47 protein-coding genes and 1 pseudogene (1 of these 48 cut by a window edge) are annotated in these 47,670 nt (G+C 70.2%); 23 read left to right on the top strand and 25 right to left on the bottom strand.

Annotation, left to right across the window (positions count from 1 at the left end):
- The 4 genes and pseudogenes from ACFPL3_RS30575 to ACFPL3_RS30565 form a co-directional block, all read left to right on the top strand.
- Positions 1–353, top strand: a pseudogene (locus ACFPL3_RS30575) (cytochrome bc1 complex cytochrome b subunit); the annotation flags it as partial.
- A complete protein-coding gene (locus ACFPL3_RS42115) occupies positions 350–769 on the top strand; it encodes a four-helix bundle copper-binding protein (RefSeq protein ID WP_465269437.1) in 420 nt (139 codons plus the stop codon). The pseudogene ACFPL3_RS30575 and the gene ACFPL3_RS42115, both read left to right, overlap by 4 nt.
- 263 nt (positions 770–1,032) lie before the next feature.
- On the top strand, positions 1,033–1,335 hold the full coding sequence (locus tag ACFPL3_RS30570; protein WP_343946651.1) for a DNA-3-methyladenine glycosylase family protein: 303 nt from the start codon (positions 1,033–1,035) through the stop codon (positions 1,333–1,335).
- 111 nt (positions 1,336–1,446) lie between these two features.
- Positions 1,447–1,974, top strand: coding sequence for a hypothetical protein (locus ACFPL3_RS30565; protein ID WP_343946652.1), 528 nt, complete (start codon positions 1,447–1,449; stop codon positions 1,972–1,974).
- Positions 1,975–2,067: 93 nt separating this feature from the next.
- On the opposite strand, the gene ACFPL3_RS30560 is transcribed toward ACFPL3_RS30565, so the two are convergent.
- Positions 2,068–3,279 (bottom strand): MFS transporter, encoded by a 1,212-nt coding sequence (locus ACFPL3_RS30560; RefSeq protein ID WP_379589790.1) that lies wholly within the window; start codon positions 3,277–3,279, stop codon positions 2,068–2,070.
- A gap of 81 nt (positions 3,280–3,360) precedes the next feature.
- Positions 3,361–3,615, bottom strand: a complete 255-nt coding sequence (locus ACFPL3_RS30555) for a nuclear transport factor 2 family protein (RefSeq protein ID WP_379589792.1) — start codon at positions 3,613–3,615, stop codon at positions 3,361–3,363.
- Between ACFPL3_RS30555 and ACFPL3_RS30550 the strand changes: the two genes are divergently transcribed.
- Positions 3,535–3,768, top strand: a complete 234-nt coding sequence (locus ACFPL3_RS30550) for a hypothetical protein (protein WP_343946654.1) — start codon at positions 3,535–3,537, stop codon at positions 3,766–3,768. The genes ACFPL3_RS30555 and ACFPL3_RS30550 overlap by 81 nt on opposite strands.
- A gap of 11 nt (positions 3,769–3,779) precedes the next feature.
- Here ACFPL3_RS30550 and ACFPL3_RS30545 read toward each other — a convergent pair whose 3' ends face one another.
- The 7 genes from ACFPL3_RS30545 to ACFPL3_RS30515 form a co-directional block, all read right to left on the bottom strand.
- Positions 3,780–4,253: a GNAT family N-acetyltransferase gene (locus ACFPL3_RS30545; protein WP_343946655.1), complete on the bottom strand. Its 474-nt coding sequence runs from the start codon at positions 4,251–4,253 to the stop codon at positions 3,780–3,782.
- 34 nt (positions 4,254–4,287) lie between these two features.
- Positions 4,288–4,746 (bottom strand): GNAT family N-acetyltransferase, encoded by a 459-nt coding sequence (locus ACFPL3_RS30540; RefSeq protein ID WP_343946656.1) that lies wholly within the window; start codon positions 4,744–4,746, stop codon positions 4,288–4,290.
- A 74-nt stretch (positions 4,747–4,820) separates the two neighbouring features.
- Positions 4,821–5,765 (bottom strand): NADP-dependent oxidoreductase, encoded by a 945-nt coding sequence (locus ACFPL3_RS30535; RefSeq protein ID WP_343946657.1) that lies wholly within the window; start codon positions 5,763–5,765, stop codon positions 4,821–4,823.
- Between the two features lie 51 nt (positions 5,766–5,816).
- On the bottom strand, positions 5,817–6,734 hold the full coding sequence (locus ACFPL3_RS30530) for an NADP-dependent oxidoreductase (RefSeq protein WP_343946658.1): 918 nt from the start codon (positions 6,732–6,734) through the stop codon (positions 5,817–5,819).
- A gap of 285 nt (positions 6,735–7,019) precedes the next feature.
- Positions 7,020–7,526 (bottom strand): hypothetical protein, encoded by a 507-nt coding sequence (locus tag ACFPL3_RS30525; protein ID WP_343946659.1) that lies wholly within the window; start codon positions 7,524–7,526, stop codon positions 7,020–7,022.
- A gap of 136 nt (positions 7,527–7,662) precedes the next feature.
- Positions 7,663–8,121 (bottom strand): OsmC family protein, encoded by a 459-nt coding sequence (locus tag ACFPL3_RS30520; protein WP_343946660.1) that lies wholly within the window; start codon positions 8,119–8,121, stop codon positions 7,663–7,665.
- Between the two features lie 601 nt (positions 8,122–8,722).
- The gene (locus ACFPL3_RS30515) at positions 8,723–9,028 is read right to left on the bottom strand and encodes a hypothetical protein (RefSeq protein ID WP_343946661.1); all 306 of its coding nucleotides are present in this window, start codon (positions 9,026–9,028) and stop codon (positions 8,723–8,725) included.
- Between the two features lie 154 nt (positions 9,029–9,182).
- Here ACFPL3_RS30515 and ACFPL3_RS30510 point away from each other — a divergent pair, with 154 nt between their 5' ends.
- The 5 genes from ACFPL3_RS30510 (at position 9,183) to ACFPL3_RS30490 (ending at position 13,333) form a co-directional block, all read left to right on the top strand.
- On the top strand, positions 9,183–10,523 hold the full coding sequence (locus tag ACFPL3_RS30510) for an NAD(P)/FAD-dependent oxidoreductase (RefSeq protein WP_343946662.1): 1,341 nt from the start codon (positions 9,183–9,185) through the stop codon (positions 10,521–10,523).
- A gap of 69 nt (positions 10,524–10,592) precedes the next feature.
- Positions 10,593–11,210, top strand: coding sequence for an NAD(P)H:quinone oxidoreductase (wrbA, locus tag ACFPL3_RS30505; protein ID WP_343946663.1), 618 nt, complete (start codon positions 10,593–10,595; stop codon positions 11,208–11,210).
- Between the two features lie 230 nt (positions 11,211–11,440).
- Positions 11,441–11,605: a LuxR C-terminal-related transcriptional regulator gene (locus ACFPL3_RS30500; protein ID WP_343946664.1), complete on the top strand. Its 165-nt coding sequence runs from the start codon at positions 11,441–11,443 to the stop codon at positions 11,603–11,605.
- 512 nt (positions 11,606–12,117) lie between these two features.
- A complete protein-coding gene (locus tag ACFPL3_RS30495; RefSeq protein WP_343946665.1) occupies positions 12,118–12,555 on the top strand; it encodes a DUF6197 family protein in 438 nt (145 codons plus the stop codon).
- Between the two features lie 412 nt (positions 12,556–12,967).
- Entirely contained in the window at positions 12,968–13,333 is a 366-nt protein-coding gene (locus ACFPL3_RS30490) for a hypothetical protein (protein ID WP_343946666.1), read from the top strand.
- Positions 13,334–13,678: 345 nt separating this feature from the next.
- Here ACFPL3_RS30490 and ACFPL3_RS30485 read toward each other — a convergent pair whose 3' ends face one another.
- Complete coding sequence (locus ACFPL3_RS30485) at positions 13,679–13,864, bottom strand: hypothetical protein (protein WP_343946667.1); 186 nt, start codon at positions 13,862–13,864, stop codon at positions 13,679–13,681.
- 614 nt (positions 13,865–14,478) lie between these two features.
- Entirely contained in the window at positions 14,479–14,766 is a 288-nt protein-coding gene (locus ACFPL3_RS30480; RefSeq protein WP_343946668.1) for a ScoMcrA-related endonuclease, read from the bottom strand.
- Between the two features lie 198 nt (positions 14,767–14,964).
- On the opposite strand from ACFPL3_RS30480, the gene ACFPL3_RS30475 reads away from it, so the two are divergent.
- A complete protein-coding gene (locus ACFPL3_RS30475) occupies positions 14,965–16,365 on the top strand; it encodes an FAD-dependent oxidoreductase (protein WP_343946669.1) in 1,401 nt (466 codons plus the stop codon).
- A gap of 60 nt (positions 16,366–16,425) precedes the next feature.
- Here the strand turns inward: ACFPL3_RS30475 and ACFPL3_RS30470 are convergent, their stop codons facing one another.
- Positions 16,426–19,098: a helix-turn-helix transcriptional regulator gene (locus ACFPL3_RS30470; protein ID WP_343946670.1), complete on the bottom strand. Its 2,673-nt coding sequence runs from the start codon at positions 19,096–19,098 to the stop codon at positions 16,426–16,428.
- On the bottom strand, positions 19,095–19,961 hold the full coding sequence (locus ACFPL3_RS30465; RefSeq protein ID WP_343946671.1) for an alpha/beta fold hydrolase: 867 nt from the start codon (positions 19,959–19,961) through the stop codon (positions 19,095–19,097). The genes ACFPL3_RS30470 and ACFPL3_RS30465 overlap by 4 nt, the downstream gene beginning before the upstream one ends.
- A gap of 145 nt (positions 19,962–20,106) precedes the next feature.
- Here ACFPL3_RS30465 and ACFPL3_RS30460 point away from each other — a divergent pair, with 145 nt between their 5' ends.
- Positions 20,107–22,887: a helix-turn-helix transcriptional regulator gene (locus ACFPL3_RS30460; RefSeq protein ID WP_343946672.1), complete on the top strand. Its 2,781-nt coding sequence runs from the start codon at positions 20,107–20,109 to the stop codon at positions 22,885–22,887.
- Between the two features lie 105 nt (positions 22,888–22,992).
- Entirely contained in the window at positions 22,993–23,439 is a 447-nt protein-coding gene (locus ACFPL3_RS30455; RefSeq protein ID WP_343946673.1) for a DUF5709 domain-containing protein, read from the top strand.
- Here ACFPL3_RS30455 and ACFPL3_RS30450 read toward each other — a convergent pair.
- The 5 genes from ACFPL3_RS30450 to ACFPL3_RS30430 all read right to left on the bottom strand — a co-directional run bounded on the left by ACFPL3_RS30450 (position 23,436) and on the right by ACFPL3_RS30430 (position 28,265).
- Positions 23,436–23,867 carry a VOC family protein gene (locus tag ACFPL3_RS30450; RefSeq protein ID WP_343946675.1) on the bottom strand — a complete coding sequence of 144 codons (432 nt, stop codon included), beginning with the start codon at positions 23,865–23,867 and terminating at the stop codon, positions 23,436–23,438. The two genes, ACFPL3_RS30455 and ACFPL3_RS30450, sit on opposite strands and share 4 nt — an antisense overlap.
- A 51-nt stretch (positions 23,868–23,918) precedes the next feature.
- On the bottom strand, positions 23,919–25,607 hold the full coding sequence (locus ACFPL3_RS30445; RefSeq protein WP_343946676.1) for an MOSC and FAD-binding oxidoreductase domain-containing protein: 1,689 nt from the start codon (positions 25,605–25,607) through the stop codon (positions 23,919–23,921).
- 51 nt (positions 25,608–25,658) lie between these two features.
- Positions 25,659–26,519: a DUF427 domain-containing protein gene (locus tag ACFPL3_RS30440; protein ID WP_343946677.1), complete on the bottom strand. Its 861-nt coding sequence runs from the start codon at positions 26,517–26,519 to the stop codon at positions 25,659–25,661.
- A gap of 232 nt (positions 26,520–26,751) precedes the next feature.
- Positions 26,752–27,975, bottom strand: coding sequence for a bifunctional alpha/beta hydrolase/OsmC family protein (locus tag ACFPL3_RS30435; protein ID WP_379589789.1), 1,224 nt, complete (start codon positions 27,973–27,975; stop codon positions 26,752–26,754).
- Entirely contained in the window at positions 27,972–28,265 is a 294-nt protein-coding gene (locus tag ACFPL3_RS30430) for a hypothetical protein (protein WP_343946703.1), read from the bottom strand. Before ACFPL3_RS30430 ends, ACFPL3_RS30435 begins: the two co-directional genes overlap by 4 nt.
- Before the next feature lie 194 nt (positions 28,266–28,459).
- On the opposite strand from ACFPL3_RS30430, the gene ACFPL3_RS30425 reads away from it, so the two are divergent.
- Positions 28,460–31,204 (top strand): ATP-binding protein, encoded by a 2,745-nt coding sequence (locus tag ACFPL3_RS30425; protein WP_343946678.1) that lies wholly within the window; start codon positions 28,460–28,462, stop codon positions 31,202–31,204.
- A 23-nt stretch (positions 31,205–31,227) separates the two neighbouring features.
- The gene (locus ACFPL3_RS30420; protein WP_343946679.1) at positions 31,228–33,954 is read left to right on the top strand and encodes a helix-turn-helix transcriptional regulator; all 2,727 of its coding nucleotides are present in this window, start codon (positions 31,228–31,230) and stop codon (positions 33,952–33,954) included.
- 21 nt (positions 33,955–33,975) lie between these two features.
- Here the strand turns inward: ACFPL3_RS30420 and ACFPL3_RS30415 are convergent, their stop codons facing one another.
- The 6 genes from ACFPL3_RS30415 to ACFPL3_RS30390 form a co-directional block, all read right to left on the bottom strand.
- Positions 33,976–34,863, bottom strand: a complete 888-nt coding sequence (locus ACFPL3_RS30415) for an alpha/beta fold hydrolase (protein WP_343946680.1) — start codon at positions 34,861–34,863, stop codon at positions 33,976–33,978.
- Between the two features lie 67 nt (positions 34,864–34,930).
- Complete coding sequence (locus ACFPL3_RS30410; protein WP_343946681.1) at positions 34,931–37,777, bottom strand: helix-turn-helix transcriptional regulator; 2,847 nt, start codon at positions 37,775–37,777, stop codon at positions 34,931–34,933.
- 117 nt (positions 37,778–37,894) lie between these two features.
- Positions 37,895–38,146 (bottom strand): DUF6510 family protein, encoded by a 252-nt coding sequence (locus ACFPL3_RS30405; RefSeq protein ID WP_343946682.1) that lies wholly within the window; start codon positions 38,144–38,146, stop codon positions 37,895–37,897.
- A complete protein-coding gene (locus tag ACFPL3_RS30400) occupies positions 38,143–38,898 on the bottom strand; it encodes a ferredoxin reductase (protein ID WP_343946683.1) in 756 nt (251 codons plus the stop codon). Before ACFPL3_RS30400 ends, ACFPL3_RS30405 begins: the two co-directional genes overlap by 4 nt.
- Positions 38,868–39,473 carry a sulfite oxidase-like oxidoreductase gene (locus ACFPL3_RS30395; RefSeq protein WP_343946700.1) on the bottom strand — a complete coding sequence of 202 codons (606 nt, stop codon included), beginning with the start codon at positions 39,471–39,473 and terminating at the stop codon, positions 38,868–38,870. The genes ACFPL3_RS30400 and ACFPL3_RS30395 overlap by 31 nt, the downstream gene beginning before the upstream one ends.
- The gene (locus ACFPL3_RS30390) at positions 39,470–39,967 is read right to left on the bottom strand and encodes a Dps family protein (RefSeq protein ID WP_343946684.1); all 498 of its coding nucleotides are present in this window, start codon (positions 39,965–39,967) and stop codon (positions 39,470–39,472) included. Before ACFPL3_RS30390 ends, ACFPL3_RS30395 begins: the two co-directional genes overlap by 4 nt.
- Before the next feature lie 214 nt (positions 39,968–40,181).
- Here ACFPL3_RS30390 and ACFPL3_RS30385 point away from each other — a divergent pair, with 214 nt between their 5' ends.
- Entirely contained in the window at positions 40,182–41,639 is a 1,458-nt protein-coding gene (locus tag ACFPL3_RS30385; protein ID WP_379589788.1) for an amidase, read from the top strand.
- 36 nt (positions 41,640–41,675) lie between these two features.
- Here the strand turns inward: ACFPL3_RS30385 and gcvH are convergent, their stop codons facing one another.
- The gene (gene gcvH / locus ACFPL3_RS30380) at positions 41,676–42,059 is read right to left on the bottom strand and encodes a glycine cleavage system protein GcvH (protein WP_343946685.1); all 384 of its coding nucleotides are present in this window, start codon (positions 42,057–42,059) and stop codon (positions 41,676–41,678) included.
- A 446-nt stretch (positions 42,060–42,505) separates the two neighbouring features.
- Between gcvH and ACFPL3_RS30375 the strand changes: the two genes are divergently transcribed.
- The 7 genes in view from ACFPL3_RS30375 to ACFPL3_RS30345 are tightly spaced (at most 17 nt apart) and all read left to right on the top strand, a layout consistent with a single transcriptional unit that may run on beyond the window.
- Complete coding sequence (locus tag ACFPL3_RS30375; protein ID WP_343946686.1) at positions 42,506–43,744, top strand: lactonase family protein; 1,239 nt, start codon at positions 42,506–42,508, stop codon at positions 43,742–43,744.
- A 1-nt stretch (position 43,745) separates the two neighbouring features.
- The gene (locus ACFPL3_RS30370) at positions 43,746–44,102 is read left to right on the top strand and encodes an urease subunit gamma (RefSeq protein WP_379589787.1); all 357 of its coding nucleotides are present in this window, start codon (positions 43,746–43,748) and stop codon (positions 44,100–44,102) included.
- A 9-nt stretch (positions 44,103–44,111) separates the two neighbouring features.
- Positions 44,112–44,492 (top strand): urease subunit beta, encoded by a 381-nt coding sequence (gene ureB / locus ACFPL3_RS30365; RefSeq protein ID WP_425564243.1) that lies wholly within the window; start codon positions 44,112–44,114, stop codon positions 44,490–44,492.
- The gene (gene ureC / locus ACFPL3_RS30360) at positions 44,489–46,207 is read left to right on the top strand and encodes an urease subunit alpha (protein WP_343946687.1); all 1,719 of its coding nucleotides are present in this window, start codon (positions 44,489–44,491) and stop codon (positions 46,205–46,207) included. The genes ureB and ureC overlap by 4 nt, the downstream gene beginning before the upstream one ends.
- Positions 46,207–46,947 carry an urease accessory protein UreF gene (locus ACFPL3_RS30355; RefSeq protein ID WP_343946688.1) on the top strand — a complete coding sequence of 247 codons (741 nt, stop codon included), beginning with the start codon at positions 46,207–46,209 and terminating at the stop codon, positions 46,945–46,947. The genes ureC and ACFPL3_RS30355 overlap by 1 nt, the downstream gene beginning before the upstream one ends.
- A 17-nt stretch (positions 46,948–46,964) precedes the next feature.
- Positions 46,965–47,660 (top strand): urease accessory protein UreG, encoded by a 696-nt coding sequence (gene ureG, locus ACFPL3_RS30350; RefSeq protein ID WP_343946689.1) that lies wholly within the window; start codon positions 46,965–46,967, stop codon positions 47,658–47,660.
- A protein-coding gene (locus ACFPL3_RS30345) for an urease accessory protein UreD (protein ID WP_343946690.1) crosses the window boundary here: on the top strand, positions 47,657–47,670 show its beginning. The gene runs 925 nt beyond the window's last position; the window shows 14 of its 939 coding nt (coding positions 1–14); it begins with the start codon at positions 47,657–47,659; its stop codon lies beyond the right edge, outside the window. The genes ureG and ACFPL3_RS30345 overlap by 4 nt, the downstream gene beginning before the upstream one ends.

Genomic DNA, 47,670 nt, shown 5'->3' with positions numbered 1-47,670 from the left:
GGGCGGTGCTGGAGCACGGCATCGAGACCGGCGTCATCAAGCGCCTGCCCCACGGTGAGTTCATCGAGGTGCACCAGCCGCTGGGCGGTGTCGACGACCACGGCCACGCGATCCCGCTGGAGTACCAGGGCGCCCCGGTGCCCAAGCGGATGAACCAGCTCGGCCTGGGCGGCTCGCCGGTCCCCGGCTCGCTGCTCACCCCGGACTCCCCCGAGGAGACCGCCGCGCTGGAGCGGGCCAGGCACGAGGAGGCCGCGGCCGAGGCCGCCGCCCGCAATGGGCACCAGCCCCCGTGCCCCGACGACCTTCTCGGCTCCCGAATCCCAGCTCCCGACGACCGAAGGGTCCCATGATGCCGGTGGTTGCCAGACAGATGGCCGACTCCGCCCCGGGTTCCCGGCCGGCCTTCGATGACGCATTGATCGAGTGCATCGAAGAATGCGTTGCCTGCTTCCAAGCCTGCGCTGCGTGCGCCGACGCTTGCATGGCGGAGCCGGACATCGTTTCCTTGATCAAGTGCATTCGGATGGACCTCGACTGCCCGGATGTGTGTGCCACCACGACGAGCATCCTGTCGCGTCGCACCGCTGTTGATCTGACAGTCCTGCGGGCGGCCGTCGAAGCCTGCATCGCCTCGTGCGCTGCCTGCGCCGAGGAGTGCGAGCTCCATGCAGCGCACCATGAACATTGCCGCATCTGCGCCGAGGTGTGCCGGCGGTGTGAAAAGGCCTGCCGGCAGCTTTTGACGGCGCTTCCACCTCCGGGATAGCGCGCCGCGCGGCGCTCCCCACCAGACCCAACCTGCATATGGACTATCTAGGCCACTTTTGCGAAGCTTGTGAGTGACCACGACTCGCACGGGGAAGAACGCGACCGAGGAACAACGCGCCGCATCGACGTACTTGGGCTCGCTCGACGACTCACTTGCACCGTGGGTGCGGTCGACGGGGCCGATTGACGCCTACGAGATGCACTTCCCTGTGAAGGGCCAGGGCGATCCGCGGACTTGCCGAACTCGCCGACGACGGCCTGTTGGAACCCGACAAGCTCGCGGCGATGTCGGATGCCGAGATTCACACCGAACTCGTGGCCGTTCCAGGAGTAGGGCCCTCATCAGCGCAGATGTTCATGATTCGGTATCTGCACCGCCCGGACATCTTCCCGGCCGGCGACCCCGGCGTGCGTGCGGCATTGACCGAACTCGACGGACTGGACAAGAGGATCACCCCGAAGGCCGCGGAGCAACGCAGTGACCTGTGGCGACCATACCGTTCGTATGCGACGTCGTACCTGTGGGGCTACATATGGGAGCGTCATCATCCTGCCGCCGGGTGAACGGCAAGAACTGCACGCACGGGGACGGGACGCGGATCCGCTGCAGCGTCTGCGTCCGGGCCGACGAGTTGGTCGATCTCGTGAAACCAACGTCAACGAGGGGCGCCTCCCATGAGCAAGCGACGCGGCTCCGGCATCGGCTCTCGCGCCGTCCGCGGCATGATCGCCGGCGTGGCCGGCACCGCCGCGATGGATCTCGTGTGGTTCAACCGCTACCGGCGCGGCGGCGGCAAGGATCCATTTCTGCGTCGGGAGTTCGGCGGCGACGTGCTGGCCTGGGCCGACGCATCGGCCCCCGGACAGTTCGGGCAGAAGGTCGAGCGCATCGTCACTGGGCGGCAACCCCCTGAGCGTTGGGCCCGCACCACGACGAACGTCGTGCACTGGGCCACCGGCATCGGCTGGGCCGTCCAGTACGGCGTGCTGGCCGGCCGGCCGACCCGGCACCCCGTCATCCGAGCGGTCGCGCTCGGACCCGTGGTCTGGCTGTCGGGCTACGTCATCCTGCCGCTGATCGGCGTCTACGAGCCGATCTGGAAGTACAGCGTGCGGACCCTCGTCAACGACCTGTCCGCCCACCTCGTGTTCGGTCTCACGACCAGCGCCACGTACGCCGCCCTCACGCGGGAGCGTGCCTGACCGACCACCCCGACCGACGCGATCTGCAACGCCGGCGGCGGCGAGCACAGCCCTCTCCACGCGGGGCCTGGCTGACGGCGAGGATTGTCGTGATCATCCACCGAGCGCAGTGCTCCCGGTCGGATCCGTACGCGGATTGTGCGCGGCGATGACGGTGAACACGGTTGCGATGAGAGCGAGTGCGCCGTATCCGAGGGTGATCTGCGGTAGCGAGAAGGTGCTGGAGAATTGGCCGGTGATGAGGGCGGGGATCGTCGCGCCGCTGTAGCTGAGGAGGTAGATGACGCTGAAGATCGGTGCCCGGTCGGCGAGGGTGCTGCCGTGCAGCAGGCCGCGGGTGGCGGCGCTGATGGCGATGCCCTGACTGGCTCCGGTGACGATGGTCGCGGCGACGAACAACGGCAGGCTGCCGGTGCGGATCGCGGTGACGATGCCGATCATTCCGGCGAGGAAGGCGGTCATGCCGAGGCGTTGCGCCGTGGCTGGTGCGAACCAGCCGCCGAGGGGAGCGCCGAGAACGCTGGGGGCCATGTAGGCGGCGAACACCAGGCCGACGACGAGCGGGCTTCGGGTGTGGAGCTGCTCCTCGACCAGCGCGGGCACGAACGCCTGGTAGAACGCCCCCGTCGCCCAGGTCGCCAAGAACACCGCCGCCGCGACCGGTAGCAGGCTCCTGACCCTGACCGGCAGGTGGACCCGGGGCCGCAGTGATCGCCACGCGCCGGGCGTCGGAGTCGCGGTCTCAGGGCTGACGACGATCAGCGCTACCGATGCCAGGAGGAGGGCGATGACGACCAGGAAGACGAGCTGGCGCGGCCAAGGACCGAACTGGACCAGCGTGCCGGAAGCGATGGCGCCGACCGCCAGGCCGAGCATGACGGTCTGGCTGGACGCGACGGACGCCAGCCAGGCCGGCCTGGCCGGCGCCGCGTCGACGATGTACGAGGTGATGCTGCTGCTGGCCAGCCCGGCGCCCAGGCCCATCAGGAGCCGACCGGCGATGAGGACGCCGATGTCGTGCACGTTCAGCAGCAGCACGCAGCCGAGCAGGAGCAGGAGCAGGCTGGCGATCGAAGTGGGCCGTCGGCCCACGTGGCTGGAGAGCCTCCCCAGCACCAACAGCGTCGTGAGGGTGGCAGCGGAGTAGGCGACGACGGTCACCGAGATGCCGGCGTTGGTGAACCCGTCCTCGGCTCGGTAGATGTTGAACAGCGGGATCGTCGAGCCCACTGCGGCAAAAGCCGCCACCAGTGAGAGTACCGCGGACGCGAAAGCCAGCCGGGAAGTCCTGTCCCGGCCGGCCACGCCTGTCACTGACGCCACGTCGTGCATCGATCAATGCCCTTCTCCGGCGCCGGATCGGCCGGAATCCGCAGGTTTGCGTGGTCAGGCGATCGCGATGGGGTCGGGCGCGCACGCTGCAACGCACATCCACGTTCCGTCACGCTTCTGGTACGCATCTGTGTACAGGGCTTCTTTTGCCACTCCATCCGCGAGTGTGGTGAGCGTGACGCGAGCGTGGATCAGAGCAACATCACTGAGGATGCGGATGTTGACGTCGTGCACGGCGAGATCCTTGAAGGGTCGCGGCTTGGCGATGTACTCGAGGTATTCATCACGATTGAAGGTGGCGCCTTCGATCTGGATGATGAAGTCCTCGGCGAGGAACTCCTTGAAGCGCTCGACGTCGTTCGACTGGTCGGAGTGGATGTAGTCGAGGTTGAGCTGCTCGAGGATCGCCAGGTCTTCAGCCGACTGGGCGGAGTCGTGAATCTTCTTACTCCTTCTGTATGAACTCTGGAAGGCTAGGTCAGGTCGCGCTCGAGCGCGGCGAGGTCCTCGTCGTCATTGCCGCCCGCGGGTTCGTGCCGGCGGTAGGCGCCGGAGCCGGGATGAACCTTGTCGATCAGGTCGAGGTATTCCGGGTGGCGGGCGATGAACTCGCCCACGACCGGGCAGATGATGGTGATCTTCTTTCCGCTTTCCCGGATCTCGTCCAGGACGCGCGCGATGAGCTCCGTGGCCACCCGGTTGTGGCGGGCGGCGGGTTCGACCCAGGTTGTCAGCAGCACCACGCGGCCGCCCACGAACCGGTACGACAGCTCCGCGATCGCATCCGCGCCGAGGGTCGCGATCCAGCGGCCGCGCTCCGCGTCGTTGATGACATCGAGCACCCAGCTCGACTCCACGTCACGGAGGTTCTTCCGGTCCAGAGCAGCGACGAGCGCCGCGTTGTTCTCTTCTCGGGTGGCCGCCTCGGCCTCGATATTGGTCGTCACGGTCGTACTTTCTGCGCCGGAAGCCGATGGGTGGTCAGGACCGGCGTGGCCGCTTCGTCACTCCTGGGTGCTTGGAATCGACGAGGCCGGCGTACTCGGGGTTGTTCTCGATGAAGGTGCGTACGATCGGGCACATGATCGTGACCGTCTTGCCCTGCGCGCGTACATCGTCGAGGACGCGCCGGATCAGCTCGGTGGCGATACCCTTATTGCGGAACTCGGGGAAGACCGAGATGGCCAGCAACACGAGTCGGTCGTCGCCGGCGTCGTTGTACGACAGGCCGGCGATCTCGCGGCCGCCGACGGTGGCTCCGTAGATGCCGGCCTGCTGGTCGTTGACGAACTCGAAGTCGGACGTGGACGCGTGGGGTCTGTCGAGGAGTTCGTCGATGAGAACCGTCTGATCCGGGCTGAGGGTGCTCTTCCCGCCCGGGACTCCGCCCTCGTCGGGGTACTCGAAGTCGTAGCGGCTCGGTGCGGTCGGGCCGGTCATGGGGTTCCCTTCGTTGATCGCTCGTTCGCCGGCCGGGTTCGCGCGGTCGTGTTCTCCTGGATGCGCTCGACCTTTCAGGGGCGCACGTGGATGATCGTCTTGCCCGTGACGCGCTCGGTCGGGTTGAGGGCGGCGACTGCATCGTCGAGGGTCGCGACGGTGCCGATGTTCGTCCGCAGTCGCCCGTCGCGGACCCGCTGGGCGATCTCACCCAGTTGGGCGGGAACGGACACGACGACGAAGTCGACCGCCAACCCCTCGGCGGGCCGCGCCTCCGGCGGCCCGGTGACGGTCACGAGCGTTCCTCCGGCTCGGACCAGGCCGGCGGACCGCTTCTGGATGTCCCCGCCGATGATGTCGAACACCAGATCGACCCCGCCGAAGTCTTCCAGGGCATCGTTGTCGAGGTCGACGAAGCTGTGCGCGCCGAAGTCGAGTGCCGTCTGGCGGTGGGCAGCGCGTCCGGTGCCGATGACGTAGGCGCCGGCCTCCCGGGCGAGTTGCGCCGCCATCGAGCCGACCGCGCCGGCCGCACCGTGTACGAGGACGCTCTGCCCCGCTCGGAGACGGCCGTGGTCGAACAGCCCCTGCCACGCGGTCAGGCCCGTCATCGCGACGCCGGCGCCCACCGTGAAGTCGACGTCGCCCGGCAGCGGCGCGAGGTTGCGCGCCTCGACGACCACGTACTCCGCGAGCGTGCCGTCACGGGTCCAGTCCGTGAGGCCGAACACCCGCTGTCCCACCGACAGGCCCGTCGTGCCATAGCCGAGGGCGGTGACCACACCGGCGAGCTCGTGCCCGGGGATCGACGGTGTTCGGTCGTGGCCGAGGCGGTCGATCCAGGTCGACGGCCACTCCAGCTCATTCCCCGTGAATCCCGACGCATGAACTTCGACGATGACGTCGCCGTAGCTCGCGCCCGAGAGGCTGGCGAGCCGCGCCGCATCCGGATCGGGCCGCTCCGCGAGCTTCATCCCAACCGTTCCGGCAGCCGGGTCCGTCACCACGATTGCTCTCATGTGAATTCCTCGATGTTGCTCGGGGCGCCCCGCGATCGCGTCCCGAAGTCGTTACGGACGGACGTGGATGATCGTCTTGCCCTTGGCCCGCTCCGTCGAGTTGAAGGCGGCGACGGCGTCGTCGAGGGTCGCGATGTTGCCGATGTTCGTCCGCAGTCGACCGTCGCGCACCCGCCGGACGATCTCACCCAGCTGGGCACGGTCGGACTCGACGACGAAGTCGATGGCCAGGCCGTCGGCGGGTCGTGCCTCGGGCGGGCCGGCGATGGTCACCAGGGTTCCCCCGGCCCTCACCAGCTCTGCGGACCGCTTCTGGATGTCCCCACCGATGATGTCGAACACCAGATCGACGCCGCCCACGTCATCCAGGGCGTCGTTGGCGAGGTCGAGGAACTCCTGCGCGCCGAAGTCGAGCGCGATCTGCCGGTCGGCGGCGCGTCCGGTGCCGATGACGTAGGCGCCGGCTTCGCGCGCGAGTTGGGTCACCATCGAGCCGACCCCGCCGGCCGCGCCGTGTACGAGGATGCTCTGCCCCGCCTGAAGCCGGCCGTGGTCGAACAGTCCCTGCCATGCGGTCAGGCCCGAGATCGGCAGGCTGGCGCCCACCGTGAAGTCGACGTCGCCCGGCAGCGGCGCGAGGTTGCGGGCCTCGACGGCCGCGTACTCCGCCAGGGTGCCGTCACGGGTCCAGTCGGTGAGGCCGAACACCCGCTGCCCCACCGACAGACCCCTCGTGCCGTAGCCGAGAGCACTGACCACGCCGGCCAGCTCGTGCCCGGGAATCGACGGCGTCCGGTCACGACCGAGGCGATCGGCCCAGTTCGAGGGCCAGGTGAGCTCACCCGGGGTGAATCCCGACGCGTGAACCTCGACGAGGACGTCGTTCCCCGCCGGCTCGGGCTCCGGCCTCTCCACGAGCGTCATCCCGGCCGTTCCCGCGGCTTGATCCGTCACCACGATCGCCTTCATCCGGCACCTCTCAGTACTCAGTACCCGCCCGTCACACGGCGCGGGCGATTCTATGGACGATGTGGTCCACTACAGTTCCGGGGCAGAGGCACCCGACCGAACCGGAGACGTACGGTACCGGAGGTAGGGTCGCTGCACCAGGGTGCTCCGCCAACCGCTCTCAGGTGCGCTGATGCCTCGAAATCCCTGATGGCCGGCGGAGGTTTGCCGATCGACGTCACGCTACTCCACCTAGGACGCGCTAGTCCAGTTTGTGGGGGTTGCCTGTTGGTGCCGCGGGTCCGGTCATGGGGTGCGAGGAGGGTCTGTCGGCGTCAAGGAGTGACTGAACGGCAGGGTCAGGTGCCACCTCGAGTCGACGAGTCGTGAGCGCGGGACCTCGAACTCCGTGCTCCAGAACCACCCGGTGTCGCTTCCGGTCGAGAAGATCAACGTCAGGGTGTACGACCTCGCGGCCGCTTCGCCGTGATGGGCAGCGCGGCTCCGGCCGGAGAGGTGGATGAGGCGCGGAAGTGAGCTCAACAAGATGGAGTTGATGTGCAGCTCGAGCCGTTCTGTTCCCGGGACGTTCTCCGATGGATCGTCGGCGCCTCCTCCCGACGTGCCGGTCGTGGCGAGCAGGATGTCGAAACCGCCCAGCACGCGTGCACTGATCGAGAGTTCCAGCTGGACGAGGTGATCCGGCTCGAGGTCTCGGTACCGACTGCCGTCAGCTGTGACGGTGGCTGAGGACAGCTTCAAGGGGAGGCCGGTGGCCGACGCGCTCAGCGTGGGCTCTGGCTGCTGACCCACCGTGGTTCGCCCTTCTCGTGCTCTTGGTTCTGTGGCCGTAGCCGCTCGACGAGCAGTGGAAGCGACTCACCGCACCTGCCGACGGCCACTCGCCGCCCCGGTGTCCGTGCGGCGGCCGGCGACGGCACCCGTGCCACTACGCCTTCGTGGCCGAGGCGGTCAGCTCACCCTGCCCGTTGGCGATGTCGGTCCGGACGCTCCACGCGAACTGGAGCAGCAGGGTGACCGGGGATCTCTCCACGATGTTGATCATCGTCTGGAAGTCCTCCTCGGGGATCTCCTCAGACAGCCGGACAGTGCGCTGCAGGTAGCGGGATCCCCCGACCGTTCTCGGCTCGTGGTAGGCGACGTCCACGGTGATGTCCCCGGCGTAGTCGTACTTGCGATCCGCATAGCCGCGCAGGGTGATGGCCGTGCACGAGGCGAGCGCCATCATCAGGTACTCGGTCGGGGTCGGCCCCGCACCTCGCGTGCCGGCGCGCGGGTCGTCGGCCTGGCCCACGAACTCCCCGGCCCGGACCTCGGTCTCGAGTCGACTCGTGGCCAACAGCGTCGCTCGCGCGGTCGCGACGACTCGGTCACTTTCCGGGCTCATGCCCGCTCCTCTCGATCGGCGACCGGTTCGGGGGCCCGGCCGCTCGTGCAGACGTCCGGTGATGACGATCCCGGCAACCCGGCCCTCGCCGGATGCGTCGCCCCCGCCGCCGAGGCTCGATCGTGCTCCCGGCAGGACATCTCTATATTCGTACCAGGCAGTCCAGTCCTGTGGGCTGAGGGTCTGCCTGTGCCTAGCAGGCAACCGCGGCGACCAGGAGCGGACTCGGGTGGTCCTGGTGTGCTCGGATGGGTAACCCTCGGGTGCACGGGCAGCTCCTTCTGCCTGCTCCAGGAGTCATGGCCGACTGTGGGTGCACTGAGCAAGGCCGGGTTGACCGGGTTCGTTGCCTTGACCGAGCGCCGCCCGGCCCTCAATACTCAGACCGTCTAGTCCAATCGCCGCCGCTTCGTCTGATCACACCGGAGAGGCGCGCACCACCCGTCGTGCGATGAGAGGAGTGGTCGCGATGATGCGTACCGACCTGTTCCGAGAGTTCTACCGACCGGCTCGGCCGGTGACGAGCGGGTGCGAGGCGCCCGGTCCCCGCCGACCGCGATGCCGGTGGACGTACTCCTGCCGGCGCCGACGTGCGTGATCATCATCCGATCCGGAGGGCCGACGTCACCTCCGGCAGGACCACGACGTCGGTCGTGTCAGCGATCATGATGGCCGCACGGCGGTTGAGTCGACAGAGTCGGAACAACCATGCCGGCCGCGACAGCAGGGTCGTGGCGGCAGCGATGGGGCATCTGATGGATACGTTGGCCGCGGCACTCGCCCGCGACGCGATGTCGGTGCCACGGTCGGTCACCGAAGCCGCGCTCCGTCTGTCACATCGGATCAACCGCACCTCACGGTCGCACGGCTCGATCGCCGCATCTCCGGACGAGATGATCGACGCCACCGATCTCCGGACTCGACGTCTCCGCTCTGTCGAGTCGATGGGGCCGGGACGCACGGGATGACCGCCGATGAGTGCTGAACACCGCCCTCGACGATGCTGCCGTTGTCGGCATGCCTGTATCCCCGGCTGGTGCAACCAAGGAACAGAAGGCGCCATGCGCAAGATTTTGATCGTCGGCGGTGGTTACGCCGGCTTCTACGCCGCCTGGAGACTCGAGAAGAAGCTGCGGCGGGGCGAGGCCGAGGTGACGGTGGTTGATCCGCGCCCGTACATGACCTACCAGCCGTTCTTGCCCGAGGTGATGGCCGGGTCGATCGAGGCCCGGCACGCCGCCGTGTCGCTGCGTCGTCACCTGCACCGCACACGGGTCGTCGCCGGGATGGTCAGCGCGATCGATCACGAGCACCGCGTGGTCACGGTCCGGCCGGACGACGGCGACCAGTTCGAACTCGGCTATGACCTCATCGTGGTCACCGCAGGTGCGGTCACGCGCAAGTTCCCGGTTCCCGGTATCGCCGAGCGGGCGATCGGGCTCAAGCACGTGGAGGAGGCGGTCGCGATCCGCGACCGGTTGCTGACGTCGTTCGACCGGGCGGCGACGCTACCGCCGGGCCCGCGTCGGGAGACGCTGCTCACCGTTACCTTCGTCGGCGGCGGCTTCTCCGGCGTGGAGGGCTTCGCCGAGCTGCTGTCGCTGGCGACCGCGCTGCTCCGGCGCTATCCCGAGCTCCATCACGACGAGCTGCGGTTCCACCTCGTCGAGGCGTCAGGCCGGATCTTGCCCGAGGTCACGGAGCCGAACGGCCGCTGGGTCGTGCGCTTCCTGCAACAGCGCGGTGCGCGGGTGCACCTGGACGCACAGGTCAAGTCGGCGACCGGCGGTCACGTTGTGCTCTCCACCGGCGAGGAGTTCGACTCGGAGCTCATCGTCTGGACGGCGGGCAACGCGGCGAACCCGGTCGTGGGCATGCACACCGACCTACCGGTGGACGAGCGGGGGTTCCTCCTCACCCGGCCCGACCTGCGGGTCGGCACCGACACCGAGCCGGTGCCGGACGCGTGGGCCGCCGGGGACGACGCCGGGATCGAGGACCTCACCTCCCCGACTCCGGGCACCCGCACAGTGCCGAACGCCCAACACGCCGTCCGTCAGGGCAAGCTGCTCGCCCGCAACATCGCCGCGACGTTGCACGGCGGAAAGCCGAAGAGCTACCGCCATCACGGCCTCGGCGCTGTTGCGACGCTCGGCATCGGTCACGGCATCTTCCAGTACCAGCGGCTCGTGATCACAGGGCCGCTCGCCTGGCTGATGCACCGCGGCTACCACCTGCTGGCCGTGCCCAGCTGGGAACGCAAGGTCCGGGTGCTCCTGATCTGGCTGACCGCCGGGTTGTTCGGTCGGGACATCCTCTCGCTGGCATCGGTGCAACACCCGCGCGACGCATTCGTCAACGGCGGCGAACCCGCCGTGATGAGCGAGCAGGACCCGCCATGAACCACGCATACATGTGAGCGCGATGTCCCTGTCGTCAGTGTCCCGTCAACTTCTGAAAGGGTCGAGAGAATGCCCGAACTCACCAAGGTTGCAATCGTCTACTACTCGTCGACCGGCACCGTCTACGAACTGGCCAACTCCGTTCTCTCGGGAGCGAAGGACGCCGGTGCCGACGTCAGACTCCTCAAGGTTCAGGAACTCGCCCCCGAGGAGGCGATCGCCTCGAACCAGGGCTGGGCTGATCACTGTTCCGCCACCCAGGACGTCCCCGTCGCCACGCACGACGACATCCTGTGGGCCGACGCAGTCGTCTTCGGCACGCCGACCCGTTTCGGCAACGTCTCGAGCCAGCTGAAGCAGTTCCTCGACACCCTCGGCGGCCTGTGGGCGCAGGGCCTGCTCGCCGACAAGGTCTACAGCGGCTTCACCGCAACCGCAACGGCTCACGGCGGGCAGGAATCCACGCTGCTTGCGATGTACAACAGCTTCCACCATTTTGGGGGGATCGTCGTCGCTCCCGGCTACACCGACCCCATCAAGTTCGTCGACGGGAATCCGTACGGAACCAGTCACGTCAATGGCCAAGGTGCCATTCCGGTCGATGACACGGCCCGTGCGGCCGCGGCGTACCAAGGCAAGCGAGTCGCCACGATCGCCACCGCCGTCAAGTCGGGTCTCGCCGCCTGATCCGACTCTTCCGCTCCGCCGGCGACGTCGCCTTGACACAGCCGCTCGAGCGGCAACGTCCATCGAGTCAACTCGACAACCCATGCGGAGCCGTCATCATGTCGGCAGGTGCAGCTCTGATCACCGGGGGCACCAGTGACATCGGGAAACCGACCGTTGAGGTCCTGCATGGCCGCGGCGCAGCCTGACCGGTAACAGCCTCACGGCCGGGTGCAATCCGCCTTGAGCGAATGGCCGAGGGGCTGTCCAACGCAGGTATCGCCCACCGGCTGTGGCTGGCCGAGGGGACGATCGAGAAGCACGTCCGCAGCATCCTCGCGAAGCTGGGCATCCCGGAGGCTGCTGAAAGCCACCGCCGCGTGCTGGCCGTCCTCACGTTCCTCGGCAACGGCTGACCTGCGGCGTGCTGGGCGCCGAAGTGCGGGCACGCCCTGACCACGGTCCAGGGGCAGCACTGCGGAACATGTACGTGCCCGCCAGCAGGGTAGTTGATATCCCTGCTTCCAGGTAGAGCGAATTGGCGCTCACCGGGCGGACGTGGTGCGCTCCGGTGACGATCCTTCAGGGCATGTCAATCAGCCACGTCCCCGGCGCAGGAGGTCTTCGATCACGATTGCACTCGCAATCAGTGCAGTGGCCGATCGGGAGTTCGATCCGACACCGTTCCTGTCCTTCCGCAACGCCTTCTGTCGTCCCCACCGACGTCCGCTGGGTGGAGTGATGGCCGCCCGCTACCCGGCGGACCTGCCAGATCGGCTGGTTTCGGACGATGCGATCGGTTCGCAGTTCGACCACTACAGGAGCTCGACCTCGGGTTGCGCGGGTGTTGGACGAACGATAGCGGTAACGATCTGAACGTCATGATCAAATCCATCCCAACTGATCCGAGCCCTGAGTGGAACCCGCGATGGCGAAGGCACTGCCCGACACACCGATCACCAAGGATCTGTCGCCCGCACAGGTCGCCGATCTCATCGACCAGGCCGCCGCACTCATCGAGTCCGATGGACTGGAGGTCGGCGACTACTGGACATGGGCCCTCTTCCAGCCATATGAGCCCGGGATTCCCTGCTGCACGGTGGGAGCGCTCGCGGCAGTGTCGGGATACCGCGACGGTATGGACGCCGAGAAGACGTTCGTCGGGGTCAGCAGCTACAACCCTGAGACCGGTGTCACCGAGCCCGACCGTCCGCATCTCGTGATGGCTACCGTGATGAAGGTCCTCGAGTTCAGGGAGGCCGAGGACCTCTACGACTGGTCGGACAACGCCGGGAACCAGGAGGTTGTGGCACGGCTCCGCTACGCCGCCGCACAGGTCCGCGCTCAGGCAGGCGTTCCGGCATGAGCGGGACGACCAGTCACGGCGCCTGGAACGAGCGAGCCGACGCCGTCGCTGCGGGACCGCCGTGGAGGTGACGATCCGGAGCCTGCTCAACGAGCTCGGGCTGATGCTGACCGGTGCCGTCGCGCAGCCCCAGGGCGCTACGGTGAGGGTACCCGCGCTGCCCGGGGGTGTCTGCCATGTCTGAACGGCGTCACCCGATACCGGGGGAGCGGAAAGAGCCAATGGGTGGCGCGAAGAACGTCGTGCGGTTGGAGCCGCCACCCACCCCGTCCCGATACAACGCCGACGGCGTGTGGAGGCCTACCTCTCCTGGTTGGGGTGACAGGCCCGGCGAGCCGGATACCCGGCCCCTCCCAGCGCCCCATCGGACGGCACCCCGGTGAAAGCGGCTAAGCGCTCACCGCTCCCGCCGTTGGTCGCGCAGTCCGTGCTCTGCCCGATCTGCGTCGAGGAAGTCGGCTACGACGGCGGCTCGTTCCGGTGCGAGACCTGCCATGGCGGCTGGGCCAGTGACCGCTACGACGAGGAAGGCGTCGCCGACCCGGCCACCGAGCAGTGCCCCGCTGAGGTCGCGCCGCATGAGGACGGCAGGTACCCGAGCCTCGTAGGCAAGCGGTACCGCTGCGTCCGCGATGCGGGCCACCCGGCCGACTGGCCGGAGCGACACATCGGTGTCCGCTCGGACGGCGGCGTCGACTGCAGCGGGGACCCGTTCGAGTGGCGCGATGGCGAGTACCCGCGGTGGCAGCACTCGGAGGAGCCGGCGGCAGATGCCTGACCTGTAAGCACCGCGGCAGGCTGGTGATCGACACGCATCGTGCCGGGCGATCCCGTGTGCTCCTGCACCGGGGCCCGGGCTCGATCACGCGGACTTCGTGGTCGCATGCAACGACGAGAAGCCGAGCGCGCACGACGGGCGAGTAAGCGGCTCGCCGATGCGGAGAGCCGCCCGAAGTGGTTCCAGGACGCGATCGCAGCATTGATCGGCCCCAGCGTCGACGCGATCAACGACGCCCGAGCGCACTGTGCGGCGGCGCGGTCCGAGGTGGATGGCGCATCCGCTCCGACCGTGATCAGGATGCCGAGGTCTACGTGATGATCGATTCACTCGATGACATACAGGTCACGGACCGCCGCCGGCCCGGGAGAGGAACGGGTGATGCCTTGCGTCGAGTTCGACGACGCTGCCGACCTTGCGGGGGAACTCGTGCTGCAGCCGCCGGGGCGGGATCCCCAGGTCCCGGGCGCAGACGAGGTAGGTCGAGGGCACCTGCTTCCAGACCGCCGCGCCGACCGGCTGCGCGGTCACCTGCACGCTCCGCCGTGCGAGATGCCGCGACGACTCCGCCTGCATTGTGGTTGATGTGGACGCGAAGCCTGGTGCCAGGCGTCCAGCCCAGCGTGGCGAGCGCCGCGCGATCGGCGATCCGCCAGCCGCGGTCGAGGACGGACATCCCGTAGACGGTGTCCGTCGTCCGGGTGATCGGTGGCTGCGGTAGCGCCAATCCGCGGCGAGGGACAGCGGCCGCCCGGGGCGGATGTGCTGCTCCAGCGCTAGGTGTCCGTGGCGGGAGCAGCAGGGGCGCGACGGCGGCGTTGGTCACGACGACCACCGCCATGGGCGCGTCGCTGCTGCGCGCGCGTGTTCAAGCGCGTTCTGACACTGGTACGTCGTTCGTTGCAGGTGTGCAACGTCTGGGTGTCCGAGGAGGGAGTTGCGCACTAACCACACGTCTCGACCTAGGCAGATGACATCGGATGTGGAGCGCGCGAGGGCGGATCCTCGCGTTCAACGCCACCTGTGTCCGGGTGTTCTGTGATGACGATGTACTCATCTGCTGCCCCCTGTGCCCGGCTTCTGGCCGGCGCCACGTGATTTGGAGCGTTTCCTGGACTCGCAGGGAACTGCTTGTTCCCTGTTGCTCAGGCCGAGCGCCGCGGCGCGATGGTGAAGCCGAGTCTCCTGAGCACCGCCACCGCTCCGGCCTTCCCGCCTTCGAAATCGCCCGAGGCGAGGCGCTGCCCCGTGGCGAACTCGTACGCTGCACCGAGGAGCGCCTTGTGCGGGTAACGACGATCCTCCCAGACGAGTTCATAGGTCCGAGAAGGCCCGAAGCCGCGTTCGCGGAAGAAGTTGTCGGATCCCAGGCGGTCGTACTCCTCGATCGCGTGCAGCACGTCGTTCCGTGTCACGCGGTTCCACGTCACCATCCGGCACTCTCCTCGGTCGCCCACGCCTGGCTCTCACAGCAGCGTGCTCGCCCGGACGGCCCCTCGCATCGAGGTACTCCCCAGCCGTTTCGATGAGCTGGAGCTCCGGCAGGGGAGGACCCGGATGCGATGTGCTCGCTCCGCGAGCACGGTGCACGGAGTACTACCGCGTCCATTCCTGAGCAGAGGGTCCAGATCATGCAAAGTGCTGTGCGTTCACTTCGGGCCGACGTACTGGTCGTCGGTTTCGGCAAGGGCGGAAAGGCCGTCGCCGCTGCGATGGGTCGTGCGGGTAAGCGCGTCGTCGTGGTCGAGCAGTCCGATCAGATGTACGGGGGCACCTGCCCGAACGTGGGCTGCGTGCCGACGAAGGCGCTGGTGCACCGTGCTCACGCGCGTCGCCCGTCAGATCCGCCGCAGGACTGGTACGAGCGTGCGATCGGCGAGGTGCACGCCATCACGTCGCTGTTCCGGAAGGGCAACTTCGACGCGATGACCGAGGACGTGGGTGCCACCGTCCTCACGGGGCACGCCGAGTTCGTCGGTCCGCACACCGTCAGCGTCGACACCGCCGATGATCGGGTCACGGTGGAGGCCGATCACATCCTGATCAACACCGGGTCGACGCCGGTGATCCCGGACATCCCGGGCTTGCGAACCAGCGAGTACCTGGTGACCAGCACCGATCTGATCCACCGGACCGTGCTGCCGGAACACCTGGCGATCGTGGGCGGTGGCTACCTCGGGATCGAGTTCGCCTCCATCTACCGCCAGTTCGGTTCGCGCGTCACCCTCTTCGAGTCGACGTCCAGGATCCTGGAGCGGGAGGACGACGACGTCGCAGCGGTGGCGGAGGGCATCCTCGTCGATGAGGGTGTCAACATCGTCACCGGCGCGAATGTCACGGAGATCCGGGACGGTGCCGGTGGGGCGACGGTCCGGTACATGAACGACGGCCGGGAGCACACGGTCGCGGTGGACGCTGTGCTGGCGGCCGCCGGTCGCCGGCCGGCTACCGAGGGGCTCGGGCTCGCGGCGGCGGGAGTGCGCACCACCAGCAGGGGAGCGGTGGAGGTCGATGAGTACCTGCGGACCAGCCAGCCCCACATCTTCGCACTCGGAGACGTCAATGGTGGCCCGCAGTTCACCTACGTCTCGCTGGACGACAGTCGCATCGTCCTCGACCAGCTCCTGGGGGATGGCAAGCGCACGACGGCCGATCGGGTGGCTGTTCCTCGGACGCTGTTCATGACGCCTCCGCTGGCGAACGTGGGCTTGACCGAGCGGGAGGCCCGCGACGCCGGTTTCCGGGTGAAGGCGGCGAGCCAACCGGTCGCGGAGATCGTGGCGATGCCGCGCGCCTACGTCGTCGGGGAAACACGCGGCGTGATGAAGTTCGTGATCGATGTGGATACCGATGAAATCCTGGGTGCCGCTTTGCTCAGCGTCGATGCGCAAGAGCTGATCAACACCGTTGCGTTGGCGATGCGTCACGGCATCAAGGCCGGCGAACTGCGCGACAGCATCTACACGCACCCGTCGTCGACGGAAGCGTTCAACGACGTCATCGGCGCGGTCGTGCGCAGTGACGACGGGTGAGGAACGAGAGTGGAGGAGCAATGCGCCGGGCTCCGGTGTCCTGACGATGCGGGGCCGTCGTTACGCCCGCTCATCGCCCGTGAGCACCAAGTGCAGCTCGGTCCGGGACCTGATGGCGAGCTTGGTGAACACCTTGTGCAGGTGGTACTCGACGGTTCGTGGGCTGATGGAGAGCACCGTCGCGATCTCCGGGTTGGACCGGCCGTCGCGGGCCAGCGCTGCGATGCGCACTTCCTGCTCCGTGAGCGGGGCACGGGTTGCGGGTGTGCGCCTCCGCGGGCGCTCGCCCGTCGCGAGCAACTCCCGCATCGCACGGGTCGCGAACGCCTCGGCGCCCATCTCGACGAACGCATCGTGCGCGGCCCGCAGCGGCGCCCGGGCGTCGACCCGCCTGGCCTGCCGACGCAGCCACTCGCCGTACACCAGCTGCGTGCGGGCCAGGTCCGTCCTGATGCGTGATCGCTCCAACCGGCCGATCGCTTCGGCGTAGAGATCCTCGGCCGCCCGGCCGTCCTGCAGCAGCGCCCGCGACCGGGCCTCGACACCCAACGCCCAGTCGGTGCCGCTCAGCCATGCGCGTTCGGAGAGCCGTTCGAGGGCGTCGCTCGCGGTAGCGAGCTCACCGGAGCGCACCGCTCCTTCGACGAGCTCTGCGAGCGACCACCCCTGCAACTCGAGAGCCTCGCGGTCGAGGACGCCGCGCGTCACGGCGACGGCGTCCCCGTACGCGCCGAGCCCGTTGCAGAGAACGGCCGTGGCGTAGCCCTGCGTGGCGGCGACCATCCCCGCTCCGTCGGGCTCGCCGGACTCCAGCTCGGGGTTCCTCCGGCCGCGCCATGCGGCCAGCACACGGTCAGCGTGGGGGAAGGGCGGCACGCCGGCGGCGTCGGTCAGCGCTCTCGCCTCCTCGACCAGAGATCGGGCTGTGTCGAAACGCCCGATGTGGATCTCCACCAGCGCGCGGTGGGTGAGGACGTACGGGAGGACCGCTCGGGCACCCGCGTTCCGCACGCGTTCGACCTCTGCACCGGTCAGCTCGTCCCACCGGTCGTCGTCCCAGAGGTCGGGTGCGATGAGGCACCCGAGCAGCCGAGAACCGCTGTCGACGGCGTGGTCGTTGTCGAGGGTCTTCAGTGCGAGCTTGAGCGGCTCGACGCCCGCCGCGTAGCCGTTGGTGCACCGCTGGGCCAGTCCCTCCAGCAATCGGTCCGTCCTCTGGGACCGGCTCCCGGCCAACCTGGTCAGGGCGGTGCGCACCACGTCCACGTGCCCCGTGAAGATGGCTGCGCCCAACGCTTCGAGGTAGGCGGTCCGGGCGTGTCGCGGTGCGCATCTCGCCAGATCCTCTGCGGAGTCCAGCAGCTGCGCGACGGCGGCTCGGCTGCGGGTTGCGTCGAAGGCCATGCGCGCCCACACCTGGCGCAACCGCGCACCGCTCACCGCATCGACCGGCCCGCGTTCAGCCCTCGCCAACAGGCGCGTGGCGGCATCGACGGCGCCGATGCTCCGGTAGGTCTCGGCCGCGGCGATCGTCCGCTCCACGCGCGGCGCGGACTTGGTGGTGCAGAGCGCGGCGCGTTCGAGGAAGGCGGCCTCGGCCGGGAGCCCACCCCGGCCGCGAGCCGTCTCGGCGGTGTCCGCCAGCGCCTCCGCGACCGTGTCGTCGGGTCCCTGCAGCGCATGCGCGAGGTGCCAGGCGTGGCGGTCCGGGTCGGCGGCGCGATCCGTCGCAGCAGCCAGCGCGGCGTGCACCCGACGCCGTTGAGCGGCAGATGCCCGTCCGTAGACCGCCCACCGCAACTGCGGATCCCGGAAGGTGACCCAGGACCCGAAGGACACCAGCTCCTCCACCTCGAGCTGGTCCGCGGCGTCGGCAGCGATCCCGAGCGCGGCGGCCGCCCGCCACACGCGTGCCGGATCCCCCAGCGGTTCGGCTGCCGCCAGGAGCAGCAACAGCCTGCTGTCAGGCGTCAACCGGGCGAGGTCGACGTGGACGGCGGCGTTCCCGCCGACGAGGCCGTAGCCACCGGCGAGTTCCACCGGCGACACGCGCCGCGCTGCGTCGAGCAGCACCCGTGGATTGCCTCGTGCCTCCGCCACGATCCGCTCGAGCACGTTCTCATCCACGGCCGCGGGGAGGTGCGACTCCAACAGCCGACGTGCGTCGGCGTCGCCGAGGCCGTCGAGGACGAGGTCCGGCAGGCCCGGGAAGCCGTTGCCGCGCCCCGCGAGCAACAGGGCGACGGGCACCGCGTCCAACCGCCGCGCGACGAACGCGAGCACGTCGGCGGACGCTGCGTCGAGCCACTGGATGTCGTCGACGATGCAGAAGAGCGGCTGGGTTGCAGCGGCCATCGCCAGCAGGGCTGCGGTCGCGACCCCGACGATGAACCGGTCCGTTGCCGGGCCCGCCCGCAGCCCGATGGCCGTCTCGAGCGCGTCCCTCTGGTGCTCCGCCAGGCCGGGGAGTTCGGCAGCGAGAGCGGAGCACAGGAGGTGCAGGGTCGAGTACGGCAGCTCGGCTTCCGCGGCCACTGCGCGCACCCGCACCGTGTGGCAGTGCGACGCAAGCCTTGCCGCCCGGTCCAGGAGCGCGGTCTTGCCGATCCCCGGCGCACCGCGCACCACGAGGACGGCGTTGTGTCCGGCTCCCGCCTTGCGCGGTAGTTGTTCCAGCAGTGCGCACTCGTCGCCGCGGCCGACGAGCGCGTGCGACGTGCTCCCGTCATTCACCTGATCGACCTTTCGAGGAATCCGCGGACCGTGCCGGCGACCGCATCGAGGTGGCTCTCCAGGAGGAAGTGGCCACCGTCGAGCAGCACCACTTCCGCGTGCGGGGCGTCGTCGACGAAGGCGAGAGCGCCCTCCAGCCGGAAGATCTCGTCGTTGCGACCCCAGACGGCCAACAGCGGGACCCGGCTTCTGCGCAGGTAGGCGTGCAGCTCCGGGTACATCGGGGGGTTGCGCGCGTAGTCGGTCAGGAGCCGCAACTGGACCAGATCGTTCCCCGGCCGGCTCACCAGGTGGAAGTCGTGGTACCAGGTGTCCGGGCTGACGAGGGTCGGGTCGGGAACGCCGTGCATGTACCGCCAGCGGATCGCCTCGAGCGTCAACGTCTGCCGGAGCGCGGCGGTGGTCTGCGGTGTCGGCCGCGCCCAGTGCTCGCGCACCGGCCTCCAGAACTCCTCGGCGAAACCGGCGTCGTAGGCGTTGCCGTTCTGCGAGATGATCGCGGAGACCGCGTCGGGCCTCGCCACGGCCACGCGCCAGCCCACGGGCGCCCCGTAGTCGTGCACGTACAGGGCGAACCGGTCGACGTGCAGCTGCCGCAGCAGGTCCACGGTGAGGTCGGCGAGCGCGTCGAAGGTGTAGTCGAACTCCTCGACCGCCGGCGCGTCGGAGAAGCCGAAGCCCAGGTGGTCCGGGGCGATCACGTGGTACCGGTCGGCCAGCAGCGGGATCAGGTTGCGGAACATGGTCGAGCTGGTCGGGAAACCGTGCAGCAGCACCACGGTCGGCGCGTCCGCCGGGCCCGCCTCCCGGTAGAACAGGCACTGCCCTCGAACGGTCGCGTAGCGGTGGTGCACCGTCGCCATGTCTGCTCCGTTCGTCACCACGCCGCTGACGGTGGGCGAGCACCCCTGCGCGGTTCGGTTCGAGCCTGCTGCCGACGCACGGGCAGCGGCATCCCCCGGCGGGTAGCCGTCACCTCCGCCGCTGACCAGTGGCTACCGTGGTGCCGTGCACGGTTCTCCGGAGATGTCGAGGTGGCGACGCTCCGCGGAGCTGATCGGTCGTCGGGCCGAGTGCACGGTGCTCGACCAGCTGATCGGCGCGGTGCGCGCGGGGGAGAGCCGGCCGCTGGTGGTGCACGGGGAGCCCGGTGTGGGGAAGACCGCGCTGCTGGACTACGTGGGTGTGCAGGCGCTGGGCTACCACGTTCTGCGCGGCAGCGGCGTGCAGTCGGAGATGGAACTGCCGTTCGCGGGGTTGCACCAACTGTGTGCTCCGCTGTTGGCCGGGCTCGACATGCTGCCGCAACCGCAGCGGGAGGCGTTGCGCACCGCGTTCGGGATGAGCGCGGGGATCACACCGGATCGGTTCCTGGTCGGCCTGGCCGTGTTGGGCTTGCTCTCCGACGCCGCACAGGAACGGCCGTTGATGTGCCTGGTCGACGACTACCAGTGGCTCGACCGCACCTCCGCGCAGGTTCTCGCGTTCGTCGCCCGGCGGTTGGGCACCGAAGCGGTGGGTCTGATCGTGGCCACCAGGGTGGTCGACGGTGACCTGGGTGGGCTGCCGGCGTTGGAGGTGGGCGGCCTGCGCCCGGCGGATGCCGGAGCACTGCTGGACACCGTGCTGGTCAGGCCGGTCGACGCGCAGGTCCGGGACCGGATCATCGCCGAGACCCGCGGCAACCCGCTGGCCCTGCTGGAGCTGCCGCGGGGGCTGACGCCCGCGGAACTGGCGGGCGGGTTCGGACTTCCGGGCGCGGTGACGCTCTCGAGCAGCATCGAGGGGAGCTTCGCCCGCGAGGTCGGCGCCCTCCCGGATCCGTCCCGGCGGTTGCTGCTCGTGGCCGCCGCCGACCCGTCCGGGGATCCGGCACTGGTCTGGCGGGCAGCCGCTCTGCTCGGCATCGGGCCTGACGCCGGTGTACCGGCGGCGGAGGCGGGCCTGGTCGAGCTGGGTGTCCGGATCCGGTTCCGGCACCCCCTGACCCGCTCGGCGGTCTACCGATCAGCATCTCCGGAGGAGCGTCGGCAAATCCATCGCGCCCTGGCCGAAGCCACCGACTCGCAGTCGGACCCCGACCGCCGCGCCTGGCACCGTGCACAGGCCGTGTCCGGGACCGACGAGGAGGTGGCCGCTGAACTCGAGCACTCGGCGAACCGAGCCCGGGCTCGCGGCGGGCTTGCCGCCGCCGCGGCGTTCCTCCTCCGCACGGCGACGCTGACGCTCGATCCGGCGAAGCGGGCGGCTCGGGCACTCGCCGCTGCGGAGACCCACATCCACGCCGGTGCGCTCGACACGGCGCACGACCTGCTGGCCATGGCGGACACGGAGCCGCTCGACGACCGCCAGCGCGCGCAGGCCGACATGATCCGTGCGCAGCTGGCGTTCGTGACGAACCGGGGGAGCGATGCCCCGCCCCTGCTGCTGAAGGCCGCCACCCGGCTCGGACCCGTCGACCCCGGGCTGTCCCGCGCGACGCACCTGGACGCGGTGTGCGCCGCGATCTTCGCCGGCCGCCTGGCGGGCGAAGGTGCGGGCGTGCTCGAGATCGCGCGAGCTGCTCGCGCGGCACCACCACCGTCGGACGACGAGACCCGGGTGCCCGACCTCCTCCTGGACGGGACGCTCGCCTCCTACACCCACGGGTACGCGGCCGGTTTGCCCTCGCTCCGCGCCGCGCTGGCCGGGTTCGGCACCGGGATGTCCGCGGAGGAGGAGCTGCACTGGCTCTTCCTCGCGACCACCACCACGTTGCGGCTCTGGGACGACGGTCGGTGGGACACGCTGTCCGCGCGGCACGTCCAGCTCGCCCGCGAGCTCGGCTCGCTGACCGAACTCCCCCTGGCCCTCACGACCCGCGGTTACATGCTCCTGTTCGCGGGGGACCTCGACGGGGCGACAGCCCTGGCCGGCGAGGCGCAGGCCATCGGAGACGCGACCGGTGCCACCCTGGCGCCCTACGGTGCCCTGGGTGTCGCGGCGTTCCGCGGCGACGCGGCCGCGGTGTCCGACCTCCACGAGGCGGCGCTGCGGGACGTGACCCGACGCGGGGAAGGCGTCGGGATCACCTTCGCCGAGTGGGCGAGGGCCCTGCTCGGCAACGGGCTCGGCCACTACGACGACGCGCTGTCCGCCGCCCAGCGGGGCACCGCCTACGCACCCGACCCGGGTTCTCTGATCTTCCCGGCGGTCGAACTGTTCGAAGCCGCGGCGCGCACCGATCAGGTCGGGGCTGCGAGCGAGGTCTTCGACCGCTTCACCGAGATGACCACGGCCAGCGGCACGGACTGGGCGCTCGGGCTGCAGGCCCGTTCACAGGCGTTGCTGACCGTGGGCGACGCGGCCGACGGGCTGTACCGCGACGCGATCGCCCACCTCGGCCGGACCAGGCTGCGCGCCGAACTGGCCCGCACCCACCTCCTGTACGGGGAGTGGCTGCGCCGGATGCGCCGCCACAACGCCGCGCGGGAGCAACTGCGCACGGCTCACACCATGCTCGAGTCCATGGGGATGACCGCGTTCGCCGAGCGCGCGAACCGCGAGCTGCGTGCCGCCGGTGGTGCGGTCCGCAAGCGCACCGACGCGAGCCGCTACGACGAGCTCACCGCCCAGGAGACGCAGATCGCCCGCATGGCCCGCGACGGGCTGTCGAACCCGGAGATCGCCTCCCGCCTGTTCATCAGCGCGCACACCGTGCAGTACCACCTGCGCAAGGTGTTCACCAAGCTCGGCGTCACCTCCCGCAGCCAACTCGACCGAGCGCTGCCGGACAGCCGCGGAGCGTGACCGACATCCCGGCCGGGCGCGAGGGAGCACCCGGATGCGATGGGCGCGCCGACGGCGCAGCATCGCGGGGCGCGGTGGGGAGCCGCGCGGACCGGAGGATGCACGATGGGTGACGACAGCGACGGCGTCGACGGGGTCGACACGGACTCAGGGCTGCTCGAACCGGAAGACAGCCTCGTCGACATCGGCATCGGGGACGTTCTGGACGAGGGGTACTCGGCGCCCGAACGGCCGTGGGCCGTCGGAGGGTGGGGCCTGACCCCACGCGAAGCCGCCGGCCACGAGAGCCTCGCAGCGCGCCTCGCCCGCGAGCTGCCGGAGGTCCGAGCGGCCGGCGGCGACGGACTCGGGGATGCCGAGGACACGGACGGCGAGCTCTACGACGAGGAAGTCGGAACCGCTCCCTCCGGGCGGCTGGCCGAGTACGACGGCGACGTCGACGAGTACCGGTACCTGTACGCGGTCGACGTGGGCATCGACGGCGGCTCGGCGTCCGCCGAAGAGGCCGCGGTGCACATCGTGCCGGACGAGCGCGACCAGGACGGGTCCTAGTCCCCGGGGAAGCCGCGCTCTTGCAGGACCCAGCGGTTCCCGTCGGGATCGGTGAAGTCGAGGAAGCTCGCGTAGTCGCGCCGTTCCGGATCGACGGCGGGCTCCCAGCCGCCGCGCCACTGATTGCCGGCCGCCTTGTGCCGGATGTCGCCCACGTCGACTCCGCGGTCGAGAAGCTCGGCGCGCGCGAGGTCGATGTCGACGACCACCAGGTAGATGCTGCGGTCCGGGTCGGGGTGCCGCCCGGGCGGAGCGGCCACGAGCTGGATCGAGCACGCCGAGCCGGGTGGGGTGAGCTGGACGACCCGGAAGTCGGCGCTGGGGCGGTAGTCGATGTCGAGCGTGAATCCGACCTGCTCGGTGTAGAAGGCCAGTGACCGGTCGACGTCCGAGACCGGCAGCACGACGACCTCGAGGCGGAAGTCCACGGTGTTTGCGCTCCTCAGGTGGGGGGGGGGGGGTGGGTCCGTCGCGGCCGTTCACACGTCCAGCACGAGCGCCGTGCGCGGACGGGCGCAGCACAGCAGCACGCTGCCCGGCGCCGGTGCGTCGAGTGGTGCGGGCGTGTAGTCGACTTCGCCGGACAGGAGCGGGGTCTCGCAGGTGCGGCACACCCCGGAGCGGCACTGCCAGCGGGTCGGTACGTCGCAGGCCTCGGCGAGTTCGAGCACGCTGGCCCGCTCCGTGTCGAACCCGGCGGTGACGCCGCTCCGGGCGAACGTCACCAGCGGCCCGCCACCGGGCGCCCCCGGGGGAGGATGGGGCGCCCGGCGGGACGGATCGACGACGCCCGGCGTGATCGGGGCGAGGGTGCCGAACGTCTCGCTTCGGATCCGGGCGCCATCCAGGCCTGCGGTTCGCAGCGCCTCGGTCACATCTGCGATGAACCCGGACGGTCCGCAGACGTAGGCGGTGGCGCCCGGAGGCAGGTCGAGCTCGGCGATCCGCGGTGCGGACAACCGCCCGGCAACCATGTGCGGATCACCGCTCCGTCCGGTGCCGCGGCTGTAGTAGACGCGGGCGCGGGCGCGGGGGAGCGCAGCGAGCAGGTCGCGGGCTTCCGCCGCGAAGACCTGCTCGCCGGAGCGGCGAGCGGCGTGCAGCCACCACACCTCGCGCTCGCTGCGGTGATCGGCGAGCTGGTGCAGCATCGCCAGTACCGGGGTGACACCGATGCCCGCCGAGACGAGGACGACGGGTCCGGCACCGTCGTCCAGCACGAACTCGCCTCGTGGCGCGGCGGCCTGCAGGAGCGCGCCGGGCCGGAGCGTCTGGTGGAGGTAGCCGCTGACCACTCCGCCCGGTTCGCGTTTCACGCTGATCCGGTAGGTGTCCGCGCCAGGGGCGGAGGACAGGGAGTAGCTGCGCACCGGAGCCGGCTCGGCGGCCGGCACCCGGACCGCCAGGTACTGCCCTGGGCCTGCCGCGGGCAGTCGTGTCCCGTCGAGGGCGGCGAGGTGCACCGAGGACACCGACGGGCTCTCGCGGACGACGGCTGTGACCCGCAGCTCCCGGAAACCCGGCCACGCGGGTTCGCCGACGGGCCGGTCGTCGAGCAGCTGCCGCAACGAGGTCTGCCAACCGGGGCTCAGCGCCGGGATCCGCACCGCCCGCCGGAGCGTCGCGAGGTCGCGGCCGGGCAGGTAGAGCAGGGCGTCGACGGCCGCGACGCTCACCCGTCCCGGCCCGAGGGCGATCCGGACGATCTGGTCCCCGGGGCGTACGCGACCCTCGGAGATCACGCGCATGTAGAACCCCGGCCGGTGGTGGGCGACGAGCTTGGCCGCCAGCTCCGGCTCCCCGATTCGCAGGCCTGCACGGAAGCAGGTCACCCGCGGCTGGCTCACCTCGAACTCGGCCTCCCCGATGCGGTAGCGGTCCCCGATGCAGACTTCGTCGTCGCTGAGTCCCTCCACCGTGAGGTTCTCGGCGAACGTGCCGGGCGCGAGGTCGTCCCGACGGAGCTGTTCGCGCCAGTACTCGTAGGACTCGACCTGGTAGACGAGCACGGCGCGGTGGGGGCCGCCGTGGCCGTAGGTGTCGCCCTGCCCGTCCCCCTCCACCCCGAGGCGGCGGACCATCCGAGCTCCGTCGACCGGGTCCTTCCAGGCGCCCGTGTGGACGGTGACGCCGTTCCAGGCGACGCCGCGCGGCAGCCCGACGTTCACTGAGACCAGGGTCGGCATGAGGGGCTCCGATCTGTGCAGGGCCGGCGTCGGTCAGCCGGTCGGGATCTCGTCGGTGGTGAGCCCGCGGTCCACGCCGTGCGGGGTGACGTGTTGGCCCGGTTCGAGGCGCAGGACCGTGCCGTCGAGGGTGACCGTGACCAGGTCCGGTTCGAAGGAGACGTGGTCGCGCACCCGGGCCACCTCGGGCCAGGCGTCGGTGTAGGACCAGGCGGCGCGCGCGACCCCGGCGACGTCGTAGTAGCTGGCCAGGCCCTTGTACGGGCAGAAGGTCTGGCCCTCGACCGGCGTGAGCGCGGTGGCGTCGACGTCGCCGCGGCGCACGTACCAGCGCGGCGCGAAGCCGGACTCGTACAGCACGACGGGCTTGCTGGTCTCCGCGACGACCCGGTCGCCGACGCGGACGACGAGGTGCCGGGAGGTGTCACGGATGTCGTTGCGGTGGTAGGCGTCGGCGGCGTGGCCGACGATGCGCTCGTCCTCCTCGTAGAAGGCGTCCATCGCCCGCCAGGCGAAGGCCACCCGGTCGGCGAGCTCGCTCGCGTGGGGCGGGAGCGCGGTGTGCTGCCAGGCCGCGCGGCGCGTCGTCCGCTCGCCGGCGTGCACGGCGAACCACGAGGTCGGGCCGAGATCGCGGTGGGTGGTGACGGTTTCGACCGGGCGCAGCGCTCCCAGCGCGACCGCGGGGAGTGGGAAGTAGGCGACGGGGTAGCGGCCGGGCTCGTGCAGGAGGACGACGTCCTCGCTGTCGGCGATCCACTCGCCTCCGAAGCGGACGCGCATCCGTCTGCGCAGGGGTTCGGCGAACAACAGCCGATCCGGGAGCGGGTCGGGCACGAGGAAGCGTCCGACGGGCGCGGTGCCCAGCGGGCCTTGCTGCCAGGACAGGCCCATGGCTCGGTCCTTTCGTCAGGTGGGGATCCCGGCAACGGCCGGGGTGACGCCGGTGAGGAAGGTGTGGTGAGCGCGAACAGACTGCGAGTGCGCCGGACGTGCGATACCTACTGTGTTGTGCACGGCGTGCTGGCGAATCCCCCGGTGGGTGGCCGTGCCGGGTAGTGCCGCAGCCCTGAAGGCGGACCGGCCGGGACCGCGGCCCGCTCGTCGCCCGCCCGGACGCCGAGACTCAGGTTCGAGGGTTCGGCGTGCGACCGGTCGTGTCGATCACGATCTCCGACTGCAACGTGCGGTGCACCGGGCAGCGGTCGGCGATCTCCATCAGACGGGCGCGTTGATCGTCGTCGAGGTCTCCGTCCAGCTCGACGACGCGCTCGAGCCGGTCGAGCATGCCTGCCTCCGTCTCGCAGTTCGTGCAGTCCTCGGCGTGGATGCGGGAGTGGCGCAGCGACACCGTGACGTCGGCCAGCGGCCAGTGTTTGCGCTGCGCGTACAGCCGGAGGGTCATCGCGGTGCACGCGCCGAGCGAGGCGAGCAGCAGGTCGTAGGGGGTGGGGCCGGTGTCGTCCCCGATCGGCAGGGGCTCGTCCGCCACCAGGTGGTGGGGCCCGGCGTCGATGTGCTGGGCGAGCGTGCCCGGCCGTGTGCCGGACACGACGACGCGACCTTCGCGGCCTCCGTCCGGCGTCGGTCCAACAGGTTCGGGCAGATAGCGCCGTGCCCACGGCGCGAGCACCGCGGCGACGTACGCGGCGTCGTCCGGCGCGGTGAGCAGGTGGTCGGCGCCGTCGAGGGCGATGAAGGACTTCGGGTGCCTCGCCGTGTCGAAGATGCGCCTGGCGTTGTCCACGCCGACCAGCTCGTCGGTGGGCGAGTGCATCACGAGCAGCGCGGCACCGAGCTTGCTGATCCGTTCGGCCTGCGGCTGTTCCGCCAGGTCCTCGAGCAGCTCGCGGCGGACGTGGAAGGCGCGGCCGCCGAGGACGACCTCGGCATCGCCGTCCTGTCCGATCCTGGCCCCGTGCTCGAGCAATCCGACGACGTGCTGCGGGTCGGCGGGGGCGCCGATGGTGGCTACCGCCCGGACTTCCGGGATCAGGTGCGCCGCCGCCAGCGTGGCGGCTCCGCCGAGCGAGTGCCCGATCAGGATCGACGGCGCCGTGAAGTGTTCCCGCAGGTGATCGGCTGCGCGCACGAGGTCGTCGATGTTCGAGCTGAAGTGCGTGTTGCTGAAGTCGCCACCCGAACCTCCGAGCCCGGTGAAGTCGAAGCGCAGCACCGCGATGCCGCTTCCGGTCAGCGCCCGCGCGATCCGGGCCGCCGCGACCACGTCCTTGCCGCAGGTGAAGCAGTGCGCGAACAGCGCGTAGGCATGGGGTTCGGTCTCCGGCAGGTCGAGCCGGGCGGCCAGCGGCGCACCCTGCGAGCCCGGGAACTCGAGTTTCCTGCTCAACGCCACAGGTCTCCTCCATCGATCCGGCGCGCCGCTCGAGGACCGTGCACCTCGAGCCGGTATCGGTTTGATCCCACAGGATGAAGGTGGCCCTTCACCGCAACCCACCGGCAGAGGTTGGTCAACACCAGCTCCTGCATCTGCTCGGTGAACTCCAACGTGATCGTCCGTGGTGGATCTTCACAGCGCAGTACGGGCGTGAACCGGCCGTCACACACCGCGTCGGCCTCGAGACGACCGGTGGCCAGGTACGAGGTGGTGGCACCGGCCTCGAGGTTCGGAAATCCCACGAGCACGCATCCACTGTCTGCTGGTCCGGGCGTCGATCGCATCCGGGTGCTCCCCGGTCACACCGCCACCGGCTCTCGGCCCGCTCCTCGTATGCTCCAGCCTGGAGATCTCCGGTCCTGGCCGCGACGTGGCCGAGCCGGAGATCCGGGGGAGAGGAGGCCCCGCTCCTCAGTTGCGCCGAGATGAGCTCGACATGCTGACAGGGAAGCTGGTCGACAGGGATGGCGAGCGCGCAGTGCTCGACCGTCTGCTGGCGGACGTCCGTATCGGGGAGAGCCGCGCGATCGTCGTGCGGGGCGGTGCGGGCATCGGCAAGACCGCGCTGCTCGACCACGTCCTCGGTCAGGCGGTCGGCTTCCGCGTCGTGCGCACCACCGGCGTCGAAGCCGAGAAGGAACTCGTCTTCGCCGCTCTGCACCAGATCTGCGCGCCGATGCTCGGCCGGTTGGAGGTCCTGCCTGCACCGCAGCGCGAAGCCTTGGCCACGGCGTTCGGTCTTGCCGTGGGCAGTCCGCCGGATCGGTTCGTGATCGGCCTGGCCGTGTTGGGACTGTTCTCCGAGGTGGCACGGGAGCAACCACTGCTGTGCGTGGTCGACGATTCGCAGTGGTTGGATCGTGCTTCGGCGCAGGTGCTCGGGTTCGTCGCTCGACGGTTGAGGGCCGAGTCGGTGGCCGTCGTCTTCGCAGCGCGCCATGCCGAGGATCACGCCGAGTTGCCTGAGCTGGTGGGTCTTCCCGTGCTCCGCGTCACGGCGCTGACCGACGAGGACTCTCGGGCGTTGTTGACCTCGGCGCACACCGGGCCGGTCGACGACCGGGTGCTCGAACGCGTGATCGCCGAGAGTCGGGGCAACCCGCTGGCGCTCCTGGAACTGCCGCGAGGATTCACGCCCGCGGAGCTCGCGGGTGGGTTCGGCTCGTTCGGGTTAGTGAGCGTGCCGCGGCGGATCGAGGAGAGCTTCCGCCGGCAGATCGAGGAATTGTCGCCGGCCACCCGGCAGGTGTTGCTGGTGGCCGCGGCCGAACCAGTGGGTGATCCGGTGCTGCTGTGGCGCGCCGTCGACCGGCTGGGCATCGACACCATGACGACGGCATCCTCACGAGAGGAGGCGTCCAGGCTCGTCGAGTTCGCGTCCCCCGTGCGGTTCCGGCATCCGCTCCTGCGTTCGGTGATCTACAACGCCGCGTCCGTGGAGCAGCGTCGACATGCACATCAGGCGCTGGGTGAGGTGGTCGATCCAGCGTCCGACCCCGACCGGCGTGCGTGGCACCTCGCTCAAGCGACCGTCGAGCCCGACGAGGACGTCGCGGCCGAGCTGGAGCGATCCGCCGGTCGGGCGCAATCGCGCGGCGGGCTCGTCGCAGCCGCATCCTTCCTCGAGCGGGCCACCGCCCTGACACCGGATCTGGCGCAGCGCGGGCACAGGGCGCTCGCCGCCGCCCAGGCCCGACATCTGGCTGGCATGCCCGAGGCGGCCCTGCGTCTGTTGTCGCTCGCCGAGGCCGGCCCCCTCGCCGAGCTCCCGCGTGCTCGAGCGGAGCTGCTGCGCGCCCGCATCGCGTTCACCGTGGACCGGGGCCGGCACACGCCGCTGCTGTTCCTGAAGGCAGCGATGCAGCTGGAGCGGCTCGATGCCCGGTTGGCTCGCGAAACGTACCTGGATGCGCTGCGCGCAGCGTGGTACGCGGCCGATCCCCCCGGCGGGGTGACGATCCGTGAGGTGGCGCGCGCGGCCGCAGAGGCGCCCGCGCCCGGAGGACCGCCACGTGCCGCGGACCTGCTGCTCGATGGTCTCGCCGTGCGCTACACCGCCGGCTTCGCGGCCGGCGTCCCGAGGGTGCAGCAGGCTCTGCGCGCGTTCCGCGACCCCGGCCTGTCCGACGAGGAGGGGCTGCGATGGTTGTGGTTCGCGAGCGCCGCCGCCGTCGACCTGTGCGACGACGACACCGCCAACATCGTCACCGCCAGATTCGTCGGCCTCGCCCGTGACACCGGCGCGTTGGCCACCCTCCCGCTCGCGCTGACCACACGCATCGTCGTCGACATCTTCGCCGGTGACCTGGTTGCCGCGGCTGCGCTCGTCGAGGAGATGCACGGCATCGAGGACGGCACCGGGATCCCGGTCCCGGCCTACACGGGGCAACTGCTCGCGGCGTGGCAGGGCCGGGAAGCGGTGACGGGCGATCTGGTCGCGGCGACCGCCACCGACGCCGACCGGCGGGGTGAAGGACTGGGGTCCATCACCGCCGGTTGGGCGTGTGCCGTCCTGTTCAACGGGTTGGGGCGGTTCGAGGAGGCGTTCGCCGCGGCGGAGCAGGCCGCCGCGCCGCCTCAGGAGAGGGGCATCCTGACGTGGGCGCCCCTCGTCGAGCTCGTCACCGCGGCCTCCCGAATCGATCGACGCGATGCCGCGGCCGACGCGCTGCAGCGCCTCGAACAGCTGACACGGGCCAGCGGCACGCATTGGGCACTGGGTCTGGAAGCCACCTGCCGGGCGCTGCTGAGTGCGGGCCGAGCGGCTGAGAGCGCGTACGTGGAGGCGATCGACCACCTCTCCCGTACCCGGATCCGGGGTCAGCTCGCTCGCGTTCGCCTGCACTACGGGGAGTGGCTGCGGCGCCAGAACCGGCGCAACGACGCGCGTGAGCAGCTCCGCGAGGCGCACGTGATGTTCACCGCGATGGGGATGGAGGCTTTCGCGGGGCTGGCGGTGCGCGAACTCGGCGCCACCGGGGCAGCGGTCCGCAAGCCCGTCGAGCCGGTCTCCGGTGAACTCACCACGCAGGAGGCTCAGATCGTCCGGCTGGTGCGCGAAGGCCTGTCGAACGCGGAGATCGCCACGCGGTTGTTCATCAGTCCCCGCACGGTCGAATGGCACCTGGGCAACATCTTCGGCAAGCTCGGGATCAGCTCTCGTCGGCAGTTGCGTCGCTGAGCTCACGCCGGAGGGTTGACCACGTGCTGCTGGACAGGGCGGGCGAACGCGCGCTGCTCGAACAGCTCCTCGCCGATGTCCAGAGCGGGGAGAGCCGGGCCCTGGTGGTCCGCGGAGAAGCTGGTATCGGCAAGACCGCGCTCCTGGAGCACGTCCTCGGCTCGGCCGCGGGATGCCGGGTCGTCCGGACATCCGGTGTCGAGGCCGAGATGGAGTTCGCCTTCGCGGCGCTGAACCAGGTCTGCGCCCCCGTGCTGGACCACCTGGCGCACCTGCCGGCGCCCCAGCGCGCAGCACTCGGCACTGCGTTCGGCCTGCGCATCGGCAGCCCACCGGATCGGTTCATGGTCGGCCTGGCCGTCCTGGGCCTGTTCGCGGAGGTGGCGCGCGAGCAGCCGCTCGTGTGCGTGGTCGACGACGCGCAGTGGTTGGACACCGCGTCTGCGCAAGTGCTCGGCTTCGTCGCCAGACGGCTTCGGGCCGAGTCGATCGGGATGATCTTCGCTGTGCGCGACGCCGGCGACGAGCACGCGGTGCCGGAGCTGGTGGGCCTGCCGGAGATGCACGTCCCCGGGCTACCGGACCACGACGCCCGGACGCTGGTGGTGTCGGCGCATCCAGGGCCGGTGGATGCTCAGGTGCTGGACCGGGTGATCGCCGAGAGCCGGGGCAATCCGCTGGCCCTGCTCGAATTGCCGCGCGGGTTCACACCGGTCGAGATCGGAAGTGGATTCGGTCGGTTCGGCCCCGCGGCGCTGCCGGATCGCATCGCGGAGAGCTTCCGGCGGCAGTTCTCCACGTTGTCGCCGATGACGCAGCGGGTGCTGCTGATCGCCGCGGCAGAGCCGGTGGGCGATCCGGTGCTCGTGTGGCGGGCGAGCGACCGGGCCGGCATCGGATTGGACACCGACCGTGCTGCGCGGGAGGCATCAGCGGAGCTCGTCGAGTTCGGTTCCCGGGTGCGGTTCCGGCATCCGCTCCTGCGGTCGGCGATCTACGAGGCAGCCGCACCGGAGGCACGGCGGCAGGCGCACCGCGCCTTGGCGGAGGTGACGGACCCCGCCACCGACCCGGACCGACGCGCCTGGCACCGCGCCCAGGCGACCGCGGGCACGGACGAGGACGTCGCAGCCGAGCTGGAGCAGTGCGCGGACCGGTCGCAGGCCCGAGGCGGGCCGGCTGCGGCCGCCGCGTTCTTCGAGCGCGCCGCGGATCTGACGCCGGACGCCGGGCGGCGCGGGAAGCGGCTGCTCGCAGCCGCATTCGCCGAACACGTCGCCGGCATGGCGGACGCGGCGTTGCGCCTGCTCGCCCTGGCCGAGGCGAGCCCGTTGAGCGCTCTGGAGCGGGCCCAGGCGGATCGGCTGCGGGCCCGTGTCGCGTTCACCGTGAAGCACGGTCGGGAGGCGCCGGCGCTGCTGCTCAAGGCGGCGGTGCGGCTGGAGGCGCTGGACGTGCGGTTGGCCCGGGAGACCTACATGGAGGCACTCCAGGCGGCGTGGTTCGCCGCTCACCTGGCGACCGGGCCGGACGTGCACGACCTCTCAGCAGCCGCACGGGCCGCGCTCGCACCCGATGGCTCTCAGAGCTCCTCCGACCTGCTGCTGCAGGGTCTCGTCGTGAGGTACACCGACGGGTACCCGGCCGGGGCGCCGCTGCTGAAGCGTGCGCTGGAGGTGGTGCTCGACGAGGATCCGTCCGCCGACATCGGACTGCGCTGGCACTGGTTCGCTTCGATCACGTCCATGGACTTGTGGGAGTACGCAGCATTCGACGCGCTCACGAGTCGGTTCGTCGAGACCGCCCGCGCCTCCGGCGCGCTCGCTCCGCTGCCCATGGCCCTGACCCACCGAGCACTCCTCAAGGTGTTCTCGGGCGACCTGGCCTCCGCAGGCGGGCTGCTCGAGGAGTTCGAGGCCGCCCGGGACGGGATGGGCGTGCACGACATGCCCTACGCCGCGCTGCTGCTCGCGGTGTGGCGTGGACAGGAACAGCAGGCCGCCGCGCTGGTCGAAACCGCGACGGCTGAAGCCACCCGGCGGGGCGAGGGCACCGGGATGATCGCCGCATCGTGGGCGGAGGCGCTGCTGTGCAACAGCCTCGGTCGCTTCCAGCAAGCGCTGTCCGCGGCGCGGCGGGCAACCGAGCCGCACCAGGAGATGGGTCTCATGACCTGGTGCTCGTTGGTGGAGCTCGTCACCGCCGCGGCCGGTGCCGGACAGGTGGACGCCGCGGTCGACGCGCTGGCACGCCTTTCCGGGATCGCGCGCGCGAGCGGCACCGACTGGGCACTGGGACTGCGGGCGCGCTGCCGTGCGATGGTCAGCGACGCCGGTGCCGCGGAGTCGCACTACCGCGAAGCCGTCGAGCGGCTCGGCCGCACGCACATCCGTGGCGAGCTCGCCCGGACCCATCTGCACTACGGGATCTGGCTCCGTCGGCAGGGTCGCCGCGGCGATGCGCGCGAGGAGTTGCAGACGGCCCACGCCATGTTCACCGGGATGGACATGCGCGCCTTCGCCGTGCTGGCTGCGCGCGAGCTCAGCACGATCGGCGAGAGCGCCCGGGCGCGCGCCCAGAGCGGCTCCGGACAGCTCACCGTGCAAGAAGCGCAGGTCGTCCGGCTCGTCCGGGACGGGCTCTCGAACGCCGAGATCGCGGCGCGCCTGTTCATCAGCCCGCGTACCGTGGAGTGGCACCTGAGCAAGATCTTCAGCAAGCTCGGTGTCACGTCACGTCGTCAGCTGTGACGCTGACCGGTCCGAACCCGATCAGGCGGCGGCGGCCCGTTCCAGGCCGACCGTGCGGCCGAGGAAGCCGCGGATGTACCCGGCGGCGGTGTCGAAGGCGCTCTCGAGGAGGAAGTGGCCTCCCTCGAGGAGGTGGATCTCGGCGTCGGGCAGGTCGCGGGCGAACGCTGTGGCCCCTGCTGGGCCGAAGATCTCGTCGCCCCTGCCCCAGATGGCCAGCAACGGCACCTGGCTGGTCCGGAAGTAATCGTGCACGGCTGGGTAGAGCGGGGGGTTCGTCGCGTAGTCGCGGAACAGGGCGAGTTGGATCTCGGGGTTGCCGGGGCGGTTGACCTCAGCGTGGTCGGTGGTCCAGGTGTCGGGGTCGACGAGCTCGGGCTGGGGCACGCCGGTGAGGTACTGCCAGCGGATGGCGTCGAGCGTGAGGGCTCCGCGCAGCGGGGCCGCCGTGTCCTCGCCGGGCGCCTCGGCATAGGCCCAGAGCGCGGACCAGAACGCGTCGACGAAGCCGTCGTCGTAGGCGTTGCCGCTCTGGCTGATGATCGCCTGTACGGCCATCGGCCTGCGCAGGGCAAGGCGCCAGCCGATGGGCGCGCCGTAGTCCTGCACGTACATGGCGAACCGGTTGACCTCGAGCTGGTCGAGCAGGCCTTGGGTGATGTCGGTCAGAGCGTCGAAGGTGTAGTCGAACTCGGTCGGCGACGGGGTGGCGGACTGCCCGAATCCGATGTGGTCCGGGGCGATGACGTGGTAGCGGTCGGCCAGCAGGGGCATGAGGTGCCGGAACATTCGCGAGCTGGTCGGAAAGCCGTGCAGCAGCAGGACGACGGGCGCGTCGGCCGGGCCGGCCTCCCGGTAGAAGACCTGCTGCCCGTCGACGGTCGCGTTCCTGTGGTGAACCTCGGCCATCTCTCACTCCTCGGGGATGGTGGGTCGGGTGACCCGCGGTGGTGGCATCGCAGCGACGCTTCACCGATCACGCATCGGTCGGTTCCGTCGACCCCCTGGTCCGGTGCCCGGTCGTCTCACCCGCGGGTGCGTCCGAGCGGCCCAGCGGGTGCGTGTTGGCGGCGGTGGCCAGGACCATGTGCAGCTCGGTGCGCGAGGAGATCCCGAGCTTCGCGAAGACCTTGTGCAGGTGGTACTCGACGGTGCGAGGGCTGACGAACAGGCGGGCGCCGATCTCGGGGTTGGAGAGCCCGTTGAGCGCCAGGTGGGCGATCCGGGCTTCCTGAGGAGTCAGCTGACGGCCGGCATCGACGCTGCGCCTGCGGGCCTTCTCGCCGGTGGCGAGCAGCTCGCGGTGAGCGCGGTCGGCGAGCGCATCCGACCCGATCGTCGTGAACAGTTCGAAGGCTGCTCGTAGCGGTATGCGCGCGTCCACGCGTCGCTTCCGGCGGCGTAGCCACTCTCCGTAGAGCAGCTGGACGCGTCCGAAGTGGGTCCGGATGCCGGTTCGGGCCAGCCGATCGATCGCCTCTCGGTAGAGCGGCTCGGCGCCCTGCTCATCCGCGAGCAGTGCCCGGGCCGCCGCCTGGACGCCCAGGCCCCAGTCGGTGCCTGCGGCATCGGTGCGCTCGGTGAGCCGGGTGACAGCCCGACGTGCCGCGTCGTGCCGGCCACTGCGCACGGCTGCCTCGACGAGCTCGGGTAGGGCCCATCCGGCGAAGGCGAGCTGCTCCGAGCGGCAGGCGTCGGACGCCGCCGCAAGGGCCTGTTGATAGCGGCCCACGCTGTTGTGCATGATCGCTTCCGCGAGGTCGGCGGCAGCCGATGTGACGCCGTCGCCGCGGTCCCGGGCATCCCGGCGCGCGTTCGCCACGAGGTCGTGGAGGACGCCGGGCCGGCCTTGCCACGCCGCGAGCAGCAGCGCCGGGTGCCGCAACGGCGTGGTGCGGGTCGTCGAGACCTTCGCGTCGACCCGTGCGAGTCGGCCGCGCGCGGCGTCGAACCGACCGAGGTACACGTCGGCGAGCGCGAGATGAGCCTGCACATGGGCGGGTGTCGCCGTGTTCTCGGCGCAGGCGTGAGCCTCTTGGCGTGACGACAAGGCGGTCCACGCCTGTGCATCCCACGAATCGGCGGCGATGCAGCCGGCCAGCCACAGCCAGCGACTCACCGCCGGGTCGAGCTCGGGCGCTCGGAAGGCGCCCAGCACCGCGGCGAGGGGACCCGCGGCGGTGAGCGGGCCGTCGAGCACCCGTGTCGCCAATGCGTCCAGAAGCGGATCCGCCGGATGGGCCGGGCCGGCAGCCACGGCTGCACGGGCGGCGCCTGCGACGTCGACGGCGGTCGGGTTGGTGGCGAGTTCGCCGGCGAACAGCGCCGCGGTGAGCGCCTCCAGATAGGCGTCCCGAGCCAGCGCAGGTGAGTGTGGTTCGATGCGCCGTGCCGCCTCGAGCAGGTGCCCGGGTGAAGCCGGGCTGCGGTGCGTGGTGAACGCGATCCGGGCCCGCTGCAGCGCCATCCGTGCTCGTCGTGCATCGTCGGGAGGTGCGATCTCCGCGATCGCGAGCAGCCGCTGGGCGATCTCCGGTGCACCCGAGAGCTGATGAGCCTCCGCGGCGGTCAACGCCCGCTGCGCCCGCCGCACGGGGTCCGGGGTGAGCAGGGCCGCCTTCTCCAGGAATGCGGCGCGGGCTGCGATGCCGCCGCGGGTATGTGCGGTCGGGGCGTGTCGCTCGAGGTCGGTGGCGACGGCGTCGTCGAGGCCGCTGCACCCCAGCGCGCGGTGCCAGGCGCGGCGATCGGCGTCCACGTCGGCGTCGACGGCGTCGGCGAGTGCGCCATGGATCTCCCGGAGCTCGGCGGGTGCGGCGGTCGCGTAGACCGTCGCCCGCAGCCGCGGGCATGCGAACGCGATGCGCGGACCGAACACCAGCAGCCGCTGGGACTCGAGAACCTCAGCAGCGTCGGTTCCGATGCCGAGCGTGGCTGCGGCCCGCCATGCCACGGGCGGGTCGCCGGTCGGGTCTGCGGCGGCCGTGAGCAGCAGGCGCCGTGCGTCGGCCCGCAACTGCCGCGACCGTTGCGCGCAGCCGTGGTCGGGCTCGGGATGCGCTGCGCGCGGTGCCGGAATCGCGTACCCGCCGGCGAGCTCGACCGCGGTGATGCCGTCGAAGGCGTCGACGAGCGTTCCCGGGTTGCCGCGGGCCTCGATCAGGACGCGCTCGATGACGGCGGCGTCGACCTTCCCGGGGGTGGTTGCCGCCAACAGGAATCGGGCGTCGTCGTACGGCAGCGGCTCCAGGCGCAGTTCGGGCACGCCGTCGAGTTCGGTCCCGTGCTGGTGTTCGCGTTCGGCGAGCAAGATCAAGAGGCCGCGCTCGGCGCGTCGCGCCACGAATGCCAGCACCAGTCTGGACGCGGGGTCGAGCAGGTGCGCGTCGTCGACGATGCAGCACACGGGCCGTGTGTCGGCGGCTCGGGTGAGCAGGTTCAACACGGCGAGGCTGACGAGTGGCCGGTCCGGTGGCGGCCCGGGCGTCAGCCCGATCGCGGTGGCGAGGGCGTCACGTTGGGCGGGTTGCAGCGCGTGCAGATCGTCTATGAGCGGCGCGCACAGCAGGTGCAGCCCGGCGTAGGGCAGCTCGTGCTCGGCGGCGACTCCACGCACCCGCAGCAGCCGGTAACCGGTGGCGCGCCGGGCGGCGTGCTCGAGCAGGGTGCTCTTCCCGATGCCGCTCTCGCCGATGATCCGCAGGGTGGCCCGCTCCAGTTGCAGGAGCTGCTCCACGCGGGCGCATTCGGCGGTCCGGCCGTACAGCCGCAGCGGGATGTTGTCCGTCGACCGGTGCTGCAGTGTGCTCGACGCAGTTGTCACGGGGAGCACGCTGCCCCGACATGCCGCGGTTGTGGCCAGTGTGCGACACGGGTTCGACACGGGGATCGCGACGCCGACCCCGGGGTTCAGCGTTCCCGGTGTCCCCGGTGCCCGGGGTCATCCGGGATCGCGCAGCCCGGCAAGGCCGTGGATGTCGATGCCCAGCACGCCACCGTTCTCGATGATCACCATCAGGACGCTCTCGCAGTTCGGGCAGCGCAGCACGGTTGCGGCGCCCCGGTACACCCCGGCCTGTCCGAGCCGGCTCGCCGCACCGCAGCCGGCGCACGTGCCCAACGCCGCTGTCATGTCACGGCCGAACGCGGTCTGCAACATGCCGGCTATCGCGTTGCCGTCGAGTGCTGTCATGGGTTCTCTCCGATCCCGCCGAAGCGTTCGGTCCGGACGCGGGCCGGGTCCTGCCCGATCCCGACGAGCAGCTCCGCGGCGGTCTCGACGAACGCCGTCGGCCCGCAGATGTAGGTGAGGGGATCGGCGCTCGGGGACCAGCCGGTCTCCACGAGCATCCGGTGGTCGATACGGCGGGCGTAGCCGTTCCAGCCGGGCGGCTGCGTGCGGGTGAAGGTGAGGCTGACGTCGATCTCGTCGGACGTCGCCATCCGCATCAGCTCCTCGCGGTAGACCAGGTCCTCGGGAGCTCGCACCGAGTACAGCAGTCGGACCGGCACCGTGCTGTGGATCGAGCGGTGGTGGCGCAGCATCGAGCGGAACGGCACGATCCCCGATCCGCCGGCGATGAGCAGCAGCGGCCCGCCGGGGGAGTCCTGCCAGACGAAGTAGCCGCCCACCGGCCCGCGCAGCTCCAGCTCGTCACCCGGACGCAACTCGTCGACGAGGTAGGGCGAGACCTCCCCGTCGGGCAGGCGTTCGACGGTGATCTCGACCCGGGCGTCGGCCGGGGCGGAGGCGATCGAGTAGCTGCGTTGGGCCTGGTAACCGTCATCGGCTGTCAGCCGGACGTCGATGTGCTGGCCGCCTCGATGGCCGCCCCAGTCCGGCACGTCCAGCGCGATGGTCCGGGTGTGCGCGGTCTCGGTGACGATCTCGACGACGGTGCCGGTCTGCCAGGTCAGTCTCCGGAGTAGCGCTGCTCTTTCCATGGGTCTCCGTAGTTGTGGTAGCCGTAGCGCTCCCAGAAGCCTGGCTCGTCCTCGTCGCGCAGCTCGAGACCGCGGACCCACTTGGCGCTCTTCCAGAAGTAGAGATGGGGAACCAGCAGGCGCGCCGGGCCTCCGTGCTGCGCTTCGAGCGGCGCGCCGGCGAAGCTGTGGACGATCCACGCCTTGCCGCCGGTGAGATCGGCGATCGGCAGGTTCGTGGTGTACCCGCCGTCGCAGAAGACCAGCGCATGGCGAGCACTGGTGTGCACGCCGGCGAGCACGGTGTCCAGCGACACCCCCGTCCTCTCGGTGTCCAACTTGGACCATTTGGTGACGCAGTGGATGTCGGTCGTGATGTCCTCGCTCCCCAGAGCCCGGAACTCGTCCCACGTCCACGACACCGGTTCGTCGACCGCGCCGCGGAGGCTGAACGTCCAGCGGTCCACCGGCGTGTGCGGCGTCGGACCCGCCGACAGCACCGGAAAACCCGTGGTCACGTACTGGCCCGGCGGTATCCGGGACGGGTCGGCGTCGGTGCGTCGCCTGCCCAGGAAGCCACGCGATGCGGACGTCATCGGTGCGCCCCTGACTGCACCCGCAGCTGCCACTGTTGCTTCTCGAGTTCGCGGGTCACCCCGATGAGCACGTCCTGGCTCACGAGGTCGACCTCGCCGACGCGGCGGAGCCGGGCCCGGACCCGTTCGGCGACCGTTGCGACGCGGTGGGTGACCTCGTGGACGAGCAGGTTGTCCTGGACCTCGTCCGGTGCGATGGGCGTCAGCCCGGTTCCGGCTGCGACGGCGGCCGGCTGGCCGTCGACCGTGTGGCCGATCGTGACCGCGCGTTCGGCGACGGTGTCGGCCATGGCGCGCCAGGAGTCGACGAGCTCGTCGAGTTGCAGGTGCAGCGAGTGGGACAACGGGCCGGCGGCCATCCAGTGCAGTTGTTTGCCGGTCAGCGAGAGCGCCACCAGGTCGTGGAGTACTGCAGCGAGCTCGTGACCGATGGCGGCTCGTTCGTGCGGGTTGTCCAACGGGGGCAGGTAGACGGCGGCCGTCAGGGAATCCATGCGAAGGTCCTCCTCCACGTGAGGTGGTCGGCCGGGTTGCCGCTGCGTGTGAGCACCCGCCCACCGTGGGCCGAGTGCGGCCCGGTCGCATCCGGGTGCTCCCCAGTGAGGAGCGGGGACGGGGCCCGCGGCGCGGCGCATTTGCGAGACGATTGCCGGGGAGCACCCTGATGCGATCGATGGGGTCCGACCGCAGGCTGGCCGTGCCAATCGCATGCCGGTCGAGCGGAGGAAATCGATGACCGACGAGATCTGCGCGATGCCTGCGACCGAATTGGTCGCCAGGATCGGTGCGAGGGAACTCTCACCGGTCGAGGTCGTGGATGCGGTACTGGATCGGATGGATCGGCTCGATCCCGTGTTGCACGCCTTCTGCGAGCCGACCCACGAGCTCGCCCGCTCCGCGGCCGCCGGTGTCACCGAACGGATCGCACGCGGTGAGCCGGTCGGGCCGCTGGCCGGCGTGCCGATCGCGGTCAAGGACCTGATTCCCGTCAAGGGCGTCCGCACGGCGATGGGCTCGCCGATCTACCGGGACTTCATCCCGGACGAGGACGACGTGGTGGTCGAGCGGGTCACGGCGGCCGATGCGCTGATACTGGGCAAGACCACCGTGCCCGAGTTCGGCTACAGCGGCGCCGGGCACAATCCCGTCTCGCCCGCCGCCCGCAACCCGTGGAACACCGCGATGACCCCGGGCGGCTCCAGCGCGGGCTCTGCGGCCGCGGTGGCCGCGGGTATCGGTCCGGTCGCGCTGGGCACCGACGGTGGTGGCTCGGTGCGCATCCCGTCGGCGCACTGCGGCATCTACGGGTTCAAGCCGTCGATGGGGCGGGTGCCGATGTACCCCGGTGCCCGCGACGAGCGCCGTCCCGGAGCGTCCAGCTGGGAGAGCCTCGGGCACATCGGCCCGCTCACCCGCACGGTCGCCGACGCGGCGCTGCTCATGTCGGTGCTGGCAGGCCCGGATCCCCGCGACCGGCTCTCAATACCCGCAGGCGACGTCGACTGGTCGACCGCACCCGAGGGCGGGATCAGCGGTATGCGGGTGGCGTTCTCCCCCGACTGGGGCTACATGGCCGTCGATCCCGCGGTCCGCGAGATCACGGCCCGGGCAGCGGCGGTGTTCGAGAAGGACCTGGGCTGCACGGTCGAGGAGACCGACCCGGGCTGGGAGGACCCGTTCCACGCGTTCTGGGCGGTGGTGATGGGCGACACCGACCTGGCGGGGATGCGGAGGCTCATCGGCGAGTACGGCGGGGAGATGTCCCCGAACGTGGTCGACATCCTGGGCAAGCCCTGGACCGCGGAGGATCTGACCAGCGCCCGGATGGTGCGCAAGGCGGTGAACAACAAGATGTGGCGGCTCATGGCCGACCACGACCTGCTGATCACACCCACGCTGGCTGTCCCGCCGTTCGCCCTCCACACCCAGGGACCTGAGATCATCGACGACCGGATGGTGCCCTCGACGGCCTGGTTGGGCTTCTGCTTCCCGATCAACCTGACCGGTCAGCCCGCAGCCAGCGTGCCTGCCGGCTTCACCGACGACGGTCTTCCCGTGGGCCTGCAGATCGTCGGCCGCCACCTGGCCGACGCCGACGTCCTGCGTGCCTCAGCTGCTTTCGAGGCCGCCGCCCCCTGGGCGGCCCACTGGCCCGACCTGCCCTGAATTGACTGGTGCCACCTCGGCCGACGGCCGCCGCGGTCAGGCGATCGACTTCGCGTAGCCCGCCGCGTCGAGCAGGTCGAGCACTGCGTCCTCGGTGCGGCCGTCGACGCGGAGTTCGAGCATCCACCCGGCGCCGTAAGGATCGGCGTTGACCAGCTCCGGCTGTTCGGCGAGATCGGTGTTCACGACGACCACCTCGCCTGTCACGGGGGCGACGACGTCCGACCGTGACTTCGTCGATTCGACCTCTCCGAACACGTCGCCCGCCCTGACCGCGGTTCCGACGTCGGGGAGTTCGACGGCGACCACATCCCCGAGCTGGTTCTGGGCGTAGTCGGTGACGCCGACGCGCACGAGGTCGGCGCCCGTGGCCAGGACCCAGTGGTGCTCGGGGGTGTAGTGCAGCTCGTCGCGGATCATCGGTGCCTCTCCGTGCTCGTCGGCGTCGCGTGCTCCTGTCCTGGCTCGGCTCGTGATCAGGTTCAGCACGCGCTGGGCAAGGCGAACCCGACCGGAGCCGGCCTCATCGGGGTCCGAGGGCCGGTGCCCCGGGACGTAGACGGAGGGCAGCGGTCCGAAGCTCGGGGTGACCTGGGCCTCCGGTGGGCGTGGGTCGTCGTGGCTGTGCACGGTGCCTCCAGCACGGCACGGGCGGACCGGGACCTCGAGCGTGCAGTCCCGGGCCTGTGCCGGTATCCCCCGATGGGTGGCGGCGATGGGTAGGCGGCCGGATGTCGCTTCGTTCCGACCGATGTCGACGGGAAAGCACCGGGGCATGACTGGGCGGTGTGGCTCGGGTGTCACGGACTCGATGAGGACCAGACCGGGTCAGGGTCGACGAGAGGACGACGAGAACGGAGAGACGCATGGAACAGGGCATGCACGCCACCGGCCACGTGTACATCCAGACCAACGAGCTCAAGAATGCCGTCATCCACTACGCCCGCGCGGGTGACGGGACGATCAGCGAGGTGGAGCGCATTCCCACCGGGGGCGCCGGTTCCGGGGTGTACAAGCCGATCAGTGGGCAGGAGAGCGCGCCCAACGCCTTCGAGGCGGCCGGCAGCGTGATCGTCACGGCGGACAAGCGATTCCTGTTCGCCACCAACGGTGGTGACAACTCGGTCTCGAGCTTCGGCATCGGCGACGCCGGCAAGTTGACGTTGCTGGATGTCAAGCGGACCGGGAACGTCGTCCCCGGCAGGAGCGGCACCGCCAAGTCGCTGGCGTACTCGGCGGCGAGCGGCACGCTGTTCGTGCTGCACTCCTTCGGTCCCGACCACGTCCGTGCGATGTCGGTGGACGGTGAAGGCAAACTCACGGCCCGGCCCGAGGGGTACACCGTGAACACCCCGGACAAGCCGCTGCGGGTCTCCACGATGGTCGTGCTGTCCCCGGATGAGAAGTTCCTGGTCGTCGGCACCACGTTCGACCAGCCGGCCGCGGCGAACCCCGACGGCTCGCCGATCCTCTGGGCGGATCAACCGGACGGTACGAAGAAGTCGGTCGCGTCGAACGCTCCGGACCCGGATGGCGTCGTCGTCTTCCCGGTGGAGGCGAACGGTTCACTGGGGGAGGGGCTGTTCCAGGACGGTGGTGGCGCGTCGCCGTTCTACCCCGCTTTCCTGCACCACCGCCCGGATCACCTCGTCATCGGATACGCCGTCGCCGACGGCATCGCACTGGCGACGTTCGACGAACGTGGTGCACTCGGCACCGGGCCCGTCGTGAAGATCGACACCAGTGCCGGGCTGCCGTCCGAGCTGTGCTGGCTGGCGGTGTCGCCGGACGACCGGTGGGTCTTCGCCACGAACTTCGGTTACAGCAACATCAGCAGCTTCCGCATCGACGGGGACGTGGTCTCGCTGGCCCACGACTCCGCGTGCCCGAAGGTGCCCGGTGACGGGACGTTCCGGGCGCTCAACGGGACGGTCAGCAGCGGCCCGAGCGACAACTGGATCAGCCCGGACGGCAACTACCTGTACCAGATCTACGCCAACGCCTCGAAGCTCATCGGGTACGAGGTCCAGTCCGACGGCTCGCTCACCGAGATCACCAGTGCGGAGATCCCCTACAACAGCCCGCAGGGGCTCGCCGGGTTCTGACATGACGGTGCGCAACGACTCCGGCGGGCCACGCATCGAGACGTCGCTGTCGGCCCTGGTGCTCAGCCCACGCGAGATCGAGAAGCTCGTGATCTACCAGGTGGCCGAACTGGCACGCAGGCGGGGGGAACGTGGCCTCAAGCTGAACGTTCCCGAGTCGATCTCCCTGATCACCGAGGCCTTGCTGGAAGCGGCGCGGGACGGGAGGTCGGTCGCCGAGGTGACCGAGCTCGGCAAGCAGGTGCTGAGCCGTGACGACGTGCTGCCCGGTGTGCCCGAGGTGGTGAACGTGGTCCAGGTCGAGGCCACGTTCCGTACGGGCACGCAGCTCGTGGCCGTGGCCAACCCGATCCTCTAGGAGCAGACGATGATTCCGGGTGAGTGGTTGCTCGGCGAGGACCCGATCGAGATCAACGCTGGTCGCCGCACGCTGCGCATCTCCGTGCGGAACACCGGTGACCGGCCGATCCAGGTCGGCTCCCACTTCCACTTCTTCGAGGTGAACCGGGTGCTGAACTTCCACCGCACGGCGACTCTGGGCATGCGCCTGAACGTGCCATCGGGGCAGTCGGTCCGTTTCGAGCCGGGCGACGAGCGCGACGTCGACCTCGTCGAGTTCGGCGGGGCCGGTCGGGTGATCGGGTTCAACGGGCTGCTCGACGGTGGCACGTCGGCCCGGTGGACCTCGAGCCGTGCCGTGGCCCGAGCCGCTGAACGCGGCTTCTCCGGAACGGACGACCGGTCATGAGCACGATCTCGAGGAGGCAGTACGCGTCGCTCTACGGTCCCACGGCGGGCGATCGGTTCCGGCTGGCCGACACCGAACTGATCGCCCGGGTCGAGAGCAGCCGCATCCTCCCCGGGGAGGAGGCGGTCTACGGCGGCGGCAAGTCCATCCGCGACGGCATGGCGCAATCGCCCGGGGTGCGCAGCGCCGACGGCGTGCTGGACCTGGTGATCACCTCGGTCGTCGTCATGGACGCGGTGGTGGGGATCGTCAAGGCCGACATCGGCGTGAAGGACGGACTCATCGTCGGTGTGGGCCAGGCCGGTAACCCGTACGTGCAGGACGGCGTGTCCCCGAACCTCGTCATCGGGGCCGGCACGGAGGTGATCTCCGGGGAAGGTCTCGTCGCCACCGCCGGTGCGATCGACACCCACGTGCACTTCCTGACACCGGCGCAGGTTCCACACGCCCTCTCCAGCGGGGTGACCACCCTGCTGGGCGGGGGCACCGGTCCCGCCGACGGTTCCAAGGGCACGACGTGCACACCCGGCCCGTGGAACATGGCCAGGATGCTGGAGGCGACCGCGACCCTCCCGGTCAACGTCGGCCTGATGGGCAAGGGCAACAGCAGCCGGCCGGAGGGCCTGCGCGAGCAGGTGGAGGCCGGCGCGTGCGGGCTGAAGGTCCACGAGGACTGGGGCGCGACACCGGCGGCGCTCGACTGCGCTCTCGCTGTGGCCGACGAGTACGACGTGCAGGCGGCGCTGCACGCGGACACCCTCAACGAGAGCGGCTACCTGGCGGACACGCTCGACGCCATCGACGGGCGGGCGATCCACAGCTACCACACCGAGGGGGCCGGAGGCGGGCACGCCCCGGACATGATGGCCATCGCGTCGTTGCCGAACGTGCTCCCGTCCTCGACCAACCCCACACGTCCGTACACCACGGACACGACCGACAACCTGTTCTACATGACTGTCGTGACGCACCACCTGAACCCGGACAACCCGGAGGACGTCGCGTTCGCGCAGTCCCGCATCCGTGCCGAGACCGAAGCGGCCGAGGACGTGCTGCACGACATGGGTGTGCTGAGCATGTACTCGTCGGATTCGCAGGCGATGGGCCGCGTCGGGGACACCGTGGCGACCTGTTGGCGCACCGCGGACAAGATGAAGAAGCTGACCGGGAGCCTGCCCGGCGAAACGACCGGCGACGACAACCAGCGGATCCTGCGGTACCTGGCGAAGCTGACGATCAACCCGGCGCTGACGCACGGCATCGGCCACCTCGTCGGCTCGCTGGAACCGGGCAAACTCGCCGACATCGTGTTGTGGCCGACGAACATGTTCGGGGTCAAACCGAAGTGCGTGATCAAGGGTGGCTTCGTCGCCTGGTCGGTGATGGGCGACGCGAATGCGTCGATCCCGACCCCGGAGCCCGTGGTGCTCCAGCCGATGTTCGGCGGGATGGGCAAAGCGGTGGGTCGTACGTCGGTGACGTTCGTGTCGCAAGCTGCCGCGGAGGCCCGGGTCATGGAGCGGCTGGGCGTCGACAGGTGGACCGAAGCGGTGCGCGGGTGCCGCACGGTCGGCAAGGCGCAGATGGTGCGCAACGACCTGACCCCGGAGATCTCCGTGGACCCGGAGACCTACCAGGTCGAGGTCGACGGCCGGCCGGCCGTCGTGCCCGCGGCCACCGAGGTGCCGATGTCCCAGCTGTACTACATCGTCTGATGCCGGATCCGGCTGTGGCCCGTGCGCGGTCCCGGGAGCTGACGGGGTTCCTCTCCGTCCTGCAGCTGAGCGACTCGGCATTCCCCAGCGGCCGCTACACGCTGTCGTCCGGGTTGGAGACCCTGGCGCAGACCGGTCGGCTGACCACACCCGCTGATCCCGCGCTGCTGTCGGCCCTGCTGCGAGACCATCTGCAGCTCGCGGTGGCGCCGTCGGACGGCGTCGGGCTGGTATGCGCGCACCGAGCGACGAGCACTCCGGACTCCACCGACCTGGACCTGGTGACGCGCGCCGACGCGCGGCTCACCGCGGTGAAACTCTCGCGAGAGGCCAGGGACACGTCCACACGCACGGGACGTGCCCTGCTGCGCGTGGCGACGTCGACCTTCGGTCACGGGGCGGTGTCGGACTACGCGAGGCAGGTCGAGAGCGGGCGCTCACCGGGCAACCACGCCGTGGTCCTCGGTGTCGTGAGCGCATGCCTCGGGGTGCCACGGCTGGAGTCGGTGGCCGGCGAGCTGTTCGCGTTCTCCGCCAACTGGGTGGCGGCCGCTGTGCGGCTCGCCGTGACCGACCACCGCACCGCCCAGGCGGTGCTGCACGACGCGCGTGCCGTCATGGCCGAGGCGGCGTCGGACGCCGTCGACAAGGACGTTTCCGACATCACCAGTTGCACGCCATTTCTGGACGTCATGACGATGCTGCACGAGGTATCCGAGCTCCGGCTGTTCGCCAGCTGAGGAATGAGACACGCGACATGGAGCCGCACACCCACACGCACGACCACAGCCCGATGTCCCGGTTCTCCCGCGGCCGCACACCGGGCATCGCCCGGATCGGCATCGGAGGGCCGGTCGGTTCGGGTAAGACGGCGCTGATCGAGGAGCTGGTCCCGCTGCTCATCGCCGCGGGGCACACCCCGCTGGTCGTCACCAACGACATCTTCACGAGCGAGGACGCTCAACACGTGCGACGCACGCTCGCCGGCGTGCTGGCGCCGGAGCGGGTCGTCGGGGTGGAGACGGGCTCCTGCCCGCACACCGCGGTACGCGACGACCCGAGCATGAACCTCGACGCGATCACCGAGCTGACCCACCGCTTTCCCGAAGCCGACGTCGTCCTCGTGGAGTCCGGCGGCGACAACCTGACGCTGACGTTCAGCGCGGCTCTCGCCGACTACTTCATCTTCGTGATCGACGTCGCGCAGGGTGACAAGATCCCGCGCAAACGCGGGCCCGGGGTGACCCACTCCGACCTCTTGGTGATCAACAAGGTGGACCTGGCCGACCTCGTGCGGTCGGACCTGTCGGTGATGGATCGGGACGCCCGCGTCGTGCGCGACGGGCGGCCCTTCGTCTTCACCAACTGCTTCACCGGCGACGGTCTCGCCGAGGTCGGGGACCGGATCGGTGAGGTGATCGGCCGGTTCGCTCCTGCCGTCGGTTCGAGATGATCCGACGGGA

The sequence above is a fragment of the Pseudonocardia zijingensis genome, from assembly GCF_042657305.1.
Classification (GTDB): Bacteria; Actinomycetota; Actinomycetes; order Mycobacteriales; family Pseudonocardiaceae; genus Pseudonocardia; species Pseudonocardia zijingensis.
This window is presented reverse-complemented; position numbering and strand designations above follow the sequence as displayed.

Coding starts and splice junctions, on each gene's coding strand:
- ACFPL3_RS30540 (WP_343946656.1), bottom strand. CDS start 4,746: ATGACCGGCCCGACCGCACCGAGCCGCTACGACTTCGAGTACCCCGAC.
- ACFPL3_RS30465 (WP_343946671.1), bottom strand. CDS start 19,961: ATGGCGACGGTGCACCACCGCTACGCGACCGTTCGAGGGCAGTGCCTG.
- ureC (WP_343946687.1), top strand. CDS start 44,489: ATGAGCACGATCTCGAGGAGGCAGTACGCGTCGCTCTACGGTCCCACG.
- ACFPL3_RS30535 (WP_343946657.1), bottom strand. CDS start 5,765: ATGAGAGCAATCGTGGTGACGGACCCGGCTGCCGGAACGGTTGGGATG.
- ACFPL3_RS30385 (WP_379589788.1), top strand. CDS start 40,182: ATGCCGGTCGAGCGGAGGAAATCGATGACCGACGAGATCTGCGCGATG.
- ACFPL3_RS30510 (WP_343946662.1), top strand. CDS start 9,183: ATGCGCAAGATTTTGATCGTCGGCGGTGGTTACGCCGGCTTCTACGCC.
- ACFPL3_RS30375 (WP_343946686.1), top strand. CDS start 42,506: ATGGAACAGGGCATGCACGCCACCGGCCACGTGTACATCCAGACCAAC.
- ACFPL3_RS30425 (WP_343946678.1), top strand. CDS start 28,460: ATGCTGACAGGGAAGCTGGTCGACAGGGATGGCGAGCGCGCAGTGCTC.
- ACFPL3_RS30500 (WP_343946664.1), top strand. CDS start 11,441: ATGGCCGAGGGGCTGTCCAACGCAGGTATCGCCCACCGGCTGTGGCTG.
- ACFPL3_RS30440 (WP_343946677.1), bottom strand. CDS start 26,519: ATGGGCCTGTCCTGGCAGCAAGGCCCGCTGGGCACCGCGCCCGTCGGA.
- ACFPL3_RS30520 (WP_343946660.1), bottom strand. CDS start 8,121: ATGAGCCCGGAAAGTGACCGAGTCGTCGCGACCGCGCGAGCGACGCTG.
- ACFPL3_RS30455 (WP_343946673.1), top strand. CDS start 22,993: ATGGGTGACGACAGCGACGGCGTCGACGGGGTCGACACGGACTCAGGG.
- ACFPL3_RS30530 (WP_343946658.1), bottom strand. CDS start 6,734: ATGAAGGCGATCGTGGTGACGGATCAAGCCGCGGGAACGGCCGGGATG.
- ureB (WP_425564243.1), top strand. CDS start 44,112: ATGATTCCGGGTGAGTGGTTGCTCGGCGAGGACCCGATCGAGATCAAC.
- ACFPL3_RS30390 (WP_343946684.1), bottom strand. CDS start 39,967: ATGGATTCCCTGACGGCCGCCGTCTACCTGCCCCCGTTGGACAACCCG.
- ACFPL3_RS30475 (WP_343946669.1), top strand. CDS start 14,965: ATGCAAAGTGCTGTGCGTTCACTTCGGGCCGACGTACTGGTCGTCGGT.
- ACFPL3_RS30405 (WP_343946682.1), bottom strand. CDS start 38,146: ATGACAGCACTCGACGGCAACGCGATAGCCGGCATGTTGCAGACCGCG.
- ACFPL3_RS30400 (WP_343946683.1), bottom strand. CDS start 38,898: ATGGAAAGAGCAGCGCTACTCCGGAGACTGACCTGGCAGACCGGCACC.
- gcvH (WP_343946685.1), bottom strand. CDS start 42,059: ATGATCCGCGACGAGCTGCACTACACCCCCGAGCACCACTGGGTCCTG.
- ACFPL3_RS30355 (WP_343946688.1), top strand. CDS start 46,207: ATGCCGGATCCGGCTGTGGCCCGTGCGCGGTCCCGGGAGCTGACGGGG.
- ACFPL3_RS42115 (WP_465269437.1), top strand. CDS start 350: ATGATGCCGGTGGTTGCCAGACAGATGGCCGACTCCGCCCCGGGTTCC.
- ureG (WP_343946689.1), top strand. CDS start 46,965: ATGGAGCCGCACACCCACACGCACGACCACAGCCCGATGTCCCGGTTC.
- ACFPL3_RS30415 (WP_343946680.1), bottom strand. CDS start 34,863: ATGGCCGAGGTTCACCACAGGAACGCGACCGTCGACGGGCAGCAGGTC.
- ACFPL3_RS30395 (WP_343946700.1), bottom strand. CDS start 39,473: ATGACGTCCGCATCGCGTGGCTTCCTGGGCAGGCGACGCACCGACGCC.
- wrbA (WP_343946663.1), top strand. CDS start 10,593: ATGCCCGAACTCACCAAGGTTGCAATCGTCTACTACTCGTCGACCGGC.
- ACFPL3_RS30565 (WP_343946652.1), top strand. CDS start 1,447: ATGAGCAAGCGACGCGGCTCCGGCATCGGCTCTCGCGCCGTCCGCGGC.
- ACFPL3_RS30370 (WP_379589787.1), top strand. CDS start 43,746: ATGACGGTGCGCAACGACTCCGGCGGGCCACGCATCGAGACGTCGCTG.
- ACFPL3_RS30495 (WP_343946665.1), top strand. CDS start 12,118: ATGGCGAAGGCACTGCCCGACACACCGATCACCAAGGATCTGTCGCCC.
- ACFPL3_RS30480 (WP_343946668.1), bottom strand. CDS start 14,766: ATGGTGACGTGGAACCGCGTGACACGGAACGACGTGCTGCACGCGATC.